Raw genomic sequence first — 57671 nt, 5'->3', positions numbered from 1 at the left:
GATATTCTCGAAAAACTCGGTACACGTTTTGAAGGCGATTGGGAAAAGATGAAGGTCTTTCCGAAGCCCTTCGCTGAGCCAATAGAACCTCTCTTCTGTGGAAACTCCGGAACAACCACGAGGTTGATGAGTGGAGTTCTTGCTTCATACGAGATGTTCACAGTGCTTTACGGGGATTCTTCTCTTTCCAGAAGGCCGATGAGAAGAGTGATCGAACCTCTGGAGATGATGGGAGCGCGTTTCATGGCGAGGCAGAACAACTACCTTCCCATGGCTATCAAGGGAAATCACCTTTCCGGTATCAGCTATAAAACACCGGTGGCGAGCGCTCAAGTGAAGAGCGCGGTTCTTCTGGCGGGGCTCAGAGCCAGCGGACGAACAATCGTTATCGAACCAGCAAAAAGCAGAGATCACACGGAAAGGATGCTCAAAAACCTCGGTGTTCCCGTCGAGGTGGAGGGAACACGTGTGGTTCTGGAGCCTGCTACCTTCAGGGGTTTCACGATGAAAGTCCCTGGTGATATCTCGTCGGCTGCTTTCTTCGTGGTTCTCGGCGCCATTCATCCCAACGCTCGAATCACAGTAACGGACGTTGGCCTGAATCCCACCCGAACGGGACTCCTCGAAGTTATGAAACTCATGGGAGCCAACCTGGAGTGGGAGATCACGGAAGAAAATCTTGAACCGATAGGAACTGTGAGGGTTGAGACATCTCCAAACCTGAAAGGTGTGGTTGTTCCCGAACACCTCGTACCTCTCATGATAGATGAACTGCCTCTTGTGGCACTTCTCGGTGTTTTTGCGGAAGGAGAAACGGTTGTGAGAAACGCGGAGGAGTTGAGAAAGAAGGAATCCGACAGGATAAGGGTTCTGGTGGAAAACTTCAAACGGCTCGGTGTCGAAATAGAAGAGTTCAAAGATGGTTTCAAGATCGTTGGAAAGCAGAGCATAAAAGGTGGATCGGTGGATCCAGAAGGCGACCACAGAATGGCTATGCTCTTTTCCATAGCAGGGCTCGTGAGTGAAGAGGGGGTTGATGTGAAAGATCACGAATGCGTGGCGGTGTCTTTCCCGAACTTTTACGAACTGCTGGAGAGAGTGGTGATATCATGAAATTCTGCATCATAGGGTATCCGGTGAGTCACAGCATATCACCAAGGCTTTACAACGAGTATTTCAAAAGGGCGGGAATGAACCACTCGTACGGTATGGAAGAGATACCACCTGAATCTTTCGACACGGAGATAAGAAGGATTCTCGAAGAATACGATGGTTTCAACGCGACAATTCCTCACAAAGAAAGAGTGATGCGGTACGTCGAACCATCTGAAGATGCGCAGAGAATAAAAGCCGTGAACTGCGTCTTTCGGGGAAAGGGATACAACACCGACTGGGTTGGCGTTGTGAAATCGCTCGAGGGTGTAGAGGTGAAAGAACCCGTTGTCGTTGTGGGAGCGGGCGGAGCCGCACGTGCTGTGATCTACGCTCTCCTCCAGATGGGCGTGAAAGACATCTGGGTGGTGAACAGAACGATCGAAAGGGCGAAGGCTCTCGATTTTCCTGTGAAAATTTTCTCTCTCGATCAGCTCGACGAGGTTGTGAAAAAGGCGAAGAGTCTCTTCAACACCACTTCCGTTGGAATGAAGGGAGAGAAACTGACCGTTTCCGAAGCTTCTTTGAAAGGTCTGTATCTTGTTTACGACGTGGTGTACTTTGAGACTCCTCTCGTTTCTGATGCGAAGAGATTGGGAGTGGAACACGTTGTAAAGGGAAACCTCATGTTTTACTATCAGGCGATGGAGAATCTCAAAATATGGGGAATCTACGATGAAAGATCGTTCAAAGAAGTGTTCGAGGAGGTACTGAGATGAGGCTCACAATAGCGGGAGATTCCCACGGAAAGTACATGATAGCGGTTTTGGAAGGGATTCCTGCGGGTTTGAAGATCGACGAAGAAATCATAAGAAGAGAGCTTTTCAGGAGAAGAAATTGCTACGGTAGAGGAAAGAGGATGAGCATGGAAGAAGATGCCTTCGAGATCGTCTCCGGAGTGTGGGGAGGTATCACAACGGGAGCACCGGTGACGATTCTCGTTCCAAACAAAGCGGGCAACCCGGTGAAAGACGTTCGAAGCGTGCCGAGACCGGGTCACATAGATTACGCTGCCTTTGTGAAGTACAAACTGCCGGATCTGAACGTCTACGTGGAACGATCCAGTGCCAGATGGACGGTGGCTCTCACGGCGGCGGGTGCTCTTCTGAAGAGTCTCCTCAGAGAGTTCAACATAGATGTTCTCGGGTTTGTCACAAGACTTGGAAACGTGGAAGCGAAGAATATCCCAGACAATTTTGAGGAGTTGAGAAGAAAGAGGGACGAATCGGCCGTTTTCTGTCCAGATCCAGAGGCAACGGAAGGAATGATCTCCGAGATCGACAGGGCGAAAGAAGAGGGAAACACCCTCGGCGGCAAGGTGAAGGTCATTGCAAGAGGTGTCCCGGCAGGCATCGGGAGCTACTCCGATCTTTTCAAAAAGCTCGACTCGAAGATAGGTTCCCTCTTTTTTGCCATTCCCGCTGTGAAGGGAGTGGTGATTGGAAGTGAAGAGATGTGGTACGGCTTTGACTATCTGGATGAGTTCGAACTGGAAGACGGCAGGATAAAGAGAAGAACAAACAATCTGGGAGGAATAGAAGGGGGCATCACCAACGGAGAAGACGTGTGGGTGAACGTCTTCGTGAAACCCATTCCTACCACAGGAAAGCCGTTGAACTCCGTTGATTTGAGAACAATGGAACCGGCGAAAACACCGTACGTGAGATCTGACGTGACGGCCGTTCCTCCCGCTTCCGTCGTGTGTGAAGCCGCGCTCGCTGTGGTGATTTCGGACGCCTTGCTCGAACACCTGGGCGATGGAAACATCGACGACCTGAAAAGGAGGTTCGGGAATGAGAATCTTCCTCGTTGGGATGATGGGTTCTGGAAAGAGTACGATCGGTAAAAGGGTTTCCGAGGTGCTCGACCTTCAGTTCATAGATATGGACGAAGAGATAGAAAGAAGAGAGGGAAGAAGAGTTCGAAGGATTTTCGAAGAAGACGGTGAAGAGTACTTCCGATTGAAAGAGAAAGAACTTCTTAGGGAACTTGTGGAAAGAGACAACGTGGTCGTGGCAACGGGTGGAGGTGTTGTGATCGATCCAGAGAACAGGGAGCTTTTGAAGAAAGAGAAGACTCTCTTTCTCTACGCTCCCCCTGAAGTGTTGATGGAAAGAGTAACAACAGAGAACAGGCCTCTTCTGAGAGAAGGAAAAGAGAGAATACGAGAGATCTGGGAAAGGAGAAAACAGTTCTACACGGAGTTTAGAGGGATCGACACCTCCAAGTTGAACGAGTGGGAAACAACCGCACTCGTTGTGCTGGAGGCTCTGGACGAGAAAGAAATCTCAACGATAGAAAAACCACACCTGGTGAAGATCATCCTCGGTGGTTTCAAGAGGGTGAGGAACGAAGAGCTGGTTTTCACCACGGAGAGGGTGGAGAAGATATACGGAAGGTACCTTCCAGAGAATCGGCTTCTTTTTCCGGATGGAGAGGAAGTGAAGACGCTGGAGCATGTCTCCAGAGCGTACTACGAACTTGTGAGGATGGACTTTCCCAGGGGAAAGACCATAGCGGGTGTCGGAGGAGGTGCTCTCACCGACTTCACTGGCTTTGTGGCGAGCACGTTCAAAAGGGGAGTGGGACTTTCTTTCTATCCGACAACACTTCTGGCTCAGGTGGACGCTTCCGTTGGTGGAAAGAATGCCATCGATTTCGCTGGAGTGAAAAACGTCGTTGGGACTTTCAGAATGCCAGACTACGTCATCATAGATCCCACCGTCACGCTTTCGATGGATGAGGGCAGGTTCGAAGAGGGAGTCGTGGAAGCCTTCAAGATGACGATTCTATCGGGTCGCGGGGTAGAACTCTTCGATGAGCCGGAGAAGATTGAGAAGAGAAATCTCAGAGTTCTCAGCGAGATGGTAAAAATCTCCGTCGAAGATAAAGCGAGGATAGTAATGGAAGATCCCTACGACATGGGTTTGAGACACGCCCTGAATCTGGGACACACGCTCGGTCATGTGTACGAGATGCTGGAAGGGGTACCTCACGGTATAGCGGTAGCGTGGGGCATCGAAAAAGAGACGATGTACCTGTACAGAAAGGGAATAGTGCCTAAGGAAACCATGAGATGGATCGTAGAAAAGGTCAAACAGATCGTACCAATTCCTGTTCCATCCGTCGATGTTGAGAAAGCCAGAAATCTCATTCTGAACGACAAGAAGATCCTGAAAGGTTCCAGAGTTAGGCTTCCTTACGTGAAAGAAATCGGAAAGATCGAATTCTTAGAGGTCGATCCGCTCGAACTTTTGGAGGTGGTAGATTGAAAGTACTCGTGGTGAACGGACCCAACTTGAACATGCTCGGAAAAAGAGACAAAAACATCTATGGAAACTTTTCTCATGAGGATCTTGTGAAGATGATAGAAGATTGGGGAAGGAAAAACGATGTGGAAGTGGAGGTCTTTCAGTCGAACCACGAGGGAGAAATTTTGGATAGACTGCACAGGCTCGATTTCGATGGTCTTGTGATAAACCCGGGGGCTTTCACCCACTACAGCTACGCCATAAGGGATGCCCTGGAGATCGTGAAGGTGCCGAAGGTGGAGGTTCACATATCGAACATACACAGGAGGGAAGAGTTCAGAAGAAGGAGCGTTACGGCTGAGGTGTGCGACGGTCAGATAAGCGGACTTGGTGTGTACGGTTACCTTCTGGCTCTGGAGTACATAAAAAAGAAACTGGAAGAACTCACCTGAAAGAATCAAGCACGAAGAAAAGACCAAAACCGATGAGGAACAGACCGGTCACGGCCATCACTATTTTATAGATCCGTGAGGATTTCAATATGGTGTTTCCAAAGACACCTATCAGAGAGTACCAGAGAATGTCTGAGAGAATGTGGCCGAAGTAGAAGGCAGTAACCCCAGCCAGAAACGATGTCTGCGCTTTGACAAGGAAAGCGCTGCCGACGGACATCCACCAAAGAAGAAAGTACGGGTTGGACAGTGAAACGAGAGCTCCTGTGATGGGAAGGGGGATTTTCAGATCGTTTTTTTCTACCTGTGAGATCTCACCTTTGATGGCTGTTAGCTGAGAAATCCCCATGAAAGCAAGGAAAGATCCTCCAAGAAGACCTATCACTTTTGTCACAAGCGGAGATTTCAGGACCCATTGAAAGCCAAGAACCAGCAGGAGAACAAGAAAAGCTTCCAGAACAACGTGGCCGGATATCAGTTTTATAGAGTTTTTCCAACCTTTTGCACTCTGGGATATGGCTATCATCATTAGAGGGCCCGGTGCGACCGCACCGGAAAGCCCCACAAGGAAACTCCCGAAGAATATGGAAATCATCATCTTCCTCCCCAAGAATTTTGAAAAATTTTACCACTCTGTTCTTTGCTTTTGTGTTAGTGTGAAATATATTTGTTTTAACATATTATGTTTTATGCATACAAACCAGGTTAGTTCCAATCATTCACAAAGTAGGTGATGCGTGTATCTGGCACTGGAAGAACGATACAGAGTATGCAATTACCGGTAACGAAAAATTTCATGCAGGTTTGTGGTACCGGAAGCTATGCGTTAAAAAAGGAATAATGGATGATATTAAGAGACAATATGAAGAGAATTTGTGGTAATCGATGACGTGTAAGTGCTTTGAATTCGAGAAATTAGTAGTTAACTTCTAACACACTGAGGAATACCTTCTTTCATCTATTTGTGAAACATGGAACTAATCGATTTTTACCAGAAACACCTAAAAATGCCCTGACGTAGGTTGATATAATTTATCTTCTGTTTTTTGCTTGTGTTCTTTTCTTGTTTGACTATGCAATTATTCCATTTTTCCAAACAGTACTTGAAGGTGCTCTTTTGTGTGTTAGAATGGTTTATGGAAAGGGAGGATATGGAAGGTCAAAAAACATCTTGCTTTCAGAGTGTGTTTGTGGTATAATTTCTCTTGAACTCAACGGGTTTCAATAGTTCCTTAGAGGTATGGAAACAATGATTTCTCAGTAGTGAGTATCTCATATCCTTTAGTTTCAATAGTTCCTTAGAGGTATGGAAACTTTACAAAGCGGAGAATATTTCTGATCTCTCGCAATGTTTCAATAGTTCCTTAGAGGTATGGAAACCTTTTTCGTTATTGACACACAGTGAAATGTGTGATATGTTTCAATAGTTCCTTAGAGGTATGGAAACTGACAGAGACATGCAAGATGAGGAGATAAACACATAGTTTCAATAGTTCCTTAGAGGTATGGAAACTCGTATCTACTACCTGAAAGAACAATTACATCATCATCGTTTCAATAGTTCCTTAGAGGTATGGAAACACTATTCACCCGAAAATCCTGACGAATGGTCTCAACGTTTCAATAATTCCTTAGAGGTATGGAAACGCTGTTTTGTAGAATGCCCGGTATAGACATCTTAAGTTTCAATACTTCCTTAGAGGCATGGAAATCTGATACAAAACAAAAAATGCCCCTTTCGGGGCAAATGTTTGTTTTTGTGTTTCCGCTATCCGGTTAAATTACTCGTACCTCAGGGCTTCTATTGGACTCAGTCTGGAGGCCCTGTATGCGGGATAGAACCCAAAGAACAATCCAACGCTTGCCGAAACTCCAAATGCAACAATCACAGAGAGCGGATCTATCACGGCTTTCAATCCGTACTGACTGCCAAAGGTGTTAACTATCGTGTTCGAACCTAAGATACCCAGAGCAACACCTATGGCACCAGCAACGAATGTGATCACAACGCTTTCCACAAGAAACTCCAAAAGAATTCTGAGTCTTGATGCTCCTATAGCCATCTTTATACCTATTTCCCTGGTTCTTTCAACAACAGAGACGAGCATGATGTTCATGATACCGATACCACCAACGATCAGCGACACAGCGGTGATTGCAACGAGAACAAGGTTGATGATAGACACACTCTCAGAGACCACGTTCAAGATGGCTTGCTGACTGATGATGTTGTAGTAACTTTCTTCCTCGTGAAACTTTGTGTAGAGCAGGTGATCTATCTCCATGACTGCCCTTTGAGCAACGTCTGCAGATTTACTTGTTGCGAGTATCATGGAAACCTTTCCGTGTGTCTGGAAGACCCTGAATTTTCCCGTTTCATAGGGGATCAGAATCATGTTGTCTGGGTTGAACATGAGAATGCTACCGGTTCTTTCGAAGATTCCAATGATTTCAAAGACGAGTTTTCTATTTCCCTGAACGAGGTAAATCTTTTTGCCCAGAGGATTTTCGTTTCCGAACAGGTTGTACGCCACTTCTTGTCCGATGATCGCGACGTTGGCAGTGTTGTCCTCCTGGGAGAAGGTCCTTCCAGAAGAGACTTTCAGATTCAAAATGTGGAAAATATCAGCTGGTGCAGAGTACACGTTCGATCTGGTGTTTGTCTCTCTGTACTGAACAAGGAAACTTCCATTCACAAGACCGATCGCTTTGTCAACACTCGGGCACATCTTCAGGATATCTTCTACATCGTCTTCCTCGAGCGATTCCACCGATTGAGCGATCGTACCTCCTCTTCCTCCAGTGAATCCAGGTGTGATCATGATGATGTTCGATCCAAGCGAAGTGAGCCTCTCTGTCACGCTTTCTTTCATACCTGCCCCAAGAGACATCACCATGATAACGGCGGTCACTCCGATCACAATACCGAGCATCGATAGAAACGTTCTCATCTTGTTGGCAAGAAGTGATCTCAGAACCTCTTTAAGTATCTCCATACACAACACCTCGACGTTCTACACCTTCGATTTTTCCATCTCTGATTCTCACGATGCACGTTCCTTCGTCCACCATCTCGAGGTTGTGAGTCACAACAACCAGCGTTTTTCCCATCTCGTGGAGTTTTCTGAACAGCTCCAGTATCTCTTCGCCAGTTTTTGTGTCCAGATTTCCCGTTGGTTCGTCTGCGAGGATGAAGACAGGATCGTTTGCCAGAGCCCTCGCTATCGCAACTCTTTGTTGCTGACCTCCTGAAAGCTGATTCGGCCGGTGATGGAGTCTGTCTCCCAGACCGACCAATTCCAGAAGCTCTTTTGCCCTCCTTTTTCTCTCCTTCGCCGGTACACCCGCGTAGATCATTGGAAGCTCCACATTTTCCAAAGCGGTGAGACGGGGAAGAAGGTTGTAACTCTGAAAGACAAAGCCTATTTTCCTGTTTCTAACCTGCGCGAGCCTTCGATCACCCATCCTCGAAACCTCTTCTCCTTCTATGAGTACCTTTCCCTTTGTAGGACGATCGAGACATCCAAGAATGTGAAGGAGTGTAGACTTTCCGCTTCCAGATGGTCCTATTATGATCACGTATTCTCCTTCGAACACCTCGAAAGAAACACCACGAAGAGCCTCGACCTTCACCTCACCCAGGTCATATATTTTCCACACATCGACAAGCTCCATCACCTTTTTCATCTTGCTCGTCCCCCTCCGGGGCCGAACATTGGAAGACCTTGTCTTGTTCGAAGTCTCTGGATTTCCTGCTGTGACGGGATGAGAAGCAAAACGTCTCCTTCGGAAACACCCTTTTTGATTTCTATCTTATCGTTCAGCTCTTCACCCACCTCAACATACACCTTTTGAGGTCCTTGGGGTGTTTGTTTCATCACGTAGTAACCGTTTTGATCCTGACTGACCGCTTCTTTTGGTACAAAGAAAGAACTTGTAGCTTCTTTGATGATTATTTCCACGTCGCACGTGAGACCAGGTATCACTAAGCTGGGAGGTATCTGATCGAAAGAAAACTCCACCGGTATCACGGTAACTCCACCGGACGTTTCCGCAACAGGACTGATTCTTTTCACCTTTCCGGTCAGGGTGAGGCCAAGCTGTTCGAAGGTGAAGACAGCCTTCATTCCTTCTTTAACGTTCTTGAGGTCGTATTCACTGATGGAACCTTCCACCCTGAGGGTATCTGTTTCCACTATCGTGACTATGCTGGTACCAACTGATACTCTGTCTCCCACATCCACATTGACCGATTGAACTACTCCATTCACAGGCGAAACCACCGTTGTGTTCTCCAGGTTCTCTTTTGCTTTCTCCAGATTCAAACGGTTGATCTCGGTGGGAGAAGTTTTGTAGCTGTTGAGAGCGGAAAGATAACTGATTTGATAATCTGTGTCGTCTATCTTTGCTATTTTCTGACCTACCTGAACCACATCTCCCTCTTCCACGTAAATTTCCAGAACGTCTCCAGATACTTTGGAAGTGACTTTCTTCGTATCGGCGGTGACCTGACCCACTATTTCTACAGTTTCATTCTCTTTCGTCACAGTGTAGGTGAGATAGACAGGAGCCTGTGTTGAAGTGGCGTCTTTTTCAGAAACGGTCTGGGCACTGGCTCTGTTCAAAAAGATCACAACGATCACCAGGACCACCAGTACTGCTATGATCAGCAGGGTTATCCACTTTTTCAATTCTGATCACCTTCCTTGAGGAATTTCTCAAGATCGTATCCTAAGATGCTTATGTATTTCAGTTTTTCCAGAATCAATGAATTTTCCAGATTTTCTTTCTCGAGAGTTCCTTCCACGTAGTCGAGTTTCGAGAGAGTGTAGTCTTCTTCACTCAGGAAGCCTTTCCTGAAAAGCTGATCGTTTGTTTTGGAGCTTTCCTCCAGATCTTCCAGTTCGATTTCTTTTTGTCTCAGCTGAGACTCGAGATTGGCAATGTTGACAAGCTCTTGGCTCAACGAGTTTTCTATGTTTCGCACCTTTTCCTGATATTCCAGAGAAACCAGCTGGGATTTTCTTTTCTCTGCTTCCAGTTTTCTTTCTCCAAAGTCCCAGAGCGTCATCTGAAATCCTATTCCGATCAACCACTCGCTATCTTCGAAGTCGTAGTTGAACGAGAACGTCAGTTCCGGAAGATACGGAAGAAACCATGTTTTCTTTTCTATCTCTTCGGCTTTCTTTTGAAGCTCCAGAGCTTTCAGGTCTTCTCTGTACTCCAGAGTGGTGGCCGGCAGAGTGACCCCCTCGAGAAACTTTCTTGTTTTCTGATACACTTCTTCGTCGATGTTCTTTGTTTGAATCGTCTGAAGACTGTATTCTGCACTTCTCAGGGTTTGTTCAGTGGAGAGTATCTGCTTTTCCAGAGCTTTCTTTTCGTCGTCATCTTTTGCCTTGCTGAGTTTTTCGTTCAACACCTGAAGTCTCTGCGAGAGTATTTCGATCTTCTTTGTGTAGTAGTACCAGTCGAATATGTCCTGGACGGTCTGGATGAAAATGCTGTTCTTTGTGGATTTCAAAGAATACTTGCTGGAAAGGTAGTTTGCCTCTGTCTTCAACTTGTCCACTGTGTATTCCGTTTTGAGATTTCTGGACACACTGAGCTGTGTTCCTTCGAAGTTAAAAGACCAGTCGTCAGTGTTCACGGAGATCGGAAAGGAAAGTCCGAGCTCGAATCCGTAGATGTTTACAAAGTTGACAATTGGAGATATTGAGAAATCAGAGATACCATCCTCTGTTATGGTGATACCTGTCTTTCCCAATGAAACCTCTGTTATGGTGATACCTGTCTTTCCCAATGAAACGGATATCTCAGGATTCCAGAAGTTTGTGTAACGTTTGTAGTTGAGCTGTGCTTCTTTGAACTTTTCCACACTCGACCAGTAACCGGACGAATTTTTCAGGTTCTCCTCGAACAGATCGAAGACGTTCCCCACGAGGAAAACCGGAACAAGGAGAAAAACCAGAAAAAATCGTTTCATTTCTTACCACCTTCTTCAAAAGGAGACTTCTTTTCCAGCGTCTATCAGGAAGTTCACGATCGAAGTGTAGTAGCTGCGTAGCGAATTGAAGTAGTTCTTTTTGGTGTTGAGAAGATTGATCTTCTGGGTGTTCAGTTCTTTCTTTGAGATCAGTCCCTTTTCGTATCTTTCCTGGTAATCTTTGAGGATGTTCTCGTTGAGGTCAACCTTTTCTTTCAGTACTTTCAAATTCAAGAAGGCGATTTCCAGAGAATCGAGGGTGCTCTTATAGCTGTCTTTTGCTTCTTTCAAAGCTTCGTCGTAGTTCATCTTTGATTTCTTGTAATTCAGCTCTGCCTTTTTCTGTTCGTACTTCGAAGCGGAAGCGGAGAGGTTGTTGAGATCGTATTCAGCGATCTTCATGTTCAGCTCCGCGATCTTGACGGAAGAAAGATTGTCGAGGTATTCGTCTTCACTCACAAGGTTCTGATAATCGATGAGAGGAAGCTCTATTTCACTCACTTCCACGCTGAAGATCTCCTCATAATCTTTTTGGGCTTCTTCAAGGTCTTTTTGGGCGGAAAGGAGGTTGTTGCTGGCTTCTTCGAGGGTGAGCTCTGAATCTTTCAGGTCGTTCTCGGAAATGAGATTCTTCTTGAAAAGCTCCTGACTGGTTTTGTAGTCTTCCTGGGCGTTTTCGAAGTTCAGCTGTGCGATTTCGTAGGAAAGGTCAGCGGTCAGGAGATTGAAAATCCTTCCCAGAACATCTTGATAAGCGGATTTCAGCGAGTTTCTGTAGCTTTGAAGGTTGTTGTAGTAGCTGAGTTCTGCGGAGAGTTCTGATCTCTTGTTCGTTGCTTCGAGTTTTGCTTTTTCGTAGTCCATCGTCGCGGATTCTAAGTTGATCTGCGCGATTTGATAATCTGTACTGCTTGCAAGAGCGGTTTGAAGAACATCATTCAGAGAAACAGAAAAGCTCAGCACAGAAACGAGAGACAACAGCACCACGAAGAGATTTTTCATACGAATACCTCCTTTTTCGATTGTTTGACGGTAAAATTCTATACTCTTCTTTGTGAAAAAAGTGTGAATTTCTCACAAGCAAAATGAGAAACTCCTTCTTTCAAACGAGTTCGGGCCTGGAGTAAGATTAAAACTGTGGTTGCTCAGAAAACCGGGAGGTGTTTCTCGTGATCACACTCGAGGATATAAAAGAAGCCCAAAGAACGCTGAAGAATGTGGTGCACAGGACCGCTCTTGCTTACAGCTCTGTTCTGAGCGAAGTGACAGGTGGAGAGATCTACCTGAAGATGGAAAATCTCCAGAAGACCGGTTCGTTCAAAATAAGGGGAGCGTACAATAAAATAGCCCACCTGAGCGAAGAGGAAAGAAAGAGAGGAGTCGTTGCCGCGTCCGCTGGAAACCACGCGCAGGGAGTGGCACTTGCTGCTCAAATCTTCGGTATTCCCGCTACCATCGTGATGCCGAAGTACGCTCCTCTTTCTAAAATCACCAAAACGAGGAATCTTGGAGCTCAAGTGATTCTTGAGGGGAACATCTTTGATGAGGCCTACGAAGCAGCTCTCAGAATACAGGAGAAAACAGGTGCGGTTTTTGTGCATCCCTTCAACGATCCTCATGTCATCGCTGGGCAGGGAACCATAGGGTTGGAAATAATGGAAGATCTTCCGGATGTGGAAGTGGTGGTAGTGCCCGTTGGTGGAGGTGGTTTGATTTCGGGAGTATCCGTTGCGATCAAATCGATGAATCCTGAGGTTAAAGTAATAGGCGTTCAAACGGAGAACATGCCTTCCATGATCGCTTCACTGAGAAGGGGCAGGGCAGAGCGGGTCGAGGGTAAACCCACGCTTGCCGATGGAATAGCCGTGAAAAAGCCCGGTGACCTGACCTTCGAGCTGGTGAAGAAGTACGTCGATGAGATGGTCGTGGTGAACGAAGAAGAAATAGCGGATGCCATCCTTTTCCTTCTTGAGCAAGCAAAGGTGGTTGCTGAAGGTGCAGGAGCAGTGGGGGTGGCCGCTGTTTTGAACAAACTGGATGTGAAGGGAAAGAAGGTAGCGATCGTGATAAGCGGTGGCAACATAGATGTGAACATGATAGACAGAATCATAAACAAAGGACTCGTGAAGAGCGGAAGGAAAGTGTTCATAGAAACGTTCGTGATGGACAGACCTGGTGCCCTGAAAGAGCTTCTCGGGATAGTGGCGGAACTCGGCGCAAACGTCCTTTCCGTTTTTCACAATCGCTCCGCAAAGGAAGTTCCCATTGGTTTTGCCAAAATAGAGCTCGAGCTTGAGACGGTCGATGAAAAACACGTTGAAGAGATAGAGAGGGTGTTGATCGCAAAGGGATACGAGGTGAGAATAGTCGTGTGAGAAAATTTTCACAAATGTAATTGTTATGAAATTCACAATGAAGAAAGTCCGGGTACAATGAAAATCAGGAGGTGATAGATTATGTGATCCAAAGAGATTAACATCAAAAATGTAATTGAAATAAGAACAAAAACGACTTGTTACTTTGGGGCGGGTGCATTAGCTAAAATCGAGGATATACTGGATTTTCTGAAGGAAAGAGGTATAAAGTCTGTGGTAGTTGTTAGTGACAAAGTTGCGTACAAAGTTACAGGTGCATGGGATAAAGTGAAGCCTGCTTTGGAAAAGAGAGGTATAGAATACGTAGTTTATGATGATGTGACACCAAATCCCACAACCGAACAGATAAACGAGGCTACAAAAAAAGCGCTTGAAATAAACGCTCAAGCCGTGATAGGAATAGGCGGAGGAAGCCCCATCGACACTGCAAAAAGTGTCGCAATATTACTTGAGTATCCTGAAAAAACAGCTGAAGAATTGTATGAACAAAAGTTCATACCCGAAAAAGCAAAACCCATAATTGCCATAAACACAACACATGGTACAGGAACAGAAGTCGATAGATTTGCAGTGGCATCTATTCTGGAAAAAGAATACAAACCACCAATAGCCTATGATTGCATTTATCCAACCTTCTCTATCGATGATCCAGAGCTAACTAAAAGTCTTCCAGAAAAACAAAGTATTTATACCTCTCTTGATGCACTGAATCATATCACAGAAGCAGCTACAACTTCTTTAGGAAATCCATTTTCAATAAATCTTGCAAGAAATACTGTGGAATTGATATCTGAATACTTACCCGAGGTTCTCAAAAAACCTGATAACTTAGAAGCGCGTTACTTCCTGATGTATGCTTCTGCAATAGCAGGTATCTCTTTCGATAATGGTATGCTACATCTCACGCATGCTCTTGAACATCCGCTGAGTGCTATCAAACCCGATCTTCCTCATGGTTTGGGACTTGCTATGCTGCTTCCAGCTGTTTTTAAATACACATATAAAGCGAAACCACAAATACTTGCTTACGTATATCAGCCTATAATTCCTGATTTAAAAGGAAGACCGAATGAAGCGGAAGAAGCTGTTTCAAAACTTGAACAGTGGATTTTTAACTTGGGTGTCAAAGAGAAACTGGCGGATGTTGGATTTTCTGAAAAAGACATCCCCAAACTTGTAAAACTTGCTTTTGAAACTCCTGCATTAGATCTTCTGCTGAATTTGGCACCAATGAAAGTAGATGAGAATCTGGTGGAAGCAATCTATAAAGAATCCTTGAAGCCTTATTGAGTAAAGGAATCAGAAACACTAAAGAAGGGCAGGGATTTCCTGCCCTTTTTTTGGTAGAATATCCCCTGCGGAGGTGAGACTTTGAGATTTGTATCGGATTTTCTGTTCTTTGCCGGTTTTGGACTTTTGTTCATCGCGATAGTGTTTTTCGATCTTGGAACACGTGCTATAAAGAAGAAGCAGAATCAAAAGAAAAAGTTCTACGATAAAAAAGGATGGCAGTTTCTCTCTGTGAGTCTTGGAGCCTTTGCTGTATCTATTCTGCTTGCTCTGATCGGAAGGGGATGAACATGGTATTCCTGATCTACAATCCCGCTGCGGGTGGAGGAAGAGCTGGAAAAATCTGGGACAGGGTCGAAGATCTTCTGAAGAAACACGGGATAGATCACAAGGTTGCCTTCACAAAAAGGCCAGGTCACGCGATGGAAATTTCAAAGAAGGCTTTCAAAGAGGGATACAGAAGAATAGCAGCGTTCGGTGGAGATGGAACGGTAAACGAGGTGGTAAACGGGATCTTCTTGAACGGATACGATTTAAGAGAAGTTGTCTTCGGGTGGATACCGTTCGGAAGCGGCAAAGACTGGGCGAGAACGATCGGCGTTCCTCTTGAGATCGAAGAAGCGATCAAAACATTGAAAGATGGAAAAGAATTCGTTCAGGATCTGGGAGTAGGTGAATACGAAAAAGCGAGCGGAGAGATAGAAAAGCGCGCGTTCGTGAATGTTGCAGGCCTTTTCTTCGACGGATTTGTGACCTACAGGACCAACCTTCTCAAGAGGAAGAACCGCGTTTCTTACTTCTCGAGGATCTTCTCTTCTATCATCGAATACGATCCCCCTACTGCCAGGATCCAGATCGATGAAAAGGTGTGGGAGAAGAGGGTTTTTTCCATGAACGTTGGGACCTGTAAATACAATGGAGGAGGCATGAACCAACTTCCCCACGCTGTGCCAGACGACGGCCTTCTTGCTGTGACAGTGATAAACGACATAGGAAAGTTGAGAATCCTGGCTAACCTGCACAGGGTGTTCAACGGAAAGCTGTTGGAACATCCCGGGGTGGAGGGTTATCAGGCGAAAAAGGTGGTGGTGGAGTTTCAAAGAGATGAACCGGTGGAATTCGATGGTGAATCTTTCTGGGCCAAGAAGATTTTCTTTTCAATAATCCCCGGGGTTATAAGGGTGCTGGTGAAAAAATGAGGAGGCTACCCCCTCATTTGGTGATGGTCTTTGCAAGATCCAGGAATTCCTGAGCGATCTTGTCACCGCCGTACTTTTCCACAAAAACCCTCACTTCTTTCTTGATATCCTCGACCTGCTCTCTGTCCAGCATCAAAAGCTCGAGCTTGTGAACCAGATCGTGAATATTTCTGTACTTCACGATGGGGCCGAATCCGTACGCGTCGGTCTCTATGGTTTCAACGAATCTACTGTCTCTTATGACGATGGGGGTTTCACTCGCTATGATCTGATACAGGGTAGAAGACACAACAACGTTCGGAGTGTTTCCTTTTGGTAGAAGGTGTACGTTCGATCCCTTCAGATAACTGTAGAGTTTTTCGACGGTTGGTCTTTTCTGCCACTGAGTGATCCACTCAGCCTCGTAATCCACCCTTCCATCTGACCTGATGATCCAGTAGTGAACGTTGTCGAATCTCTTTCTGAGTTTTTTCAGGGCGTTGAGGAAGTCACAGTATTCTTCGACGGGTTGTCTTCCAAACGAAAAGAACAGGAACTTGTCTTCACTGACGGGTCTTTCTGGTTCCACATCGTAGGGTTTCATAACCGGGTAGCTGATCACTTCGACCTTTTCCCGGGGGATCTCGTAAAACTCCAGAATCTCATCGTAAAACCTTCTATCGAAAACCACGATTTTATCGCAGGGCAGTTTCACCACTTCTCTTGCTTTGAAGATGTTTGCTTCATGGAAAACGGAAATAACCGGAATCTTCAGCTTTTCTATGAGCCTGGTGAGTGGTTTTACCGGAACTCTCCAGAAGGTTTCTATTATGAGCAGGTCCAGGTTTTCCTTTAAAATCTCTTCTTCTTTCACCCAGCCCTCCTCTGTTACGTTGTCCACTTCCGTGTAGATCTCTCTCTTCACGAACTCCGGATCCTGGGCTTCCGTTCTTTTGTAGTATTTAACTTCCTTGCTGGCACTCTCTTCTGTTGGTGCAAAGACCACAACTTCGTGTCCCATTCTGATGAACTCTCTTGCAAGTATCTCTGCGTGCATCCCCACACCGCACGTGGCACCCCATCTGCTGAGGAATCCGATTTTCATACTCTCACCTCCTTTTTGTGATGCAAATTTTAAGAACTTCCTATAATATATTATAGAATTCATCGAATTTAGGAGCGTGATGAAATTGAAAGAAATTTTGAGCATGGAAACAAAAGAGCTGATTCTAAAAGCAAATAGAATGACCAGCAACCTCAAGTTGGATCTCTGCAGTATCGTGAATGCAAAATCTGGAATCTGTGATCAAGATTGTAAATTTTGCGCTCAGAGTTCCCTTTACAATACTGGAGTGAAGAAATATCCTCTTTTAGATAAAGAGAGTATCCTTGAGAAAGCAAAAGAAGCAGAAAAAATGGGAGCTATTAGGTTCGGCATTGTCACTTCCGGGAAAAGACTTACCAGAAAAGAAATTTTGAAAGTAGCGAAGATCATTGAGTTTCTGAAAGCAAACACCAATTTAAAGATTTGTGCCTCTCTTGGTGTACTGGAGAAAGACGAACTCAGGTATTTGAAGGAGAACGGCCTTGACAGATACCATCACAATCTGGAAACTTCACCGGGCTTTTTCCGAAATATATGCACCACCCACACTTTCTATGACAGAGTGAAAACCGTGGAGAACGCAAAAAATGTCGAACTGGAAGTTTGTAGCGGTGGGATATTCGGAGTAGGAGAAAACTTCGATGATCGATTGGAACTGGCAAAGATTTTAAAGGATCTGGAAGTTGACTCCGTCCCCATCAATTTCCTCATACCGATACGGGGAACTCCTTTTGAAAACTTTCAGAAGCTTGATGTTGTGGAGAGAATAAGAACAATAGCAATGTTCAGAGTTGTTCTTGGTGAAAACGTGACGATAAAGATAGCAGCGGGAAGAGAAGATTTTGGAGATTTTCAAGCTCTTGCTTTCTTCGCTGGTGCGAACGGAATGATAGTGGGTGGATACCTGACATTGAAGGGAAGAAGTTACGACGATGATATAAAACTCATTGAAGGATTGAGGGAGCTGATGAGATGGTAGAAAGACTTCTTGAAATCATCGAAAGGAGTTTAGAAAAGTGTCCCTGGTTAGAGAAACAGAGCATTGAAACTTTGCTTGAAGCCCTCGCTTCTGAGATAGAAGAGGTCACTGAAGCTGTGAAGAAAAACGATCTGGCAAATCTCGAGGAAGAGGTAGGGGATCTCATCTACGACGCGCTTCTCGTGGCAGCAGTGGCACAGAGAGATTATGGAATAGATCTTGAAAGAGCCATTCAGAAGGTGGTAGAAAAGATCTCACACAGGAAACCCTGGCTGTTCTGGGAAGAAAAGATCTCCTTAGAAGAAGCGGAGAAAATATGGAAAGAGCGCAAAAAGAAAGTTTAATCTTTCTTCTCCAAAGGAACCTCCCCAAAAAGCCGCGCGGGTATGAAATAAAGAGGTGATTTGAGCTTTCTGTTGAATTTTTCCACCTCAAAGTTGTAGTCTTCCTTGGCCTTTTCGAGGAGCTTCAGAATCTTCTCGTACTTTTCTTTGACAAAGTCATTTCCTGAGACAACTTCTCTTCTGAAGAGCTTCTCTCTTTCTTCTAATTCTAAAATCTCTCTTTCTATGTACGAGATGATCTTTCTGTGACGAACAAGAAACGCCCAGGTGTAAAATGAATATAGAGTGAATCCTACGACGACGAGCGCGATGATCCACACGATGCCACCCCCATACACCGTTTCATTATATCACCGCGGGAAAGGGGTAAGAAGCATGATAAAAATAGGAGCTCACATGCCCATCTCGAAAGGATTTGACAGGGTACCACAAGACACAGTGAACATAGGGGGGAATGCCTATCAGATCTTTCCTCACAACGCTCGCTCCTGGAGTGCAAAACTTCCTTCTGACGATATCACCACGAAATTCAAACGGGAGATGAAAAAATACGGAATCGACTGGGAAAATGCGTTCTGTCACAGTGGATACCTCATAAACCTCGCCAGTCCAAAAGAGGACATCTGGCAGAAGTCCGTTGAACTTTTGAAAAAAGAAGTGGAAATTTGCAGAAAGCTGGGTATAAGGTATCTGAATATTCACCCCGGCAGTCACCTCGGAGCTGGAGAGAAAGAAGGAACAGAAAGAATAGTAAGAGGATTGAACGAGGTGCTGAATAGCACCGAAGATGTGGTGATTCTCCTTGAGAACGTCTCACAAAAAGGAGGAAACATCGGTTACAAATTGGATCAGCTGAAAAAGATCAGAGATCTCGTCGATCAAAAAGACCGTGTGGCCATCACTTACGATACGTGTCATGGATTCGACTCTGGTTACGACATCACAAAAAAGGAAGGGGTCGAGGCCCTACTGAACGAAATAGAGACCCTGTTTGGCTTAGAAAGACTCAAGATGATTCACTTGAACGATTCCAAATACCCGCTTGGAGCGGCAAAAGACAGACACGAAAGAATAGGAAGCGGATTCATAGGTGAAGAAGGCTTTGCAGTGTTTTTCTCCTTCAAAGAGATCCAGAAAGTTCCATGGATCCTTGAAACCCCTGGTGGAAACGAAGAGCACGCGGAGGATATAAAAAAGGTGTTTGAGATCATAGAAAAGTTCGATATAGAGGTCGATTGATATGCCCTTCGATGGGTTGCTTCTGCACAAAGTAGTCAGAGAGTTGAAGGAACTCGAAGGGGAACACTTGAGACAGATCTATCAACCAACGACGGTTGATTATTATTTTCTTTTCAAAAGTGCGACCGTTCGCGTGTGTTTGAGACCCGACGTTTCCCATGTAGCGATCGCCGAAAAAGAAGAGGCATCGGAGAAGATGCCTTCTTCGTTCACAATGCTTCTGAGAAAAGAGCTGAAAGGTGCGAAACTTCTAAAGATAGAGCAAATTGGAATGGATAGAACACTGCGATTTTCCTTTGAAAAATTCGATGAGATAGAAGGAATCGTTCAAAAAGAGCTCTACATCGAAATAATGGGAATTCACTCGAACATGATATTGATCAGAGACGGAAGAATCGTTGACACACACAGACGCATCGTAACGAAAAAGAGAGAAATCCTTCCCGGCAGGGAGTTCGTGATTTTCCCCTCTGAAAAAGTTTCCATTTTCGAATTGAAAGAATTTCCTCCGGAGAGTGAAAAAACGATCCGAAACGTTCTCCTTTCACTTCTCGAGGGTTTTTCACCCGCTTCTGTGGAGGAGTTGATCCACAGAGCCGGTTACGAGCTGGATACTCCGTGGAAAGCTGTAGATCAAAAAAAGATACTCGAAGTTCTCGAAGGAATAAAAAAGGAACTGGAACTTCCAGGAGTGTTTGTTTATTACGAAGCTTCACATCCTTTGGAAGTTTCCGCTTTCAGATTCACCATGCTGGATCTCAAAGAAAGATACTTTGAAAAACCCTCCGAGGGTATCAACGAATTTGTGAAATGGAAAGAAGAAAAATCCACTTTTGAAAACATCAAACAACGCCTTATCAAAGTGGTTGTGAGCAGAATCGAAGATCTGGATGATCTTGAAGAAAAACTTTCGAGGGAACTTTCTGAAGCGGAGAAAGCCGAAAGATACAAAAAACTCGGCGATCTCATCGTTCAGAACCTCTGGAGTATAAAGGGAAAATCCGGAGAGGTCGAACTCACGGACTGGGAGACAAACGAAAAGATCGTTGTGGATGTGGGAAAAGATCCTGCCCAGACGGCTCAGAAGTTCTACAATACCTACAAAAAACTGCAGAGAAAGAAAGAACAGGTAGAAAAACGGCTCGAAGAAATACAGAGGGAAAAGGAGTATCTCTATCAGCTGTGGCAGACGATCGAAGACGCGGAAGATTTGGAAACACTCGAAGAGATAGAAGAAGAAATGAGAGAATTTGGACTTCTGAAAGAGAAGAAAATGGAAAAACAAAAATCAAAGAAAACCCGTTTCAGAGAGGTTTATTACGATGGATTCAAAATTCTCGTGGGAAGGAACAACAAACAAAACGATGAGCTCGTGAAAACTTCTTCGAAGGAAGACCTGTGGTTTCACGCTCACGAGATGCCGGGAGCTCACGTTGTGGTGAAAACGGAAGGAAGGGAGGTGCCTCAAGAGGTTGTGGAGTACGCGGCGAGTCTCGCGGCCGGTTACTCAAAGGGAAAAAATTCCGGGAAAGTGCCAGTCGATTACACTTTCATAAAGTATGTAAGAAAACCAAAGGGCTTCAAACCCGGTATGGTGATATACACGAACTACAAAACCATTCTTGTTGAGCCAAGGAGGATAGAGGGATGATAGGCTACCAGATTTACGTGAGATCTTTCAGGGATGGGAACCTCGACGGTGTGGGAGATTTCAGGGGATTGAGAAACGCTGTTCCCTATTTGAAAGAACTGGGGATTGACTTTGTTTGGCTCATGCCCGTTTTTTCCTCTATATCTTTTCACGGGTACGACGTGGTGGATTTTTATTCTTTCAAAGCTGAGTACGGTAGCGAGAGAGAGTTCAAAGAGATGCTCGTAGCATTCCACGACAGCGGAATAAAAGTAGTTCTTGACCTCCCCATCCACCACACAAGTTTTCTCCACACGTGGTTCCAAAGGGCGCTGGAGGGAGATCCACACTACAGAGATTACTACGTGTGGGCAAACAAAGAGACGGATCTGGATGAAAGAAGAGAGTGGGATGGAGAAAGGATCTGGCATCCGCTGGAAGATGGTAGGTTCTACAGAGGGCTTTTTGGACCTTTCTCACCCGATCTGAACTATGACAATCCGCAGGTATTCGACGAAATGAAAAGACTGGTCCACCACCTTCTCAATATGGGAGTGGATGGTTTCAGATTCGACGCGGCAAAGCACATGAAGGATACGGTCGAGCAGAACGTTCGTTTCTGGAAGTACTTTCTTTCCGATTTGAAAGGCATCTTCCTCGCGGAGATATGGGCAGAGGCCAGAATGGTAGATGAACACGGCAGAATATTCGGCTACATGCTCAACTTTGACACATCTCACTGTATAAAGGAAGCTGTATGGAAAGAAAACACAAGAGTTTTGATAGAATCAATCGAGAGGGCCCTTGTCGGTAAAGACTACCTCCCGGTGAATTTCACTTCGAATCACGACATGTCAAGACTCGCAAGCTTTGAAGGAGGCTTCAGCGAAGAAAAGATCAAACTTTCGATTTCCATTCTTTTCACTCTCCCGGGAGTTCCTCTCGTGTTCTACGGAGACGAGCTTGGAATGAAAGGAGTTTACCAGAAACCAAACACGGAAGTCGTTCTGGATCCTTTCCCGTGGAACGAGAATATGTGTGTTGAGGGACAGACCTTCTGGAAGTGGCCCGCGTACAACGGGCCTTTCTCCGGCATCTCTGTGGAATACCAGAAGAGAAATCCCGATTCGATTCTTTCACAAACAATGAGATGGATGAGATTCAGAAAAGAAAACCAGTGGATCGATCGGGCAAAGCTCGAATTTTTGTGCAAAGAGGACAAGTTCCTTGTGTACAGACTCTACGGTGATCAGTATTCTCTGAAGGTGTTTCACAACCTTTCAGGTGAAGAGGTTGTCTTTGAGGGAGTCCGGATAAGGCCTTACAAAACGGAGGTGGTTTGATGAAGATGGAAAGGAAGAATGTCTGGCACCACAGGAAGAAGGAGGAAATAGAAGCTTTTTCGAAAGAGTACATAGAATTCATGAGCAAAGCAAAAACCGAAAGGATGACGGTGAAAGAAATCAAGAGAATCCTCGACGAATCGGGATTCGTTCCTCTTGAAGACTTCGCGGGGGATCCCATGAACATGACAGTTTACGCTGTGAACCGGGGAAAAGCCATCGCCGCCTTTCGTGTGGTGGATGACCTGAAAAGAGGTCTGAACCTTGTGGTTGCGCACATAGATTCTCCGAGGCTGGATTTCAAACCCAATCCGTTGATAGAAGACGAACAAATAGCCCTGTTCAAAACACACTACTACGGAGGAATAAAGAAGTATCACTGGCTGAGCATTCCTCTTGAAATACACGGTGTTCTCTTCAAAAACGATGGAACGGAGATAGAGATTCACATAGGGGATAAACCGGAGGATCCCGTCTTCACGATTCCAGATCTTCTTCCGCATCTCGACAAGGAAGACGCGAAGATCTCTGAGAAGTTCAAAGGAGAAAACCTCATGCTCATAGCCGGAACGATCCCCCTCAGTGGAGAAGAAAAAGAAGCGGTGAAGACGAACGTTCTCAAGATTTTGAACGAGATGTACGGTATCACCGAAGAGGACTTCGTGAGCGGTGAGATAGAAGTGGTTCCTGTTTTCTCACCGAGAGAGGTAGGAATAGACAGAAGTCTCATAGGAGCGTATGGACAGGACGACAGGATATGTGCCTACACAGCTCTTCGAGCGCTTCTGTCTGCAAATTCCGAAAAATCGATAGGTGTGATCTTCTTCGACAAGGAAGAAATAGGAAGCGACGGAAACACGGGAGCAAAAGCCAGATTCTACTTGAAAGCCCTCAGACAAATTCTGAAAATGCAGGGTGCGAAAGATTCGGAGTTCGTGCTCGATGAAGTTCTTGAGAATACCTCTGTCATCTCCGGAGATGTGTGCGCTGCCGTGAATCCTCCTTACAAAGATGTCCACGATCTTCACAACGCTCCGAAACTGGGATACGGAGTTGCTCTTGTGAAGTACACGGGTGCAAGGGGAAAATACTCCACGAACGACGCGCACGCTGAATTTGTAGCTCGTGTGAGAAAAGTGCTGAACGAACAGGGAGTCATCTGGCAGGTGGCCACCCTCGGGAAGGTGGACCAGGGCGGAGGAGGAACAATTGCCAAGTTCTTTGCTGAGAGAGGATCCGATGTGATCGATATGGGACCTGCCCTTCTCGGAATGCACTCTCCTTTTGAAATCTCCTCGAAGGCGGACCTCTTCGAAACCTACGTTGCTTACAGGAGTCTCATGGAAAAACTGTGAGGTGGTACTTTGATAGAAGAGCTGGCAAGAGAAATCGTGAAGCGATTTCCAAGGAACCACAAAGAAACGGATCCATTCAGAGTTCTCATCTCCACTGTCCTGAGCCAGAGAACGCGCGACGAGAACACAGAGAAAGCGTCGAAGAAGCTCTTCGAAGTTTACAGAACACCGCAGGAACTCGCAAAGGCAAAACCAGAGGATCTCTACAATTTGATAAAGGAGTCCGGGATGTACAGGCAAAAAGCCGCGAGAATCGTGGAGATATCCAGGATCCTCGTGGAAAGGTACGGCGGAAGAGTTCCCGATTCGCTGGAAGAACTGCTCAAACTTCCCGGTGTGGGAAGAAAAACAGCGAACATAGTGCTGTGGGTGGGTTTCAGAAAACCTGCCCTCGCGGTTGATACGCATGTTCACAGAATCAGCAACAGACTGGGTTGGGTGAAGACAAGAACACCGGAAGAAACAGAAGAAGCCCTCAAGAAATTGCTCCCGGAAGATCTCTGGGGGCCGATCAACGGTTCTATGGTCGAATTCGGAAGAAGAATCTGCAAACCGCAGAATCCTCTGTGTGAAGAGTGCTTTCTGAAGAATCACTGTGAGTTTTACAGAAGGAGGGGAAAGGGTGAAGTACGAAATCGTACTGAAAGGTAGCTACGCTCTTTTGAAGGTGTTTCTTTCGATTGGGGAGAGTGTTGTGGTAGAACCGGGTGCGATGGTTTACATGAAAGGACCCATCGAAGTTAACACTTCAGCAACGGGAGGTGTCTGGAAAGCCCTCAAAAGAGCCATTTTGGGCGGGGAGAACTTTTTCATGAACACGTACATCTCCCGCGGAGAAAGTGAAGTCGGTCTGGCTCCTCAGCTTCCGGGAGATATAGACGTGATACCTTTGAAAGATGTTCTTTACGTTCAATCGACCTCCTTTCTGGCGTGTGATCCTTCTGTGGAAATGGATGTTTCCTTTGGTGGTTTGAAATCCTTCTTCTCCGGTGAAGGAATATTTCTCTTGAAATTCTTTGGTTACGGTGATGTGGCCGTTTCCTCTTTTGGAGGAATAAAATCGATAGAGCTCAAGCCGGGAGAAGAGTTCACCGTTGACACAGGACATGTCGTGGCGTTCGATGGAACGGTGAAGTGGAACGTCAGAACATTTGGTGGCCTGAAATCCACACTCTTCGGTGGAGAAGGTCTGGTGTGTACCTTCACAGGCCCAGGAAGAATTTATGTCCAGACGAGGAATTATCCCGCTTTTGTCGAGTGGATAAAGTCTCTTGTTCCTAGGCAGACGGGTAGTAGGTGAAGATACGATAAATCACAGTTGTAATTTTGCACAAAGGAGGTATTACCATGAAAAAATTACCTGTTTTCTGGAAAATCATGATCATAGTACTGATACTTGGCGCAGGTATAACGTTTGTTGGCACTTTAAGTACGATAACGATTAGAAGCAAGCTATTGGAACAAACTGATATAAACCTCCTGACACAGTCAGAAGGGAGTGCCGATGCACTGTGGAACTTCTTACAGGCACACACACAACTTGTGGATTTGCTTTCCCGCGATGAGGGTGTGATCAATCTGTACAGGGATGAAACCAACGAAGAAGATGTGAAAAGCTTGTTCGAGAAAGTTCTGAAGAGCTACCCAAACGTTATGAATGTCTATGTAGGTTTGAAAGATGGAAGGATGTATTTGGTTCCAGAGCAAGAACTTCCAGAAGGATACGATCCAAGGGTGAGACCATGGTACAAAGACGCAGTTGCTAAGTTAGGTAAAATCGTCATCACCGATCCTTACGCGGATGCTTCAACTGGAAAAACCATCATAACAATCGCAAAAGCGGTCCAGATCGGTCAGGAAATCGTAGGTGTTCTTGGCCTTGATTTTGACTGTTCAAAACTGGTTGATGAGCTCTTCAAAAAAGGTGTAGAAAAGGGATATATGAGCGCTCTTGTCGATGAAAATGGTACTATCACTCTTCACAGCAAAAAGGATTACATAGGCGAAAACATAAAAGACACGGATTTCTTTAAAAAGTGGCATGCAGGATCGGAAAGCGGCGTGTTTGGATACGTGTTCGATGGTATTCCAAGAAGAACTGGGTACAAAAAACTACCGAACGGCTGGATATACGCTATCGTGGTACCAGAAGAAATCGTTTACAGCGAAGTGAAAGAATCCACGGTGGTTCTTATAACCATCACTCTTGTTTCTTTGGTTGCTGCAATAGTCTTTGCGCTCTTCATGTCGAGAAGATATATTTCGGAACCGCTCAAACACCTTGCATCTATCTCAGATAAGATTGCTGGAGGTGATTTGACTGTCGAAATCCAGCTCAATTCAAAGGATGAAATCGGAAAACTTGGAAATGCTCTAACACATATGGTTAAATCCCTCAGAGAAATAGCTTTAAACATAAAGAACAATTCATCTGAAATAAAACGAAACGCAGAAAGTGTGGCTTCCGTAGCTCAGGAAGTCAGTTCAACTATCGAGGAAGTAACATCGCAGGTGGAAAATGTAGAATCGAACGTGAGTAACACATCGGCATCGATTCAGGAATTGACGAGTGGGGTTGAGGAAGTAGCAGCGAGCGCTCAAAACGTTTCCAGAGCAGCTCAGGATCTCTCAGAAAAATCTACACAGGTCAGCGAATCAGCAAAAGAAGGTGAGAAGGCCATCAAAGAAATAGTCGAGATGATAAAACAGGCAAGAAGCAGGGCAGAACAAACAGCAAGTGTTGTAGAGGAGTTGAACGAACACGCAAGGAACATAGGACAGATACTCGATACGATCAACTCGATAGCAGAGCAGACGAACCTTCTTGCCTTGAACGCGGCAATAGAGGCGGCGAGAGCGGGAGAAGCGGGAAGAGGATTCGCAGTTGTGGCGGATGAAATAAGAAAACTTGCAGAAGAGAGCAAGAGTGCGACGGAAAAAATAGGACAGATATTGAATCAGATCAGCCAGGAAGTGGTGAAAGCGAACGAAGAGACGAGAGGAACGGTGCAGGCAGTGGAGAACATAAGCAGTAGAGCAGAAGTTGTAGCGAGCCAGTTTGACAGGATAGCTCAGGGAATATCCAGCATAGTGTCGCAAATCCAGAATCTCGCAGCAATAGCTGAAGAGCAGAGCGCGGCGGCTGAAGAAATGAGCAGCGCCATGGACAACGCAAGCAGATCAATGGTAGAAGTAGCGGAGCAAATGAACGAAATCGCAGAAGCGATGAAACAACAGGCCAAGGCTGTCAATACACTGTCCGAAGCCATGAATAAACTGGATCAGATTGCAGAAAAATTAGAAAAAGGGATGGAAGTATTTAAATTGTAATCTTTAAAATGATCTTCAAATTCATTAGAAACCCGCTTCAGGCGGGTTTCTTCTACACTTCATTTTTCTGATGTTTGATGTTTCTCATTGTTGTGATAAAATAATTCACATGCCGAACTAATTGCTGGAGGGTTGAAGGATGTTCTTTCTCACCAATGTTTTTCGTTCTATGGGCACCATGAGTTTCAATCTTCTGATACAGCTTCGCATGAAAGAAATAGGAGCAACTCTCTTTATGATAGGGCTCCTTTCCAGTTTGCAAGGGGCAATGAACACCTTTTCTAACGTTTTCTGGGGAAGAATTTCGGACAAAATTGGGAAAAGAAAGGTATTCATCATATTGAGCCTCGTTCTAGCATCTGCTTTTTATCCTCTGTACGCGGTCATAAACGTTCCCTCTGCTTTTCTGTTCGTCTCTATGATCATAGCGTTCTTCAACGGAATGTATCCTCCCGCTGCCATGGCGCTCAGCAGCACTGCAAAGAGAATGTCACTTGGATTTTCACTTTACAACTCTTCAAATTCACTTGGGATGCTTCTGAGCAGGATTTCCATAGGTTTTCTGCTGATGTTCATGGATCTGAAACTCGCTTTTGTTTTCTTTTCGATAGTCGTGGCAGTATCCGTGATTCCTGCTCTCGGGTTGAAAGAAGAGAAGATCCAAAAGAAGAAAGAGGAAGACTTTCATTTTGGAAGAAAGGTAATGGAGCATGGAATCTGGGCACTGTACCTGGGGAGTCTCTTGAGGCAGATGGGAACTTCCGGCTCCATGTCATTGATAGCTGTCTATCTAAACGAAAGATTTCATTATAGTGCTTCAACGATAGGTTTCGTCACGGCTGTGAATCCACTCATCCAGATACCATCACATTTTTTCTTTGGAAAACTCGTTGAGAAGACAGATCCGAAGTTCATAAGTGTTCTAGGCATTTTCATGTCTTCACTGGTTCCCTTTCTCATGATGATACCTGAGAACTGGGCACCAGTGCTGGCTTATGCCTTTTTGGGAGCGAGTTTTGGAGCTTTCATCAACGGATCGAACAATTTTCTTGGAAGAAGATTCCACTACCTTCAGAGGGGAAGAGCACTTGGTCTTTTGAGCTCTGCCAGATTTCTTGGAGCAACCATCGGACCTTTCCTGGCGGGATTGCTCGCAGAAAAGTCTTACTCTCTTATGTTTTCGACACTGGGTCTTGCTGTGCTTTCAGGAGGAATAGTGGTTCTTCTGTTCACAAAAGACGGGGATTGATTCCCCGCCTCACAGTTTCTGAATCACACTTTCAAGTTTCTGTTTGATTTCTTCGAGCTCTTTCTTGACTTCCTGGAGCTTTTCGTCACTACCAGTAGTAGTAGTAGTGACTACCTTGATACCCTCACCTATCAATCCTTCCACACTCAACTTTCCTTCCTTCAGAAGTTCATAAGTTTCGTTCACCAGCTTTCCGGCTTTGGTTTCTCCCTTGACGTGTTCTCTGATTGTTGCTTCTGTCCTTCCGAGTTCCTCTGCTATTTCGGAAGCTGTCATTCCTGCCTTTGCCCTTGCGAGGGCACCGGCGGCCACCGCCAGGCTGTCAACCCAGGTGAGCCTCTCAGCAGAATTTCTGATCTCCTCGAGCACTTCCTTTCTGAAAAGTGTACCAACGAGCAAAGCGATCTCGAGCTGGTGAATCTCCTCTTTGGTCACGGGATTGAAGTTGAGTTTCATTTTTCTTCACCCCCCTCCGAAGGATGTATGACGATTCCTTTATCGGTTATTTCGAACGGATGCCTCCGCATTGAGTGGGACGTTCCTCTCATCTTCCAGACGATCAAACTTCTTTTGAGCTCTCCATCGATTTCATCAAGATCCAGTCTGATGATACCGTCCACTCCGTGTTCAACACCAGGACCTCCGAATCCCTTCTCAGTGACTGACACCTGACTCACAAAGAGCGATGTACATCCAAGACCGGAGAGTATTCTCTTGAGCTGGAAGATAATACTTCTTGCCATTGCGGGTTTCGTGATATAGAGAGTGGTTACAGAATCGATCACAACTCTTTTTGCCTGTGTTTCCTTCACCGCTCTCTTCAGCACTTCGGCGAGCTCTCTGACATCGTCTATGTCTTTTACGACGTATTTTTCTTTCTCGGCATATTCACCGATTCCACCAGTGAACGCGTCCACTATGGCGAACTTTCCTTCCTTCTCAAAAGGATCAACGTTCCAGCCGAAAACTTCCATGTTTTTCTTCACCTGAACGGGGTGTTCCTCGAGTGCAACATAGATGCCGGGTTCCCCCATCTGAAGTCCGTTCCATATGAACTGCTGAGAGAAGATCGTCTTTCCGGTACCGGGTCCTCCAGAGATGAGCACGATGTTTCTCTCAGGAATTCCGCCGTGAAGGATTTCGTCCATCCCCGGAATTCCCGTCTTGACCTTCTTGATCATATTCCCACCCCCCACAATTATCTTAGCAATCATTTTTTTCGTTTGATAAACCAATACGTTACTTTTTTGATAACAACATCATAAAAATTGAATTTTCTGTTCATATTTTTCATATTTATGCTATATATATAGTTGTATGCTTTCAAAAATGTTCTTCGGAGGTGTTTTCAATTGAAAATTTCAAAGAAGAGAAGACAGGAACTGATAAGGAAGATTATACATGAGAAAAAAATAAGTAATCAATTCCAGATCGTAGAAGAACTGAAAAAATATGGAATAAAAGCTGTTCAACCGACCGTCGCTCGAGATCTGAAAGAGATAGGTGCCGTGAAGATCATGGACGAGAGCGGAAACTACGTGTACAAACTTCTCGATGAAACCCCTGTGATCGATCCATGGAAAGAGCTGAAAAGAAACTTCAAATCCTTCGTTGAGAGTATAGACAGGGCAGGGAATCTCATCGTCATAAAGACGATACCAGGTACCGCAAGCGGTATCGCTCGGGTTATAGACAGACTCGACATAGACGAGATAGTGGGCACTCTCGCAGGAGACGATACCATATTCGTTGCTGTGCGCGATCCAGAAAGCTGTGAGAAGATAGTTGAGAAGCTCTCATCTATACTCTGACTTTTCTTCTGATCGCAGTGTAGATCACAGGGATCACAAACAAAGTGAACAGCATGGATATAAGCATTCCAAAGATCACCACCCACGATATTGGAGACTCTATTTCCGATCCTTCTGCGTGGCTAAGTGCAGTTGGTAGAAGCGCAACGATCGTGGTGAAGGTGGTCATCAGGATGGGTCTCAACCTGCTCTGAGCACCTTCAAGTGTGGCCTCTAAGAGACCTTTTTCCTGTCTTATCTGTTCTATTCTTGTCAGCATCACGATGGCGTTGTTCACAACCGTTCCCGAAAGGGTGAGAAGACCAACAAGAACGGGTACATTCAGTGAGTATCCGTTCACGAAAACCGCGAAGGCAACCCCAACGACAGCGAAGGGTATGGTGAAGAATATAATGAAAGGCAGTGTGAAAGACTCGAACTGCGCAGCGAGAATCATGTATACGAGTGCGATCGCTATGTAAACAACATACTGAAGCTCCGAAAACGCTTCGTCCATGAAACTTTTCTGTCCGGTGATTTCCACTTTTACACCAGAAAGATCAATTTCATTTAGAAGATTTTCTACTTTCTTTGCAACTTCGCCGATCGAACCTTCTATACTCACCAGATCTACGTAAACAACACGTTCTCCATCGGAGTGTTCCACTATAGAAGGAAGTGTTTCCCTCGATATGTTTGAAACTGCACCAAGAGAGACATCCCCTTTGAGACCAGTAAGCGAAATCTTCGATAAGTCTTCGGGAGATAGAGATTTTGCCTTTTTCAAAACGATGGGAAGTGTTCCTTCTTCCGTTCTCAGTGTTCCGATTTTCTTCCCGAGAAGGTAGGTCTGGAGATCCAAAAAGACCTGGCCTGTCACCACACCGTTCATGAGGGCTTTGTTCCGGTCTATTTTCACATGAAGGACTTCCTTTTCAAAGGAATTTCTTATCTGAATCTTTTTGACTTCCTGCAGTTCCCTTAAACGCTCGAAGATTTCTTTTGCTTTTTCCTGTATCAGAGAAAGATCATCTCCTCTCACTTCGATCGTCACAGGATAGCCCAGAATTTCGTATATCTGCTGTGATTGCTCAAGAACTTCTATTTTCGCTTCTGGAATGTTCAGCTGGGAGATGGCATTCTTCAGTTTCTCTCTGTTTTTCGCGAATTCCCTCCTGCTTCCTCCGAGGTTCACCATTATTCTTGCTTCGTTCTGTCCCCTTCCCATTATTTGAGAGTAGATATTCGTTATTCCAACTTCCGAGTAGAAAGAAGAGATTTTGTACTCGTTTCTGTGTTTGTTCAGGTAATCTTCTATTTGCTCTACAGCTTCGGTGGTTTTTTCATAAGACGACTGAGAGGGAAGTTTCACATCTATCACCATGAGATTCGTCTGGAAAGACGGGAGAAAACCCAGAGGTTTCGAAAGAAGGTAAATCACGGAGATTGCAACCAGAGCAAAAGAAATCACCAGGACCAGTTTCTTTCTCTTCAAACACCATTCCAATGCCTTCCGATAATGCTTTTGCAGTGCTTCGGTGAGTTTTCCTCTTCTTGGCTTTATCCACCTTGTACCCGCTGGAACGACGACTGTAGATACGAACAGCGAAGAAGAAAGTGCGAAGACGAACGCAATGGCGAAATACTTGAACAGTCTCACTACAAAACCTGTGAAGAACACTATGGGAAGAAAAACAGAAACGGTTGTGAGTGTGGAAGCAAGAATCGCCAGCCACACCTCTCCCGCACCTTTTCTCGCAGCGTCCGGTATTGGATCACCGAGGGAGCGATGGCGGTATATGTTCTCAAACACGACTATGGAATTGTCCACCAGCATTCCCAGTGCCATGATGAGACCGCCCAGCGTGAGCGTGTCGAGGTTCAAGCCGAAGGCGTAAAGAAGAACAAAGGTGATCGTGAGGGACAGCGGAATGGAAAACGAAGTGACGATGGTTGACGTGAAATCCTTCAAAAAGATCAAAACCACCACGAAAGCCGCGATGAAGCCGTAGAGAAGATTCTTGAGAAGATTGTCGATCGCTCTTTCAGTGTAATAAGCCTGGTTCATGGCCTCTATGTAATTTATTTTGGAATCTCTCAGTATCCTCTTTATTTCACGGACAGTTTTGACGGTGTTCGCACCGCTTCTTTTGTAGATAGCGATGAGAGAAGCCTTCTTTCCGTTGACCCTGACTTCTCCCTGAACGCTTTCGTTCGTTATATTAACCTCGGCTATGTTTCTCAATCTCACGGGAACGAGTATGTTCGGTACCTTACCCTGCAGAAGGGACTGGTATTTCACTCCCCTGAAACCAACTATTGTGTTTTTGAGATCTTCTATGTTCTCAAACCGGCCATCGACGGAAACGGGGTAAATGTTTCCTTCAGAATCGCTCACATAGCCGAACGGGTAAACGAGATTCCCTGAAAGGATGGTCTCTATCAACGAAGGATCAACATCGAACCGTTTTATTTTCTCCTGATCAAGTATAACCTCGACGATTTTTTCTGGTTTTCCCATCACTTCTACACTGGCGACTTCCGGCAGTCTTTTGATTTTCGACACGACATCTTCGTAGTCATCTTCCGTTGAGAAAGCATACACGGGAAGTAAGGAAGGATCGAACTCTACGACCACAGGATTCGCACCCTCTGGCAGGTCGCGAGTGGCAAGATCTACGTACCTTGAGAGTCTTCCAACGGCTTCGGAGGTTTTCACATTCCAGTCGAACTCGACGAGGATGAAAGAAACGGAATCCATCGACATGGAGGTGAACCTTCTAACACCCGGAGTTGAGGAAATGTACCCTTCAAGAGGTTTGGTTACGAGTTCTTCGACTTCTTCCGTGCCCGCTCCCATGTACGTGGTTATAACAACAGCGTAAGGGTACTCTATCTGAGGAAGAAAATCCAGCTTGAGATGCTGAAACGAAATGAAACCAAGGAAGACAACAGCTGTCAACAGCATAAAGATGGCTATGGGTCTTCTCGAAGAGATTTCCGCGATCTTCACTTCGATCCCTCCCCGACAGAACAAATTATAGCTCACTTTCGATCTGAATTGTTATTATCATTCAAAAGTTTCATTTGCTATACGATATTGTTTCTAAAAAATTATATATTCGATTTCCATCATTATGAGACGAATATATGTTTGTACAAATTCTCATACGACCCCTTGACATCCCATTCTGTGCCTCACTATAATTTCTCATGGATGAGAAAAGGTTCTGAGGAGGTGGCACAATGGCAGAAAAGAAAGAATTCGTTGTGGGAATAGACCTTGGAACGACAAATTCTGTTATAGCTTGGATGAAACCGGACGGTACAGTTGAAGTGATACCGAACGCTGAAGGAAGCAGGGTCACACCATCCGTGGTTGCGTTCACAAAGAGTGGAGAGATACTCGTAGGAGAACCCGCCAAGAGACAGATGATACTCAATCCTGAACGAACGATAAAATCCATAAAGAGAAAAATGGGAACTGATTACAAAGTGAGAATAGACGATAAAGAATACACTCCTCAGGAGATCAGCGCGTTCATCCTCAAGAAGCTGAAGAACGACGCGGAAGCGTACCTCGGTGGTGAAATAAAGAAAGCCGTCATCACCTGTCCCGCTTACTTCAACGATGCCCAAAGACAGGCAACGAAAGAGGCTGGAATCATAGCAGGTCTTGAGGTCTTGAGGATCATCAACGAACCAACCGCAGCGGCCCTCGCTTACGGACTCGATAAAGCTGGAAAAGAAGAGAAAGTGCTGGTTTACGACCTCGGTGGTGGAACGTTCGATGTCTCCATACTCGAGATAGGAGAAGGTGTGATCGAAGTCATCGCTACAGCTGGTAACAACCACCTCGGTGGAGACGACTTCGATCAGAGACTCATCGACTGGATGGCAGAGGAATTCAAAAAACAGCACGGAATAGATCTCAGAGAAGACAGACAGGCGCTTCAGAGATTGAGAGACGCTGCCGAAAAAGCCAAGATAGAGCTTTCAACGAAGATGGAAACCGATGTGAGTTTGCCGTTCATCGCTGTCTCTCCGAGCGGACAGCCTCTGCACCTTGAAATGAGAATCACCAGAAGTCTCTTCGAATCGCTCACAAGAGATCTCGTCGAAATGACAAGAGGCCCAATCGAACAGGCACTGAACGATGCAAAGCTCTCACCACAGGATATCGACGAAATCATACTCGTCGGCGGTATGACCAGAGTTCCAATGGTGCAGAGGTTCATAAAGGAGTTCTTCGGAAAAGAACCCAACAAGAGCGTCAACCCGGACGAAGCAGTTGCTATCGGAGCAGCGATTCAGGCGGCGATACTCGCAGGCACCGAAGGAGCAAAGGGAAGAGATATCGTTCTCGTCGATGTAACACCACTAACACTCGGAATAGAAGTCAAAGGCGGACTCTTCGAACCGATAATCCCGAGGAACACCAAGATACCCGTGAGGAAGAGCAAGATCTTCACAACGGTTGAAGACGGTCAGACCGAAGTAGAAATCAGAGTCTATCAGGGTGAAAGGCCGATTGCGAGGGAAAACATCTTCCTTGGAAGCTTCAAACTCGTTGGAATTCCACCGGCACCGAGGGGTGTTCCTCAGATAGAGGTCACGTTCGACATAGACAGCGACGGAATAGTCCACGTTTCCGCAAAAGATCTCGGTTCTGGAAAAGAACAGTCCATGGTAGTCACAGGAAGACACAAGCTCTCCGAAGACGAAATAAAGAGAATGATAGAAGATGCGAAAAGATACGAAGAACAGGACAAACGTCTCAAAGAAGAAATCGAACTCAAGAACAGAGCAGACGATCTCGCATACAGCGTAGAAAAGACTCTGAAAGAACACGGAGATAAGATACCAGCGGATCTCAAGTCCAGACTCGAAGACATGATCAGAGAACTCAGAGACGCGATAAACAGAAACGACATACCAAAAGTGAAGATGCTCTTCGATGATCTCCAGAAGGAAAGTATGAAGATAGGAGAATACCTCTACAAATCTGCAACTGGTGGAGAAACATCGAACCAGTGAAAAGGGGGTGACACGATGCTCCTTGGAAGAAGAGAAGACATCTTCAGGCCGTTCAGGGAACTCCAGAGGGAGATCGACAGGCTCTTCGATGACTTCTTCAGGACGGAGGTCAGACCCGCTAAGGAGTTCTTTGCACCAGACATGGATGTGTACGAAACAGACGATGAAGTAGTGATAGAAGTAGAAATCCCAGGCATAGACAGAAAAGACGTCAAAATAACGGTTGAAGAGAATATCCTGAAGATCTCCGGTGAGAAGAAGGTCGAAAGAGAACAGAAAGGTAAAAACTATTACTACGTTGAAAGAAGCGCTGGAAAATTCGAAAGGGCAATCAGACTCCCAGACTACGTCGACGCAGAAAAGATCAAAGCAGAGTACAAGAACGGAGTTCTCACGATAAGGGTGCCAAAGAAAGAGGAGAGGAAGAGGAAAGTAATCGAGGTGGAAGTTCAGGAGTAAGGGGAGCGAACGCTCCCCTTTTTATTTTTTTAGAACTCCACGATATAAACGAAGTCCCCAGTGTTGAGCATCGCTGCGTTCGCTTCATCTGTGTCCACGTGGAATTCCAGTGCGAAGTCTTCCCTCACTCTTATGAGAACATCATCGAAGATCAGTTTTCTGTCTCCGCTTTCAACGATCACCTTCACAAGATCTTTGTCTTTAACTCCATAGTGTTCGGCATCCTTTGGGTGCATGTGTATGTGTCTTTTTGCTATGATGACTCCCTTCTCTTTAACCAGAATGCCGTTTGGACCTATGATGACTATTCCCGGTGTTCCCTCGAGATCTCCCGAGTCTCTAACAGGGGGTCTGAGTCCGAGTTTGAAGGCATCCGTTCTGGAGATCTCGACCTGTGTTTCTCTTCTGACAGGTCCCAGTACGCGAACGTTCTCTATCGCGCCTTTCGGTCCTACTATGGTCACTGTCTCTTTCGCTGCGTACTGACCGGGCTGTCTGAGATCTTTTATGGGGGTGAGTTCGTAGCCTTTGCCGAAGAGAATCTCCAGGTCCTCTTTTGAGAGATGGACATGCCTGTTGCTTACACCAACGATTATTCCAGGTTCTTTCTTTGTCACTGGTACACCTCCCTCACTTTATGCATTATTCCATCTTCTATCATGGCACACTTCTATTTCTTTTTGATTGAAAGTTAATTAAAAAACGTATCTTATTCCAACCACGATTATTGCCGCAAAGACGATCCATCTCACCCAATTTGCCCCCTTCTTAACGGAGAAAGTAGCTGCAAGCCACGCTCCTGTCATATTTCCAAGCGCGAGAATCAAGCCGTAGAGGAAATTAACCTTTCCGTTCAGAATGAAAATTATCAGCGAGATTATGTTGTACGAGGCTACGATAAAAACTTTTATCGCGTTTGTTTTGACCAGTTCGTATCCAAGAAGAAGAGTGATTGCCGGCATGAGAAGAAAGCCCACTCCCGCTTGAATGAACCCACCGTAAATACCGATCAGAAAGAAGGCGATGTATATGAGAACCCAGTTTCTCTTGACGGATCTATCCTCAAGCCAAATTCTTGGTTTCCAGACAAGAGAAACGGCCATGACGAGGAAGATAACACCAACGATTTTCTGAAGCAATTCTTTTTCTATCTGAACCGCTATGGAACTCCCTAAGATCGCTCCCACTATGGCCGGCAAAGCAACAAGAATCGCTTCTTTTATTTTTAGAACTTTCTTGGCTTTGAACCTTTCAATTGCCACAAGATTTTGAAGTATTATGGCGATCCTGTTTGTTCCGTTTGCAACATCTATTCCGAGTCCCAGCGCTGTTAGAATGGGAAGTGTGATCATTGAGCCACCACCTGCAAGAACATTTAAAAAGCCCGCGAGGATACCCCCAAGGAACACAAGAACGATCACCTCAGAACACCTCCAAAAAAGTTTTGAAAAATTTTACCACTCTGTTCTTTGCTTTTGTGTTAGTGTGAAATATATTTGTTTTAACATATTATGTTTTATGCATACAAACCAGGTTAGTTCCAATCATTCACAAAGTAGGTGATGCGTGTACCTGGCATTGGAAGGTCGATACAGAGTATGCAATTACCGGTAACGAAAAATTTCATGCAGGTTTGTGGTACCGGAAGCTATGCGTTAAAAAAGGAATAATGGATGATATGAAGAGACAATACGAAGAGAATTTGTGGTAATCGATGACGTGTAAGTGCTTTGAATTCGAGAAATTAGTAGTTAACTTCTAACACACTGAGGAATACCTTCTTTCATCTATTTGTGAAACATGGAACTAATCGATTTTTACCAGAAACACCTCAAAATGCCCTGACGTAGGTTGATATAATTTATCTTCTGTTTTTTGCTTGTGTTCTTTCGTTGTTGGACTATGCAATTATTCCATTTTTCCAAACAGTACTTGAAGGTGCTCTCTTGTGTGTTAGAATGGTTTATGGAAAGGGAGGATATGGAAGGTCAAAAAACATCTTGCTTTCAGATTGTGTTTGTGGTATAATTTCTCTTGAACTCAACGGGTTTCAATAGTTCCTTAGAGGTATGGAAACGGGCACAATGCGGGAGCATACGATATGATTTCTCTATTGTTTCAATAGTTCCTTAGAGGTATGGAAACCGGTTGCCTCTGCAATCATTTTTACACGGCCATTAATGTTTCAATAGTTCCTTAGAGGTATGGAAACAGGTTGAACCTCGTTGCAACATCGTTCTCAGCGTTCAGTTTCAATAGTTCCTTAGAGGTATGGAAACATTGACAATCCGGAAAAATGAGGTATGATAAAAGGTTTCAATAGTTCCTTAGAGGTATGGAAACAAAGATACGTTCGCAATAATCGCTGTTGAAGCAGACGGGTTTCAATAGTTCCTTAGAGGTATGGAAACTAAATCTCCACGTGGACAGGATACTTTTCGAGGAGCGTTTCAATAGTTCCTTAGAGGTATGGAAACCGCTCTCAAGCGGAGAAGTGATAGTGCACAAACCGAGTTTCAATAGTTCCTTAGAGGTATGGAAACAGAATACTGCCACAGCCCAGCCTACGCCGCCGAGCGGTTTCAATAGTTCCTTAGAGGTATGGAAACACTTCTTTTGATGCAGTAGTCGGTGAGTATGAAGTTGTTTCAATAGTTCCTTAGAGGTATGGAAACATTTTTAAAGCACACCAAAAGCCCGCCGGATAATCCCGCGTTTCAATAGTTCCTTAGAGGTATGGAAACACACCGAAGAAGTCAAAAGCCCCATCAACCTCACCAGGTTTCAATAGTTCCTTAGAGGTATGGAAACGGCTAACGGAAGGTATTTTGCTGGATCCCTGAGTAGTTTCAATACTTCCTTAGAGGTACGGAAACTTGTCTTGTATCGATGATCTCCGCTAAGCTCAACAAATTTCAATGCATCCTTTAAACAAAAGTGCCCGTGAGGGGCGCTTTTTTGTTTCAATGTATGGTAGTATTACATTCAAAGGGGGGATTTTTTCTGGAGATTTTGAAAGTCGTTGATCTGAAGAAACACTACGGTGACGTGAAGGCCGTGGACGGGATAAGTTTCACCGTGGAGCGTGGAACTGTTTTCTCCTTCCTTGGACCCAACGGTGCGGGAAAAACCACGACCGTTGAGATACTCGAAAGTCTCAGAAAGAAAGACTCCGGGGAGATCTACTATTTCGGTGAGAGAAAGGATGTCTTAGATAGAGAAACGAAGAGAAAAATTGGTGTGTGTCTCCAGAAAAGTGCCTTTTTTGAAAACCTCACCGTTTGGGAAACCCTCAAATTGTTCCGCGGGCTGTACGGAACGGGATTGGATCTCAAAGAAGTGATGGGATTGTTTTCTCTTGAAAACATAGAGAAAAAAATGGTGAAAACACTCTCTGGGGGCCAGCTTCAGAGACTCGCAGTGGCTGTGGCGTTCATCAACGATCCGGAGATTGTTTTCCTCGACGAACCAACGACAGGTCTTGACCCACAGGCGAGAAGGCAGATATGGGACACCATAGAACACTTCAAAAATCTTGGAAAGACCATCTTTCTCACCACCCATTACATGGAAGAGGCAGAGAGACTATCTGACCACGTCTGCATCATAGACCACGGGAAGATCATAGCAGAAGGAACTCCTTCCTCTCTCATAAGCTCTTCCGGGCTGAAAACCGTCGTCGAGTTTGACTGTGATCAGGACGTGAACGTGAGATACTTGGAGAAAAAAGAGAACCACTACGTTGTGGAAACTGATGCCCCAGAAGAACTCATAAAAGATCTCCTGAAAAATTGGAACGTTTCAAACATCGTGATAAGAAAACCGAATCTTGAAGATGTTTTCCTGAAGCTCACAGGCAGGGATCTCAGAGAATGAGGCATCTTGTTGTTTCCATTCTGAAAAACGATTACTTCAGAACTAAGAGCGTTCTTTTTTGGAATTTCCTTTTTCCAATACTCCTCTATCTCATTCTCGTATCCATCTTCGGAGATATGTCTTCTAACATGAACCTGAGGATAGGACTTGTGGGAGAGAGTAGTTTGGTAGAGAGTGTGTTCAGCCATCTCCCATCCGGTATCGAGATCATCAGAACACAGAACCCTGAAAGAGACCTCAAATACGGAAAGATCGATGTTTGTGTGATTCTACCGGAGAACTTCGACAATCTCTTCACAAAAGCTATCATCTTTTCCAAAACGAAGATCTCTGTTCCTGTAGAGATCACCATTCTCTACGCTCCGGAGAGGCAGGAATCCATTGTCCTTGCGAACGTTGTTTCTAACATACTCGAGTCGCTCGACCTTCAACTAAGAAAGGTAAAGGAGGTAGAAGTGGAGTACAGAAAAAAAGAAAGGCAGGCTATCAATTACTCTCACTACATTCTTCCTGCCGTTCTTCTTGTGGGTGTGATGTCCGTCGGCCTCTTCACTGTTCCGTATCAGCTCGCTCTCTACAGAGAGCAGGGAATTTTGAAAAGAATCCTCGCTTCTCCACTGAGAGGTCATCACTACTTTTTCTCCATAGTCGTCTGCGGACTTTTTGCCATGTCCATCACTTCCGCTTCTGTGACGCTCTTTGCACGTTTTGTGTACGGAGTAGAGTTCCCCATCAATGTATCCTTCTTAGGCGGTGTGCTTCTTTCCTTTCTTACGTTTCTGAGTGTGTCTCTGCTCATGGTGTCTCTGTTCAAAACCTTCTCCGCTTTGAGAGCAGCTTCGCAGGTGTTCAACCAGGTGTTCATGTTCCTCGGAGGTTTTTACTTCGATGTCTCCGGAATTCCTTGGCCGATCAAAGCGGTTGTTCTTGGAAATCCTGCAACCTACTTGGTGGATTATCTGAGGGGATCTTTCGGATACAGAACGATTTACTCGAATCACTTTTTAGTGCCGATCGTGTGGATAGTACTCTCTTTAGTTCTCTTTTTTTTGAACTGGAGGAGGGTGATGATGGTTGAGTGAGTTTTTGGCTCTGTTCTCTGCTATGTGGAAAGAATCGTGGAGGGATAAAATTTCCACTTTTTTCAGCATTGCTTTTCCCGTCATGTTTCTTCTGATTTTTGGTTTTCTTTTTGGCGGTTCCGGCAATTCTGTGAAAACAGCAGTTGTGACCGTCGATTACGATCTTTCGGATTTTGGAGATGTTTACACCTCGCTCGAGGAGTTGAAGGGCTACTACCACGAAGTGGCGGTGGTGGAGAAAGAAAGAATCATCTTTATAAGAAACACAACGGACGAATACTATCAATCGCTTCTCGACTCCTGGGAGATCTCCCTCAAAAACAAGGTCACAAGGCTCCTCAACGGTCTGAATCCCGTCATCATGGTGAAAAAAGAAGTTCTGAAAGCCGCAAGAGAGCTCACACCTTTCGATTACACCCTCACGGGTGTGATCGCCGTATCTCTACTCTCGATCGGGCTCTTTGGAACCGTGGACGTGTTCTCCCGCTATCGTGAAAGAGGCTTTTTGAAGAGGCTCAAAGCAACTCCCGTTGGAAACTTTTCCTTTGTCTTTGGTCTCATCTCAGCGAGGATGTTCTACGGAATTTTGAGCACCGCTCTCATAATGCTGCTGGGAACTTTGATCTTTAAAGCAAGCTACGAACTGAACGTGTGATATCCGTCGTCAGTTCTGTTCTATCCTTCATCGTACTTGGAGCTTTGATATCAATTCTGTTCAAGAAATCCGATGTGGCAACGAATGTTGCTGTGATTCTCTTCACCATTATGATGTTTCTAACAGGTGTTTATTTTCCGGTCTCGTTCCTCCCTGATTATCTGAGAGTTGTCTCTTATTTCCTACCTGTGAAATATGGTGTGGAACTCATCAGGTACTCATTGGGCTTTGAGATATTTCCGTTCAGCAGGTACATTATCACCGCAGTGATCATGTTCTTAGCTGGTCTTATGTTTGTCTTTTACACCGCATCACTCGTTCTGAGAAAAGAGGACTAAAGGTTCCACCTGACGATCTCGGAGAGCTCTTTTCTCACCCTTTCTGAGCGTTCCAGCTCCCTGTGTTTCTCGGAAAGCTCACTTTCGTCTCCCAGGTATCCTACAGCGATCAAGGTTATCAGCACGTGATCTTCAGGGATTTTCAGGATCTCTTTGACCTTCACAGGATCGTAGCCTGCAACGGGATGAGCCACAAGGCCCATTTGTGTTGCTTGAACAAGAATGTTTCCCACGGCAAGCCCAGTGTCGAACAGGAAGTAATCTCTGTTATCTGGAAGTGCACAATCGAAGTCTTTTTTCGAATGAACCGCTATCAAAGCGGGTGCGTTCTTCATCCAGTAGTTTCCACCGGGAAGTGCTTCGTGTATCTTTTTGAGGAGTTCCTCTTCATCCACTACCACGAACCTCCACGGCTGGTTGTTCATGCACGAAGGAGCAAGATGAGCTGCTTTTATGAGAAGTTCTAACTCCTCTCTCGGTACTCTGTCTTTTTTCAACGCTCTCCTTGCCCTTCTCCACTCTATGTGTTTGTTCAGTGAAAGGTCTTCTTCTATCAGTCGATCTAAAGCTTCTTTCACTTCCTGAACATGTCCTTCGACCTTCACTCTTCTCCATTCTTTCCTCACAAAGCCCCATCTGTCTATCAAGAAGGTGGATCGAACTGTTTTTCCGTTTTCCAAAACGTTGAAAAACTCATGGAGAATTCCTTCTGGATCTGAAAGGAGAGTCACTTTGAGATCGTTCTTTTCTTTGAATCTCTTCAATGCTTCAACACTGTCTCTGGAGATCCCCACTACCTGGGCCTTCTCGAAGTTTTCCTTGGAGAATTCGACGGCTTCTCTCGTGCAGCCGCTCGTTCCTGCCTTAGGGAAAAAGAAGAGGATGGTGTACTTTCCGTAAAGATCAACGTGAGTAAAAGTTTTCCCTTCGTCTGTGAGGAGTTCAAAGTGCCTCACCCTCATGAAACTCACCTCCAACAAGTTGAAACTAATTCTCAATAATAATTGTACCACAAAAAACCCCCGCGTTGTGCGGGGGCTTGATCACCTTCTGATTGTCAGCGAATCGTAGAACTGTCTTCTGGGATACTCTATTTCTCTTCTTTCTTTGTTGAAAGCGGAAACCGGAACGAGATACCCTACGATTCTCATGTATTCATCTACTTTGGCTTTTCCGCAGGCCGGGCATCTCTCCCCGTAGAACGCGTGTCCATCCTCACACACGCTGATCTTCGTGTTGAACGCAAAGTACATTACACCCATGTCCGCGATCATTTTCACCATGTTGAAGGATTCTTCCTCCGTCTTGAAAGATTCTCCGAGGTTGATATGCAGAATCGCTCCTCCACTCACCTTTTTGTCCCATTTTCCGGAGTAGCGGATTCTGTTGAGAACATCCGTGTTCGCCATGAGAGGCACCCACTGGTTGGAGTAGATCTCGAACGGCTGTTTCTCACCGAAGAGAAATCTGTCTTTCTGAGCAAGAGTCACAGCCGCTTTCTCTGCGGGTACCTGTTCTATGTTGAAGGTGAAGCCGTACTCATGGTATCCCTTTTCCGCTTCTTCTCGGATGGTGTCCAAAACGTTGTCTACGAACACTTCTCCTTCTTCTGTGTACTTCAGACCGTCGATGTCTTCCGTGGTCAATCCCATGATCGAGGCGCTCTCCCAGACACCAGTGACACCGATGGTTCCGTACTGTCTGTTCAAAAGCATTAGACCGTTTTCGTAGAGAGGAAGAAGTCCTTCGGATATTCTCTCTTTTATGATCTCCCTGACTGCGGCGAGGGCTTTTTTGATGAGCTGAACGCGGTGCCTGAGAATCTGAAGATACTTTTCTCTGTCTCCGCCGCTTTCAAGAGCGATTCTTGGAAGGTTCATCGTGATCACTTTGAAGGATCCGATGTTCAGGTCCGATCCACCGATAGAGTTCATCCTTCCTTTCAGTTTTTCTTCTTCTTCGCTCGAGAGTGAGAACTTCTTCAGAGTTTGAGTAGACGATGTGAGCCTGCAGCAGGACGCCACAGCGTCTATTGAGTCGGAGATGTACCAGTTCGTGTCCTGCCACTTCATGTTGATTTTGTTTATGAAGCGAGCGCTGTCCTCGTCGAGGAACTTGCCGTCTCTATAGAGAAGGCTTGCTGTGAGTACAGGGAAAGTGAACATCTGGCGCTCTCTTTCCTTTGACACCCACTCCCAGTAGTGTTTCTGCAGAGCGATGATGTCTTCCACGTGGTCTGTGATCAAAGAACCATCTGGGTATCTTTCCCCTTCGAAAATCGCTTTTATGTAGTTTCTGTCGAGGTACGTGAAGTTCGTGTACGGAGACTGCGTTGTTCTGATGGGCTGGTTCAGCGAGTAGGTGAGTATCTGGAAATGCTGTTCTATGTACCAGTCGAGTTTGTCGCGAGGAATAATTCCTTCCTCGAGGTCTTTCTTGACGAAGTACCACATCCAGACGAAAAAGTCAGGAAGTCCAACCGCACCAGAGCTTTGGTTGGACGCGAACATCACGAACTGAATGACATGCTGAATGAATGTGGACAGGTGCTTTGCGGGCTCGGATTTTATGGTTTTTATGAACGGAAGCCCCTTCTCCACTATGGGCTGCAGGGTGTAGGCGAAACAGTAAGGCATGAGAGCTGCGTGGTGTCTGTCGTGAAGATAGACGGCACCGTTTATCTGCGCTTCAACAAACTCGTCTGCGACCTCTTTTCCGAACATCTCCTTCATCTTTTGCCAGATCCTGTACAGCGAGTAGAGGTACGTGTGCGGCTTAGATATCTCGATGAAGTAAGTACTGATGTTTGTGACCCTGACGTTCGCGTTTGCGTCGATCGTGGACTCGATGATTCCCCGTCTCACGAAGTCTTCTGTGAACTTTACCACATCGAGCTGGTCGCCGAGGCCGTCCATCTGGAACATCTCATAACCGTACTTGGAAAGAAGATCACTCATCAGTTCTTCAAATTCTCTTTCGAACGAATACTGAACCTTCATGGTGTTCCCTCCTCAACACCGCTTCGATCATTCTCTCAAAAGTTCTCCTGTCAATATGAATCTGGTTTTTAGAAGCTGGAAATCCATCTTGACGATAAGCGTGGAGGTACCTTCCCATGACAAACTCATCCACGTATTGAACGTACTTGAGAAGGTTCTCTTTTACGATGTCCTTCGGAAGCCTCCAGGTGAACAGCACTACCGTCAAGCGTTCTCCGTACTTTTCCTTGAACATCTTCGAAAGAGAAAGCGTCTCTTCTCTGTTGTACGGTGCGAGGGGTTCTCCCCCGAGAAAGACGAGGGCGGCTTTTGGGAAGTACCTCAAAAGACTCGAGAGTTTTTCATCGATGATCTTTGTCACAACCTCTGCGGGTCTTTTGTATTCTTCTGAAAGATGCCATGTTTCTGGATTGTGGCACATGTAGCATTTTGGTTTCGCATCGCACCCCTGGAAGTAAACCGACACCCCATAGAGATCTGGATGATCCCGGAAAGTTCCTATTCGGTTCACATACAAGGGAAGGACCCCCTTCCGGTGAGATCTGCTAAGATTTTACCACAATATATTGTGGTTTGTTTAGTTACATCTCAAAAAATTGTTGGTGGAGATTCTAAAAAGATGGATCTGTTTGTTAATGTTTTTCACCATTTTTCGTAATGGATCCTTTCGGGCTTGAACCTGTCCACCTGGGCAGGTTGCTCTGCGGGGTATCCCACAGGAACAATGGCGAAAGGAACGACATGTTCGGGTATTCCAAGAAGCTCTCTGAAGGCTTTCACTCTTTCCTCTCTTGGATGAACTCCACACCACACGGCTCCAAGACCGAGTTCTGTCGCTCTCAGAAGAAGGTTCTCCACGGCGGCAGAGCAGTCTTGGACCCAGTAGCCTTTGCATTTTTCAAGTGTGGGATCTCCACAGACAAGGATTACAACGGGCGCCTCTGCAGACATTTGTGCATGAGGGTGGATCTCCGCGATTTTCTTTTTTGTTTCTTCGTTTCTGATAACAACGAAATGCCACGGTTGTTGATTGCACGCAGAAGGAGCGTGCATGGCGGCACGGATGATCTCTTTCACCAGCTCGTCCGGAACATCCTTTTTCTGATACTTTCTGATACTCCTTCTCCTGTAGATGATGCTCATCTGGTTCACCCCCCGTATAATTTTAAGTATGAGACTGACAGAACTCTACAGAAAGTTACTGGAAATACACGGATCGGTTGGGAAATGGTGGCCCGGAACACCTGAGGAAATCGCAATAACTGCCATCCTCACCCAGAACACGAACTGGAAGAACGTTGAACGTGTCATGGAAAACATCAAAAACGCAGTCAAAGGAAACAACCTGCTGAAAGAACTGGATTCTCTTCCCGAGGAGAAAGTAGCAGAGCTCATAAGACCAGCGGGGTTCTTCAACATCAAAACAAAGCGCCTCAAGGCACTGTTGAAATTTCTCAAAGAATACAACTACAATCTATCTCGTCTGAGAGATCTTCCAACACATATTTTACGAGAAAGACTCCTCAAAATAAAAGGCATCGGCAAAGAAACCGCCGATGCCATTCTGCTCTACGCCTTGGAAAAACCGATTTTCGTCGTTGACAGCTACACAAGAAGACTTTTGAAGAGAATCTTCAACATCGAACTGAACGACTACGACGAAGTGCAAAGGCTTTTCATGACTCACTATCCAGAGGATGTTCGTCTTTACCAGGAGTTTCACGGGCTTATCGTGGAACACGCGAAAAAATTTTGCAGCAAAACTCCGAAGTGCGGTGTCTGCCCTTTAAAGAAAGAGTGCTGCCATGTATCACAGATGAATGGGTTTTCCTGAGACCCCTTCAAGAGCCCCGAGGATGGTTTCTGTCAGCGTTGGATGCGGGTGAATGGCTTTCTCCAGATCTTCCGCTTTCATTCTGAACTTCACGGCTATGACACCTTCCATGATCATATCGGTAGCCGATGGTGAAACGATGCTCATGCCGAGAACTGTTCTATCCTTCTTGTCCGCTATGACCTTGGCAAACCCTATGTTTTCAAGCATCGTTCTTGCCCTTCCGTTTGCAGAAACCGGGAACTTGGAGATCACAACTTCTTCGGGGTTCACGTCTTTTTCTCTCACACCGACAGATGCCACTTCCGGAGAGGAGAAGATGATACTCGGAACGGCCGAGTAATCCATTTCTTCCTCTTCTCCCGCGATGTTCTTTGCAGCGACTATTCCCTCGTACATGGCCACATGAGCGAGCATGATTCCACTTCTGATATCTCCTATCGCGTAAACGTTTTCCACGTTCGTTCTCATCCTGCTATCAGTGACGACTCCTTTTTCTATCTTCACTCCGAGAGCCTTCACGTCCTCCGGTATGTTGGGCTTTCTTCCTGCGGCGAGCAGGACCTTTTCTGCCTTCAGGGTTTCTCCATTTTCGAGTGCGACTTCAAAGCCGTCATCGACTTTGCTCAGGGAGGAAACTTTTGTTTTTTCCAGGATCTTAACACCTTTCCTTTTGAGGGCCTTTTTCACTTCTTCTGCCACATCCGAATCTTCGTAAGGGAGGATGTGTTCTGCGATCTCCACGATCGTCACATCCACACCGAAAGAACCGAAGAACGTTGCGAATTCAACACCTATGACACCACCGCCTATTATCACAAGCGACTTTGGAAATTCTTTCAAATTGAACACGTCATCACTCGTCCAGACTCCGTCGATATCGAAGGGAGAAAAAACGGAGGGAACGGATCCGTGTGCGAGGACAAGATTCTTTGCTTCCAGTTTCTCTCCCGTTTCTTGGACGACAACCGTGTTCTTGTTTTCCACGACGGCCGTTCCTTTGAAGACTTCAACTCCGTTCTTGTTCAACAGATACTCTATTCCCTTTCTTGACATCATCACACTCTTTTGAACGTGTTTCATTATGGTATCAACGTCGTATTCGACTCCTGAGACTTTCAAGCCGTACTTTGAAGCTTTCTCTTTCATTTCATCCATGAGATGAGAGACTGTGAGCATCGCCTTCGTTGGAATGCATCCCCTGTTGGTACAGGTTCCCCCGAGGGCATCTTTTTCGACAAGTGCGACCTTCTTTCCAAGCTGTACAAGTTTTATGGCGCAGACGTAACCTCCGGGTCCTCCTCCTATGATTACCGCATCGTACATCCTCTTTCCCTCCTGAGAAACCCCCTCCCAAAGGGAGGGGTTATTTCATTTTCCGAGGAATTCGAGGGCGATTTCGTATGCCTTCAAACCATACATGAGTGCAGGACCACCGCCCATACAGACTGCCACTTTGATTGTGTCGAGGATCTCTTCTTCTGTCGCTCCCGCTTTCACTGCGGCTCCCGTATGCCAGACGATACACGGTTCACATCTCACTGCCACAGCTATTCCAAGAGATATGAGTTCCTTCGTTTTTGTGTCGAGTGCTTTTGTGCTTTCAGCTGCGTGAACGTATTCTGCGAACTTTCCGATCTCAGGTGCCTTTCCGATGATCTCCTGAAGCTGCTTCTGAATCTGTTCCAGCTTTTCTTTCGCTGCCATGAGCAACACCTCCATATGAGAAATTTATAATACCATTTCAGCCGCTTTCGCCAATGGATACACCGTTGGAGCAGATGTGAGAAGTGGATGTGTTCCGATCTGCATGGTGAAGAGATCGTTCGCTGTGATGCCTTTCTGTATGCCGAGGCTTATTAGGTTCACTATCTCACCGACGCTCTTTCCACCGCACACCTGTGCACCGAGCAGGATCTTGCTGTCTTCTGAGAAGATAAGTTTCACCAGGAGTTTTGAGGTGTCTTCGAACTTTCCTGGGTGTCTGTCCGGTGCTTCCGCCTTTCCAACGACAACTTCGAATCCTTCTTCCTTCGCTATTCTCTCCGTTATTCCCACAGAGCCGAACGCTTTGCTTCCTATGACGGTTGAGTACGCGTTCAGAGAACCTTTGTTTGTCCTGATCACCTTCAAACCGTACAGATTGGACGCTGCAATTCTGGCATCAAAAACAGCAGCGGAGGCAAGCATAAGTCTGGAAGGCTTTCCAGTGAGGAAGTCTTTGTGTTGCACACAGTCACCCGCAGCGAAGATGTCTGGTTTTGAAGTTCTCATGTACTCATCTGTTTCTATGAAACCAAGTTCTGTCACTTTGAGTCCGAGTTTCTTTGCGAGTTCGGAATTTGGTCTGTAACCCGTTGCGAGCACGACCACATCGGCCGGGATCGTTTCTCCGCTGTCCAGCTTTACTCCCTCCACTTTTTCCGTTCCGAGGATCTCTGTTACTTTTCTTCCTGTAAGGACTTTGACGTTGTCCGATTCGAGTTCCTTTCTCGCGAGTTCTCCAAAATCCGGATCGAACGACACAGGAAGAAGACTGTCCATTATCTCCACAAGGGTGACGTTTTTCCCAGATTTTTTGATCTCATCGGCCACCTCAACTCCTATGAAACCACCTCCGATGATGACCACATCTTTAGCACCCTTTACCTTCTCGTGCAACAGTTTAAGATAATCGGCTTCTTTTGGAACGGTGAAGACATCTTTTAGATCCACACCTGGTATCTTCGGTGTGTTCGGTGAAGAGCCGGTTGCGATGATGAGTTTGTCGTAAGAAATCTCTTTTCCACTCTTAGCGAGAAGCTTTTTTTCATCGGGGTTTCCATCGACAACTTCATCTATCAGAAGATCTATGCCCGCACTTTTGAAGCGATCTTCAATTCCCATGTAGTCGTTTTCCACGCTGCCGAGAGTATGAAAGATGTACGGTATTCCACAGGGTACCATTTCTTTCTCGGTCTTCTTGATAACGAGAATTTTTTTGTCTCCAAAGAATCTCTTTGTGGTGAACGCCGCCACAAGACCGGCTGGCCCGCCTCCGACAACAACAACATCGTATTTCATGTTTTTCCCTCCAAAAGAGAATTTTTTCACGATCTTCCATTCACAATTTTACTACTTTTCACATTAAATTTCAACTATAAAGGTAGAAAAATCTCGAGGTGCCAAATCAACTCGCCCAGAATTCGGCTTTCAGGCTTCTTCTCATGAGATCTCTCATTGATTGGAGGGGTGATTTTCTTTCGTAAATAACCCGGTAAACTTCTTCGGAGATGGGCATATCTATTTTCTTTTCTTCTGATATTTTCATCACGGCTTTCACGGTAAAGGCACCTTCTACAACCTGTTGTGAGCTTTCAAGGAGTTTCAGCGGATCGAATCCTCGCGCTATCAATTCCCCGAAACGTCTATTCCTGCTGTAACGGCTGTTGCAAGTGACCATGAGATCTCCTATTCCAGCAAGCCCCATGAAGGTTTTCTGATCCGCTCCAAAGAACATTCCAAATCTTGCTACTTCGTAGATACCACGAGTTTCGAGTGCTGCCTTCGCGTTGTCCCATCCACCGAGTCCGTCGAGGATTCCCGCAGCGATAGCGATGACGTTCTTTAGTGCCCCGGCAATCTCTACTCCCACCACATCTTCGCAGGTGTACACCCTGAAGTACTCAGAGGAGATTCTCCTTTGAAGTTCTTTTGAATTTTCTCCAGCGAGTGTGACGGCAGTTGGAAGTTTTTTTGCGACCTCTTCGGCATGTGAAGGGCCGGAGAGGACAGCGTAAGGACAACCCAGTATCTCTTCAACGATCTCAGATACTCTTTTACCTGTTTTGATCTCTATTCCCTTTGAAAGATTCAACACCATGAAAGGTTTCACAGGTAGTCTCAGAAGATACTCTCTTATGTACTGAACGGGAATCGCTATAACGAGAATGTCTTCTTTTTTGAGCTCATCAAGATCGTTTGTGGCTCTTACGGTGATCTTCGATTCCTCCACATAAGGGCTCGTGTGTGAAACATTTATGAGATCGACGATCTCTTTCCTTCTTGCCCAGAGAACTACTTCTTCTCCGTTTTCATGCAGCATCTGTGCAAAAACTGTCCCCCAGCTCCCTGCACCGAGAACAAAAAATCTCATCTCCATTCCTCCTCGAAGATAGAATTCCCCAAGAATTTTAACAAAAAACAAAAAGCAGGGTTTTCCCCTGCTTCGTGAAATAGTGCTCTCATATCTCACGGAATCGGGTGGTTCCATACCTCTAAGGAAGTATTGAAACCTCTACCACGTTGCTTGGAAGAAGCGGAAGGTACTCCGTTTCCATACCTCTAAGGAACTATTGAAACCGGTTGGTACCTTGTCTGTTTCTACGATTTTGACTACGGGTTTCCATACCTCTAAGGAACTATTGAAACATTAATGGCCGTGTAAAAATGATTGCAGAGGCAACCGGTTTCCATACCTCTAAGGAACTATTGAAACAGACTTGGATTCACGTATTGTTTAATCTGCTGAAGCGTTTCCATACCTCTAAGGAACTATTGAAACCCGTTGAGTTCAAGAGAAATTATACCACAAACACAATCTGAAAGCAAGATGTTTTTTGACCTTCCATATCCTCCCTTTCCATAAACCATTCTAACACACAAGAGAGCACCTTCAAGTACTGTTTGGAAAAATGGAATAATTGCATAGTCAAACAATGAAAGAACACAAGCAAAAAACAGAAGATAAATTATATCAACCTAGGTCAGGGCATTTTGGGGTGTTTCTGGTAAAAATCGATTAGTTCCATGTTTCACAAATAGATGAAAGAAGGTATTCCTCAATGTGTTAGAAGTTAACTGTTAACTTCTCGAATTCAAAGCACTTACACGTCATCGATTACCACAAATTCTCTTCATATTGTCTCTTCATATCATCCATTATTCCCTTTTTAACGCATAGCTTCCGGTACCACAAACCCGCATGAAATTTTTCGTTACCGGTAATTGCATACTCTGTATCGTTCTTCCAATGCCAAGTACACACATCACCTACTTTGTGAATGATTGGAACTAACCTGGTTTGTATGCATAAAACAATATTGTTCAAAACTACCTTTATTTTCGCTAACTCGAAAAAACCTCTTGAAACATTTCCATCCTGTGGTATGATTAATTGTGTATTAATTCAAGTTACGAATAAATTCGGGAGGGATCACCGTGGATGTTGTGTTGAGAGAGCGAAACATAGAGGAGTACCGCACCATAATCGGAAACGAGGTGGACGAGATAAAAAAACTTGCAGAACCTCTTAAAGGAAAAAAGGTTCTTCACGTCAATGCGACTGCCTACGGTGGAGGAGTTGCCGAAATCCTCCACAATCTCGTTCCGCTTATGAGATCGGTTGGTCTGGACGCCAGGTGGAGGGTCATAGAGGCACCCGATGAGTTTTTCAACGTCACAAAAAAGTTTCACAACACGCTTCAAGGTGCTGATATAGAGATTTCAGAGGAAGAGTGGAACCTTTACGAAGAGGTCTGCAGAAAAAACGCAGAACTGATCCAGGACGAAGAGTTATTCGTGATCCACGATCCCCAACCAGCAGCTCTGAGAAAATTCGTGGATTTGAACGACAGAAAGTGGATCTGGAGATGTCATATAGATCTATCCACTCCAAACATGAAGGTCTGGCAGAGATTTTCCCAGTATTTGGAGGGATACGACAGACTTGTTTTCCATCTCGAGGAGTATTTCCCGCAGGGATGGAAAGAAAGGAGCATAGCTTTCCCACCGAGTATAGATCCCCTGAGTGAAAAGAATCGAGATCTTGATGAAGACACAATAAGAAAAACTCTCGAAAGACTCGAAATAGACCCGGAAAGGCCTCTGATAACTGTTGTGTCTCGATTTGATCCATGGAAAGATCTTTTCAGTGCCATCGACGTCTATAGACTGGTGAAGAAAGAGATCCCGGAGGTTCAGCTTGCCGTAGTTTCCGCCATGGCAACGGACGATCCGGAGGGATGGTTCTTCTTTGAAAAGGTCCTCAGATACGCCGGAACGGACGAAGATATAAAATTCTGCACGAACCTGAAAGGTGTTGGAAACAAGGAAGTGAACGCTATTCAGAGGGCCACGACTGTCGCTCTGCACACGGCAACAAGAGAAGGCTTCGGTCTCGTCATAAGTGAAGCACTTTACAAGAGAGTTCCGGTCGTAGCAAGGCCAGTTGGTGGTGTTAAGATACAGGTGAAACATGGAGAAAATGGTTATTTGGCATGGGAAAGAGAGGACCTTGCAGGATACGTGGTAAAACTCATAAGAGATGAAGAACTCAGAAGAAAAATGGGAGAAAAAGGAAGGCAAACTGTGGTGGAGAATTTCATTATCACGGTGCATCTGAAGAACTATCTGAAACTCTTCTCAGATCTGTTGAGGTGAGAGGGTGCCTTCTCCGCTTCTTCGAAAAGAGAACAAGATAAAGATCTTGAGGTACATACTGAGAAATGGAAAAACTACCAGAAACCAGCTTGCCAGCAATTTGAACCTCGCACACAGCACTCTGAGCTACATAATCGACGAGTTGCTCGATGAAGGTTTCCTCGTCTTTGAGGAGATCAAAAAGGAGAGGGGAAGACCATATCAGATTTTGAGTGTCAATCCAGAGAAATTCACCGCGATCGGGGTGAAGGTGGGTCGCGAAGAGGTACGGGGTGTACTCTTTGACGCAAGCATGAATCCTTTGAAAGAACACAGAGTGCAGATTCTGTCCGGTATGAGAAACAACGACGGTTATACTCGTGCTCTCAGAGAAACCATCGAACAACTTCACAGTGAAAATCTTCTCGGAGTGGGTATTTGCTCTTCTGGAATCGTGAAAGAAGGAAAAGTGATCGTTTCCCATGTGATGAACGTGAAAGACTGGGATCCAAGGAAAGTCCTGAAAGATCTTGAAAGGATCCTCGTCATGAACGATTCGGATGCTCTCTGCCGGGAAATTTCCCAGAGAGTGAACGCAGACTTTCTTCTGGTGAGCTACGGCATCGGCATAGGTGCGAGTCTCTGGAAAGATAAGAGGATTCATCACTTAGAAATGGGACACATGCTGGCTTCTTCAGAAGGAAAGTGCTACTGTGGACAGACAGGTTGTCTGGAGTATCATTCTTCAGAGTACGCTGTTTTGAAGTCTTGCCTTGGAAAAGAGATTGATTTCGAAGATTTCATCACAAGCGAAGAAGAAAAGTACAGGCAGACAATCGAAGAATTGAGAGAAAAAGCCAGAAAGGATTTTGATTCTGTGAAAGTGCACTACGAAAAGGCATTCAAAACCTTTTCTGTGGTCTTGGGGAACGTTATCATGGGTTCGGGTGTTTCTCGGGTGTTCTTCGCGGGAGAGGGTGTGGTCAACGAAGAAATGATCAAGATCTTGGAAGAGATGGTTAGAGCTCGATTCAATCGCGATTTTGTGGGAGAAGTGCAATTTCAGGTGGCCAATGCGAACTGGATGCTCGGCGCGGCTCGGGCGGTTGTTGACAAATACCTTCCTTATATTGTGAAATAAGCTCCCGGAATCCCGGGAGCTCTTTTTTAATACGCATACAATCTTCCGTACGGTCTGTGTGTGTAGGGTTTGAGGATGATGAATTCTCCGTTCAGAATCTCCTCTGAGTCGTAGTCAAAGAGTCTGCAGAACTCTTCAACATAAGGCTTGATCCTGTTGATATCCTCTTCGGTGGGCTGGAAGATTTTCACTTCTTTTCCGAGTTTGTGCTCTTCTACGGTTCCTCTGAGAAAGATCTCCCCACCGTGCATTCCTGTTCCAACGTAGTTTCCTGCGATGTTTCCATCTTCATCTTTTTCCAGTCCCAGCACTATGAGAAGTCCTCCTGCCATGTATTCTCCGAGGAAGTCTCTCGCAAAGCCTCCTATGACGACAACGGGGTAATTTTCTTTGTAGGCCTTCATGTGTATTCCCACTCGATATCCAGCATTTCTTTTTATGTAGATGTGTCCACCCCTCATGGCGTATCCTATGATGTCGCCCGCGTGCCCGTGAACCACGATTTTTCCTGCGTTCATGGTGTTTCCTACACCGTCTTGTGCGTTTCCGTTCACGATGATTTCAGGACCGTCCATGAAAACACCAAGATCGTTCCCCGGAACGCCGTTTATTTCTATTTTTACTTTCTTTCTGATTCCGGCTCCGATGTATCTCTGACCGCAAACGTTGTCCAGAACTATTTCTTCTTCTCCGTTTTCTATCGCTTCCCAGATCAAGTCGTTCAGTTTTTTGTAGTGGAGGCCTTTCGCGTCTATTCTAACCATATCTTGATTTCCCCCTCCAGCATCTTCTTTCTGAACTCTTTTGGAAGGTAAACGAGGCCGAAGTTCTCGTCGAGTAGTCTGTCTTTGAAAGAAGACACGTCGAGTTTTTGAAGGATGAGGCCTGTGTAGATTCCGGCCCTGTCTATGTCGTTCACAAGGATGGCACCTATGAGTCTGTTGTCCTTCAACACCATTTTTTTGTAGGTGTTTCCTTCTTCGAAGGTGAGGATTTCATACCCATCGTCTTCCACGTTCGAGTGCCCGACCGATATGGTTGGAATACCGGCGAGTTCAACGGAGTTCATCGGGATACCGCCGGGATACCTCACGTTTCTCCCAGCCATGTTGTAGCCAGCCACTCTTCCCTGCGCAACAGCCACAGGCCAGATGGCGATCGTTTTTCTCTGACCATCTATCAGATCGTAGAATTCAGTGCAGTCTCCCGCAGCGTAAACACCTTCCACGTTTGTTTCCATCTTTTCGTTCACCACAATACCACGGTTTATCTCTATCCCGGAGTCTTTGAGAAATTCCACATTCGGCTTTACTCCAATAGCGATGACGAGAAGCTTTGTTGGGATCTCCTTTCCGCTTTTTAGAACAACGGAGGAAACCGTGTCATCACCGTTCACTTTCACCACTGTGTCGTTCGTTATAACACTGCATCCTTCTTTTTTCAAAGCTTCGGTGATGATCTCAGATGCCTTTCTGTCGAAGGTAACGGAGAGTATCCTATCTGCCAGTTCAACAATGGTGACCTTTACTCCAAGTTCCATCAGCGCTTCCGTTGTTTTAAGACCGATCAGACCTCCACCGAGCACCACGGCTTCTTTCACATCGTTTTCTTCTATGTACTTTTCTACCTTCTCTTCGTCTTCCCACGTGGTGAATGTGAACACACCTTTCTTTCCAGTGAGTCCTTCTATGTTTGGAACAAACGGCTTTCCACCGGTGGCAATCAGGAGTTTGTCGTAGCGAATTTCTTCTCCGCTGTCTGTTACTACTGTTTTCTCCTCTGGTATCACCTTTTCGACTCTTGTAGCGGGTTTTATATCGACCCTCATTTCTCTCAGATAGTCTTCCGTTCTGTAATACATCTTCTCCTCTGTGACCTTTCTTCCAAGCAAGTAGGTGATCAAAGGTCTTGAGTATCCCACGTATTTCTCTGCCGTGATCAGAAGGATTTCTCCTTCTTTGTCAACTTCTCTGATCGCTTCTATCGCGTTCAAACCGGCTGGTCCGGATCCAACTATCACGTACCTCATTCTCTCACCTCAACCAGAACGAGCGCTTCGTTTGGACAGCCTTCGACACAGCCAGGAGTTCCTCTATCGGCACAGAGATCACACTTTGAGGCAACTTTCTTTTCTTTCGTGTTCCTTCTTATCACACCGAAGGGACAGGCCATCACACACATCCAGCATCCTACACACTTTTCTTGATTCACTCTGATGGCTCCTGTTTTTGGATCTCTGTGCATCGCGCCCGTCATACAGGCCTTCAGACAGGATGGATCATCACAGTTTCTGCACTGAAGTGCGAAAGTGACGTAATCGTGCTCTTCCACTATCACGTTTGGTTCGGGAAGTTCCGGGACGTATCTGTACACCTTTATGAGGTTTCCCGTTCCCACCTGTGCAGCGACGCAGTTTATCTCACACAGCTTACATCCCATGCAGTACTCTTCCCTGATAAGTATTCTTCTCACCGCTATCACCACGCCTCTCCTGCGGGTTTAATACCAAGGAGTTTCAACTCGTATTCGTGGAGTCCCACACCCCTGAGGACTTCCCTGTTGCCTCTCAGTGACTCTATGGCGTTGATACCCATTCCACCGAGGATTTCTTTTATCTCATGAGCCCAGGCTCTCAGAAGGTTCGCGGCTCTTCTTGCGCCTATCTCTGGATTCAGTCTCTTTGTGAGTTTTGGATCCTGGGTGGCGATTCCCCAGTTGCACTTTCCAAGGTAACACGTCTGACAGAGATGACAGCCGAGTGAAATGAGAGCGGCCGTTCCTATGTAAACCGCGTCCGCTCCGAGTGCGATCGCTTTGATCACATCGGCACTGTTTCTGATTCCACCCGCAACCACGATAGAGGCCATGTGCCTTATGCCTTCCTCTCTGAGCCTCTGATCAACAACGGCTACAGCGAATTCTATGGGAATTCCGACGTGATCTCTTGTTATCTTGGGAGCGGCTCCTGTACCACCCCTTATACCGTCTATCACTATGTAGTCCGCACCGGCTCTGACTGCACCGGCAGCGATTGGAGCCACGTTGTGGACTGCAGCGATCTTGACACCAACTGGTTTTTCGTATCTTGTGGCTTCCTTTATGGCGTAGATGAGCTGTCTCAGGTCTTCTATGGAGTAGATGTCGTGGTGCGGTGCGGGAGAGAGAGCATCGGTTCCAACGGGAATCATTCTGGTTTCCGATATGGGCTCGGTGACCTTTTCTCCCGGAAGGTGTCCACCGATACCCGGCTTTGCACCCTGCCCTATCTTTATCTCAACCGCAGATCCAGCGTTCAGATAATCTGCACTCACACCGAAGCGTCCGGATGCAACCTGAACGATCATGTTGTCCTTGAACTCTCTCAGTTCTTTCGGGAGTCCTCCTTCACCTGTGTTGAAGAAGGTTCCCACGGTCCTTGCAGCTCTTGCGAGTGAAAGGATTGCGTTCAAACTGATCGAACCGTAGGACATGGCGGTGAACATGACTGGAACTTCCAGTTTGAGCTGAGGAGCGATCTCTGTTTTGAGTTTCACTGTTCCATCCTCGTCTTCTTCAATTTCCAGTTTTTCTTCTTTTCTTCCGATGTACGTTCTGATTTCCATGGGTTCTCTGAGGGGGTCTATCGAAGGATTCGTCACCTGACTCGCGTTGAGCACTATGCGGTCGAAATAGCTGAAATAAGGTCGGTCGTTGCCCATGCTGGTGAGAAGAACTCCTCCGGTTTCTGCCTGCTTCATGATGCCTATGAGATGCTCTGGAGTCCAGTGGGCAAGAGGTCTGATGTCGAAATCGTTCTTTCGAAC

At 45.6% G+C, this 57671-nt stretch carries 54 protein-coding genes and 3 CRISPR repeat arrays (2 of these 57 running past the window's edge); of the genes, 29 read left to right on the top strand and 25 right to left on the bottom strand.

Annotated elements, in window-relative coordinates; all coding sequences use genetic code 11:
• The 5 genes in view from aroA to aroQ are tightly spaced (each overlapping or abutting the next) and all read left to right on the top strand, a layout consistent with a single transcriptional unit that may run on beyond the window.
• Positions 1-1113, top strand: partial view of a 3-phosphoshikimate 1-carboxyvinyltransferase gene (gene aroA / locus TPET_RS02915; RefSeq protein ID WP_011943196.1) — the 3' portion only. It extends 153 nt beyond the left edge of the window; the window shows 1113 of its 1266 coding nt (coding positions 154-1266); its start codon lies beyond the left edge, outside the window; it ends in the stop codon at positions 1111-1113.
• Positions 1110-1871 carry a shikimate 5-dehydrogenase gene (gene aroE, locus TPET_RS02910; protein ID WP_011943195.1) on the top strand — a complete coding sequence of 254 codons (762 nt, stop codon included), beginning with the start codon at positions 1110-1112 and terminating at the stop codon, positions 1869-1871. The genes aroA and aroE overlap by 4 nt, the downstream gene beginning before the upstream one ends.
• Positions 1868-2998, top strand: a complete 1131-nt coding sequence (gene aroC / locus TPET_RS02905) for a chorismate synthase (protein ID WP_011943194.1) — start codon at positions 1868-1870, stop codon at positions 2996-2998. The genes aroE and aroC overlap by 4 nt, the downstream gene beginning before the upstream one ends.
• Positions 2946-4424 carry a bifunctional shikimate kinase AroK/3-dehydroquinate synthase AroB gene (aroB, locus tag TPET_RS02900; RefSeq protein ID WP_011943193.1) on the top strand — a complete coding sequence of 493 codons (1479 nt, stop codon included), beginning with the start codon at positions 2946-2948 and terminating at the stop codon, positions 4422-4424. Before aroC ends, aroB begins: the two co-directional genes overlap by 53 nt.
• Positions 4421-4855: a type II 3-dehydroquinate dehydratase gene (gene aroQ / locus TPET_RS02895; RefSeq protein ID WP_011943192.1), complete on the top strand. Its 435-nt coding sequence runs from the start codon at positions 4421-4423 to the stop codon at positions 4853-4855. Before aroB ends, aroQ begins: the two co-directional genes overlap by 4 nt.
• Here the strand turns inward: aroQ and TPET_RS02890 are convergent.
• The 6 genes from TPET_RS02890 to TPET_RS02865 form a co-directional block, all read right to left on the bottom strand.
• Positions 4848-5453, bottom strand: a complete 606-nt coding sequence (locus tag TPET_RS02890) for a LysE family translocator (protein WP_235231276.1) — start codon at positions 5451-5453, stop codon at positions 4848-4850. The two genes, aroQ and TPET_RS02890, sit on opposite strands and share 8 nt — an antisense overlap.
• 620 nt (positions 5454-6073) lie before the next feature.
• Positions 6074-6567: a CRISPR direct-repeat array (repeat unit 30 nt; unit sequence GTTTCAATAGTTCCTTAGAGGTATGGAAAC).
• A 69-nt stretch (positions 6568-6636) separates the two neighbouring features.
• Entirely contained in the window at positions 6637-7851 is a 1215-nt protein-coding gene (locus TPET_RS02885; RefSeq protein WP_011943190.1) for an ABC transporter permease, read from the bottom strand.
• Positions 7838-8542 (bottom strand): ABC transporter ATP-binding protein, encoded by a 705-nt coding sequence (locus TPET_RS02880; protein WP_008193575.1) that lies wholly within the window; start codon positions 8540-8542, stop codon positions 7838-7840. Before TPET_RS02880 ends, TPET_RS02885 begins: the two co-directional genes overlap by 14 nt.
• A complete protein-coding gene (locus TPET_RS02875) occupies positions 8539-9546 on the bottom strand; it encodes an efflux RND transporter periplasmic adaptor subunit (protein WP_011943189.1) in 1008 nt (335 codons plus the stop codon). The genes TPET_RS02880 and TPET_RS02875 overlap by 4 nt, the downstream gene beginning before the upstream one ends.
• Positions 9543-10841, bottom strand: coding sequence for a TolC family protein (locus TPET_RS02870; RefSeq protein ID WP_011943188.1), 1299 nt, complete (start codon positions 10839-10841; stop codon positions 9543-9545). Before TPET_RS02870 ends, TPET_RS02875 begins: the two co-directional genes overlap by 4 nt.
• 15 nt (positions 10842-10856) lie before the next feature.
• A complete protein-coding gene (locus TPET_RS02865) occupies positions 10857-11843 on the bottom strand; it encodes a TolC family protein (protein ID WP_011943187.1) in 987 nt (328 codons plus the stop codon).
• 167 nt (positions 11844-12010) lie between these two features.
• Between TPET_RS02865 and ilvA the strand changes: the two genes are divergently transcribed.
• The 4 genes from ilvA to TPET_RS02845 all read left to right on the top strand — a co-directional run bounded on the left by ilvA (position 12011) and on the right by TPET_RS02845 (position 15705).
• Positions 12011-13216: a threonine ammonia-lyase gene (gene ilvA, locus TPET_RS02860; protein WP_011943186.1), complete on the top strand. Its 1206-nt coding sequence runs from the start codon at positions 12011-12013 to the stop codon at positions 13214-13216.
• Between the two features lie 96 nt (positions 13217-13312).
• Positions 13313-14506, top strand: a complete 1194-nt coding sequence (locus TPET_RS02855; RefSeq protein WP_083756012.1) for an iron-containing alcohol dehydrogenase — start codon at positions 13313-13315, stop codon at positions 14504-14506.
• Between the two features lie 81 nt (positions 14507-14587).
• Positions 14588-14794: a hypothetical protein gene (locus tag TPET_RS02850; RefSeq protein ID WP_004083158.1), complete on the top strand. Its 207-nt coding sequence runs from the start codon at positions 14588-14590 to the stop codon at positions 14792-14794.
• A gap of 2 nt (positions 14795-14796) precedes the next feature.
• Positions 14797-15705 carry a diacylglycerol/lipid kinase family protein gene (locus TPET_RS02845; protein ID WP_011943184.1) on the top strand — a complete coding sequence of 303 codons (909 nt, stop codon included), beginning with the start codon at positions 14797-14799 and terminating at the stop codon, positions 15703-15705.
• A gap of 13 nt (positions 15706-15718) precedes the next feature.
• Here TPET_RS02845 and mds read toward each other — a convergent pair whose 3' ends face one another.
• Positions 15719-16789, bottom strand: coding sequence for a GDP-mannose:di-myo-inositol-1,3'-phosphate beta-1,2-mannosyltransferase (mds, locus tag TPET_RS02840; RefSeq protein WP_011943183.1), 1071 nt, complete (start codon positions 16787-16789; stop codon positions 15719-15721).
• 79 nt (positions 16790-16868) lie between these two features.
• On the opposite strand from mds, the gene bioB reads away from it, so the two are divergent.
• On the top strand, positions 16869-17768 hold the full coding sequence (bioB, locus tag TPET_RS02835; RefSeq protein ID WP_011943182.1) for a biotin synthase BioB: 900 nt from the start codon (positions 16869-16871) through the stop codon (positions 17766-17768).
• Positions 17762-18112 carry a MazG nucleotide pyrophosphohydrolase domain-containing protein gene (locus TPET_RS02830; RefSeq protein WP_011943181.1) on the top strand — a complete coding sequence of 117 codons (351 nt, stop codon included), beginning with the start codon at positions 17762-17764 and terminating at the stop codon, positions 18110-18112. The genes bioB and TPET_RS02830 overlap by 7 nt, the downstream gene beginning before the upstream one ends.
• Here the strand turns inward: TPET_RS02830 and TPET_RS02825 are convergent.
• Entirely contained in the window at positions 18109-18432 is a 324-nt protein-coding gene (locus TPET_RS02825) for a hypothetical protein (protein ID WP_011943180.1), read from the bottom strand. The genes TPET_RS02830 and TPET_RS02825 overlap by 4 nt on opposite strands.
• Before the next feature lie 55 nt (positions 18433-18487).
• On the opposite strand from TPET_RS02825, the gene TPET_RS02820 reads away from it, so the two are divergent.
• The 8 genes from TPET_RS02820 (at position 18488) to TPET_RS02785 (ending at position 28258) form a co-directional block, all read left to right on the top strand.
• Positions 18488-19351, top strand: coding sequence for a deoxyribonuclease IV (locus TPET_RS02820; protein ID WP_011943179.1), 864 nt, complete (start codon positions 18488-18490; stop codon positions 19349-19351).
• Position 19352: 1 nt separating this feature from the next.
• A complete protein-coding gene (locus TPET_RS02815) occupies positions 19353-21002 on the top strand; it encodes an Rqc2 family fibronectin-binding protein (protein WP_011943178.1) in 1650 nt (549 codons plus the stop codon).
• Complete coding sequence (gene mgt, locus TPET_RS02810; protein WP_011943177.1) at positions 20999-22324, top strand: 4-alpha-glucanotransferase; 1326 nt, start codon at positions 20999-21001, stop codon at positions 22322-22324. Before TPET_RS02815 ends, mgt begins: the two co-directional genes overlap by 4 nt.
• Positions 22324-23679, top strand: a complete 1356-nt coding sequence (locus tag TPET_RS02805) for an aminopeptidase (RefSeq protein WP_011943176.1) — start codon at positions 22324-22326, stop codon at positions 23677-23679. The genes mgt and TPET_RS02805 overlap by 1 nt, the downstream gene beginning before the upstream one ends.
• 9 nt (positions 23680-23688) lie before the next feature.
• Complete coding sequence (gene nth / locus TPET_RS02800; protein ID WP_011943175.1) at positions 23689-24330, top strand: endonuclease III; 642 nt, start codon at positions 23689-23691, stop codon at positions 24328-24330.
• Positions 24302-24979, top strand: coding sequence for a TIGR00266 family protein (locus TPET_RS02795; RefSeq protein WP_011943174.1), 678 nt, complete (start codon positions 24302-24304; stop codon positions 24977-24979). Before nth ends, TPET_RS02795 begins: the two co-directional genes overlap by 29 nt.
• A gap of 47 nt (positions 24980-25026) precedes the next feature.
• On the top strand, positions 25027-27009 hold the full coding sequence (locus tag TPET_RS02790; RefSeq protein WP_011943173.1) for a methyl-accepting chemotaxis protein: 1983 nt from the start codon (positions 25027-25029) through the stop codon (positions 27007-27009).
• A 139-nt stretch (positions 27010-27148) separates the two neighbouring features.
• Positions 27149-28258 carry an MFS transporter gene (locus TPET_RS02785; RefSeq protein ID WP_011943172.1) on the top strand — a complete coding sequence of 370 codons (1110 nt, stop codon included), beginning with the start codon at positions 27149-27151 and terminating at the stop codon, positions 28256-28258.
• A 9-nt stretch (positions 28259-28267) separates the two neighbouring features.
• Here TPET_RS02785 and TPET_RS02780 read toward each other — a convergent pair whose 3' ends face one another.
• Positions 28268-28714 (bottom strand): transcriptional regulator, encoded by a 447-nt coding sequence (locus TPET_RS02780; RefSeq protein WP_011943171.1) that lies wholly within the window; start codon positions 28712-28714, stop codon positions 28268-28270.
• Positions 28711-29439, bottom strand: a complete 729-nt coding sequence (locus TPET_RS02775) for a KaiC domain-containing protein (protein WP_011943170.1) — start codon at positions 29437-29439, stop codon at positions 28711-28713. Before TPET_RS02775 ends, TPET_RS02780 begins: the two co-directional genes overlap by 4 nt.
• Before the next feature lie 171 nt (positions 29440-29610).
• On the opposite strand from TPET_RS02775, the gene argR reads away from it, so the two are divergent.
• On the top strand, positions 29611-30069 hold the full coding sequence (argR, locus tag TPET_RS02770; RefSeq protein WP_004083185.1) for an arginine repressor: 459 nt from the start codon (positions 29611-29613) through the stop codon (positions 30067-30069).
• Here the strand turns inward: argR and TPET_RS02765 are convergent.
• A complete protein-coding gene (locus TPET_RS02765; protein ID WP_048810855.1) occupies positions 30059-33061 on the bottom strand; it encodes an efflux RND transporter permease subunit in 3003 nt (1000 codons plus the stop codon). The genes argR and TPET_RS02765 overlap by 11 nt on opposite strands.
• Before the next feature lie 233 nt (positions 33062-33294).
• Here TPET_RS02765 and dnaK point away from each other — a divergent pair, with 233 nt between their 5' ends.
• Both dnaK and TPET_RS02755 read left to right on the top strand, forming a co-directional pair.
• The gene (dnaK, locus tag TPET_RS02760; RefSeq protein WP_004083187.1) at positions 33295-35085 is read left to right on the top strand and encodes a molecular chaperone DnaK; all 1791 of its coding nucleotides are present in this window, start codon (positions 33295-33297) and stop codon (positions 35083-35085) included.
• A 15-nt stretch (positions 35086-35100) separates the two neighbouring features.
• Complete coding sequence (locus tag TPET_RS02755; protein ID WP_011943168.1) at positions 35101-35544, top strand: Hsp20/alpha crystallin family protein; 444 nt, start codon at positions 35101-35103, stop codon at positions 35542-35544.
• A gap of 29 nt (positions 35545-35573) precedes the next feature.
• Here TPET_RS02755 and TPET_RS02750 read toward each other — a convergent pair whose 3' ends face one another.
• The gene (locus TPET_RS02750; protein ID WP_008193527.1) at positions 35574-36161 is read right to left on the bottom strand and encodes a phosphate propanoyltransferase; all 588 of its coding nucleotides are present in this window, start codon (positions 36159-36161) and stop codon (positions 35574-35576) included.
• A gap of 78 nt (positions 36162-36239) precedes the next feature.
• The gene (locus TPET_RS02745) at positions 36240-36965 is read right to left on the bottom strand and encodes a sulfite exporter TauE/SafE family protein (protein ID WP_011943167.1); all 726 of its coding nucleotides are present in this window, start codon (positions 36963-36965) and stop codon (positions 36240-36242) included.
• Between the two features lie 626 nt (positions 36966-37591).
• Positions 37592-38420: direct repeats of the CRISPR family, unit length 30 nt; unit sequence GTTTCAATAGTTCCTTAGAGGTATGGAAAC.
• A gap of 94 nt (positions 38421-38514) precedes the next feature.
• Here TPET_RS02745 and TPET_RS02740 point away from each other — a divergent pair.
• Genes TPET_RS02740 through TPET_RS09640 form a run of 4 tightly spaced genes read left to right on the top strand, consistent with a single transcriptional unit; the run spans position 38515 to position 41495 of the window.
• Positions 38515-39420, top strand: a complete 906-nt coding sequence (locus TPET_RS02740; protein WP_011943166.1) for an ABC transporter ATP-binding protein — start codon at positions 38515-38517, stop codon at positions 39418-39420.
• Positions 39417-40502, top strand: a complete 1086-nt coding sequence (locus TPET_RS02735; RefSeq protein ID WP_011943165.1) for an ABC transporter permease — start codon at positions 39417-39419, stop codon at positions 40500-40502. The genes TPET_RS02740 and TPET_RS02735 overlap by 4 nt, the downstream gene beginning before the upstream one ends.
• On the top strand, positions 40495-41157 hold the full coding sequence (locus TPET_RS09645; RefSeq protein ID WP_274378305.1) for an ABC transporter permease: 663 nt from the start codon (positions 40495-40497) through the stop codon (positions 41155-41157). The genes TPET_RS02735 and TPET_RS09645 overlap by 8 nt, the downstream gene beginning before the upstream one ends.
• Positions 41154-41495, top strand: coding sequence for an ABC transporter permease (locus TPET_RS09640; protein ID WP_274378304.1), 342 nt, complete (start codon positions 41154-41156; stop codon positions 41493-41495). The genes TPET_RS09645 and TPET_RS09640 overlap by 4 nt, the downstream gene beginning before the upstream one ends.
• Here TPET_RS09640 and TPET_RS02725 read toward each other — a convergent pair.
• From TPET_RS02725 to TPET_RS02710, 4 genes are all read right to left on the bottom strand, one after another.
• Positions 41492-42457 (bottom strand): nitroreductase family protein, encoded by a 966-nt coding sequence (locus TPET_RS02725; RefSeq protein ID WP_011943164.1) that lies wholly within the window; start codon positions 42455-42457, stop codon positions 41492-41494. The two genes, TPET_RS09640 and TPET_RS02725, sit on opposite strands and share 4 nt — an antisense overlap.
• 81 nt (positions 42458-42538) lie before the next feature.
• Positions 42539-44494, bottom strand: a complete 1956-nt coding sequence (locus TPET_RS02720) for an anaerobic ribonucleoside-triphosphate reductase (protein ID WP_011943163.1) — start codon at positions 44492-44494, stop codon at positions 42539-42541.
• Positions 44460-45005, bottom strand: a complete 546-nt coding sequence (gene nrdG, locus TPET_RS02715; protein ID WP_011943162.1) for an anaerobic ribonucleoside-triphosphate reductase activating protein — start codon at positions 45003-45005, stop codon at positions 44460-44462. Before nrdG ends, TPET_RS02720 begins: the two co-directional genes overlap by 35 nt.
• Before the next feature lie 131 nt (positions 45006-45136).
• A complete protein-coding gene (locus TPET_RS02710) occupies positions 45137-45637 on the bottom strand; it encodes a nitroreductase family protein (protein WP_011943161.1) in 501 nt (166 codons plus the stop codon).
• 28 nt (positions 45638-45665) lie between these two features.
• On the opposite strand from TPET_RS02710, the gene TPET_RS02705 reads away from it, so the two are divergent.
• On the top strand, positions 45666-46328 hold the full coding sequence (locus tag TPET_RS02705; RefSeq protein WP_011943160.1) for an endonuclease III domain-containing protein: 663 nt from the start codon (positions 45666-45668) through the stop codon (positions 46326-46328).
• Here the strand turns inward: TPET_RS02705 and lpdA are convergent.
• The 4 genes from lpdA to TPET_RS02685 form a co-directional block, all read right to left on the bottom strand.
• On the bottom strand, positions 46305-47654 hold the full coding sequence (gene lpdA / locus TPET_RS02700) for a dihydrolipoyl dehydrogenase (RefSeq protein WP_011943159.1): 1350 nt from the start codon (positions 47652-47654) through the stop codon (positions 46305-46307). The genes TPET_RS02705 and lpdA overlap by 24 nt on opposite strands.
• Positions 47655-47699: 45 nt before the next feature.
• Complete coding sequence (locus TPET_RS02695; RefSeq protein ID WP_011943158.1) at positions 47700-48035, bottom strand: carboxymuconolactone decarboxylase family protein; 336 nt, start codon at positions 48033-48035, stop codon at positions 47700-47702.
• Between the two features lie 24 nt (positions 48036-48059).
• Positions 48060-49391, bottom strand: a complete 1332-nt coding sequence (locus TPET_RS02690; RefSeq protein ID WP_011943157.1) for an FAD-dependent oxidoreductase — start codon at positions 49389-49391, stop codon at positions 48060-48062.
• Positions 49392-49497: 106 nt separating this feature from the next.
• On the bottom strand, positions 49498-50463 hold the full coding sequence (locus tag TPET_RS02685) for an NAD(P)H-dependent glycerol-3-phosphate dehydrogenase (RefSeq protein WP_012895852.1): 966 nt from the start codon (positions 50461-50463) through the stop codon (positions 49498-49500).
• Positions 50464-50572: 109 nt separating this feature from the next.
• Positions 50573-50871: a CRISPR direct-repeat array (repeat unit 30 nt; unit sequence GTTTCCATACCTCTAAGGAACTATTGAAAC).
• A gap of 656 nt (positions 50872-51527) precedes the next feature.
• Here TPET_RS02685 and TPET_RS02675 point away from each other — a divergent pair.
• Positions 51528-52748: a glycosyltransferase gene (locus tag TPET_RS02675; protein ID WP_011943155.1), complete on the top strand. Its 1221-nt coding sequence runs from the start codon at positions 51528-51530 to the stop codon at positions 52746-52748.
• Positions 52749-52752: 4 nt separating this feature from the next.
• On the top strand, positions 52753-53868 hold the full coding sequence (locus TPET_RS02670; RefSeq protein ID WP_011943154.1) for an ROK family transcriptional regulator: 1116 nt from the start codon (positions 52753-52755) through the stop codon (positions 53866-53868).
• A gap of 26 nt (positions 53869-53894) precedes the next feature.
• Here the strand turns inward: TPET_RS02670 and TPET_RS02665 are convergent, their stop codons facing one another.
• The 4 genes in view from TPET_RS02665 to TPET_RS02650 are tightly spaced (at most 5 nt apart) and all read right to left on the bottom strand, a layout consistent with a single transcriptional unit that may run on beyond the window.
• Entirely contained in the window at positions 53895-54632 is a 738-nt protein-coding gene (locus TPET_RS02665; RefSeq protein ID WP_008191950.1) for a GltB/FmdC/FwdC-like GXGXG domain-containing protein, read from the bottom strand.
• Complete coding sequence (locus tag TPET_RS02660) at positions 54620-55897, bottom strand: NAD(P)/FAD-dependent oxidoreductase (RefSeq protein WP_011943153.1); 1278 nt, start codon at positions 55895-55897, stop codon at positions 54620-54622. The genes TPET_RS02665 and TPET_RS02660 overlap by 13 nt, the downstream gene beginning before the upstream one ends.
• On the bottom strand, positions 55894-56340 hold the full coding sequence (locus TPET_RS02655) for a 4Fe-4S dicluster domain-containing protein (RefSeq protein WP_024103735.1): 447 nt from the start codon (positions 56338-56340) through the stop codon (positions 55894-55896). The genes TPET_RS02660 and TPET_RS02655 overlap by 4 nt, the downstream gene beginning before the upstream one ends.
• Positions 56341-56345: 5 nt before the next feature.
• Positions 56346-57671, bottom strand: partial view of a glutamate synthase-related protein gene (locus TPET_RS02650; protein ID WP_004083229.1) — the 3' portion only. It continues 198 nt past the right edge of the window; the window shows 1326 of its 1524 coding nt (coding positions 199-1524); its start codon lies off the right edge, out of view; its stop codon occupies positions 56346-56348.

Source organism: Thermotoga petrophila RKU-1 (assembly GCF_000016785.1).
Lineage (GTDB): Bacteria > Thermotogota > Thermotogae > Thermotogales > Thermotogaceae > Thermotoga > Thermotoga petrophila.
Note: the sequence above shows the minus strand (reverse complement) of the source record. Positions and strands in the feature narration are given on the sequence as shown.

What these genes read in the sequence shown, in the direction of transcription:
- TPET_RS02710 (WP_011943161.1), bottom strand. Translation starts at nt 45,637, where the DNA reads ATGAGCATCATCTACAGGAGAAGGAGTATCAGAAAGTATCAGAAAAAG.
- TPET_RS02890 (WP_235231276.1), bottom strand. Translation starts at nt 5,453, where the DNA reads ATGATGATTTCCATATTCTTCGGGAGTTTCCTTGTGGGGCTTTCCGGT.
- TPET_RS02805 (WP_011943176.1), top strand. Translation starts at nt 22,324, where the DNA reads ATGAAGATGGAAAGGAAGAATGTCTGGCACCACAGGAAGAAGGAGGAA.
- TPET_RS02705 (WP_011943160.1), top strand. Translation starts at nt 45,666, where the DNA reads ATGAGACTGACAGAACTCTACAGAAAGTTACTGGAAATACACGGATCG.
- TPET_RS02820 (WP_011943179.1), top strand. Translation starts at nt 18,488, where the DNA reads ATGATAAAAATAGGAGCTCACATGCCCATCTCGAAAGGATTTGACAGG.
- bioB (WP_011943182.1), top strand. Translation starts at nt 16,869, where the DNA reads ATGAAATTGAAAGAAATTTTGAGCATGGAAACAAAAGAGCTGATTCTA.
- lpdA (WP_011943159.1), bottom strand. Translation starts at nt 47,654, where the DNA reads ATGTACGATGCGGTAATCATAGGAGGAGGACCCGGAGGTTACGTCTGC.
- TPET_RS02830 (WP_011943181.1), top strand. Translation starts at nt 17,762, where the DNA reads ATGGTAGAAAGACTTCTTGAAATCATCGAAAGGAGTTTAGAAAAGTGT.
- dnaK (WP_004083187.1), top strand. Translation starts at nt 33,295, where the DNA reads ATGGCAGAAAAGAAAGAATTCGTTGTGGGAATAGACCTTGGAACGACA.
- TPET_RS02780 (WP_011943171.1), bottom strand. Translation starts at nt 28,714, where the DNA reads ATGAAACTCAACTTCAATCCCGTGACCAAAGAGGAGATTCACCAGCTC.
- TPET_RS02790 (WP_011943173.1), top strand. Translation starts at nt 25,027, where the DNA reads ATGAAAAAATTACCTGTTTTCTGGAAAATCATGATCATAGTACTGATA.
- TPET_RS02785 (WP_011943172.1), top strand. Translation starts at nt 27,149, where the DNA reads ATGTTCTTTCTCACCAATGTTTTTCGTTCTATGGGCACCATGAGTTTC.
- TPET_RS02695 (WP_011943158.1), bottom strand. Translation starts at nt 48,035, where the DNA reads ATGGCAGCGAAAGAAAAGCTGGAACAGATTCAGAAGCAGCTTCAGGAG.
- TPET_RS02725 (WP_011943164.1), bottom strand. Translation starts at nt 42,457, where the DNA reads ATGAGGGTGAGGCACTTTGAACTCCTCACAGACGAAGGGAAAACTTTT.
- TPET_RS02660 (WP_011943153.1), bottom strand. Translation starts at nt 55,897, where the DNA reads ATGAGGTACGTGATAGTTGGATCCGGACCAGCCGGTTTGAACGCGATA.
- aroC (WP_011943194.1), top strand. Translation starts at nt 1,868, where the DNA reads ATGAGGCTCACAATAGCGGGAGATTCCCACGGAAAGTACATGATAGCG.
- TPET_RS02775 (WP_011943170.1), bottom strand. Translation starts at nt 29,439, where the DNA reads ATGATCAAGAAGGTCAAGACGGGAATTCCGGGGATGGACGAAATCCTT.
- aroB (WP_011943193.1), top strand. Translation starts at nt 2,946, where the DNA reads ATGAGAATCTTCCTCGTTGGGATGATGGGTTCTGGAAAGAGTACGATC.
- TPET_RS02690 (WP_011943157.1), bottom strand. Translation starts at nt 49,391, where the DNA reads ATGAAATACGATGTTGTTGTTGTCGGAGGCGGGCCAGCCGGTCTTGTG.
- TPET_RS02665 (WP_008191950.1), bottom strand. Translation starts at nt 54,632, where the DNA reads ATGGTTAGAATAGACGCGAAAGGCCTCCACTACAAAAAACTGAACGAC.
- TPET_RS02735 (WP_011943165.1), top strand. Translation starts at nt 39,417, where the DNA reads ATGAGGCATCTTGTTGTTTCCATTCTGAAAAACGATTACTTCAGAACT.
- TPET_RS02865 (WP_011943187.1), bottom strand. Translation starts at nt 11,843, where the DNA reads ATGAAAAATCTCTTCGTGGTGCTGTTGTCTCTCGTTTCTGTGCTGAGC.
- TPET_RS02815 (WP_011943178.1), top strand. Translation starts at nt 19,353, where the DNA reads ATGCCCTTCGATGGGTTGCTTCTGCACAAAGTAGTCAGAGAGTTGAAG.
- TPET_RS02720 (WP_011943163.1), bottom strand. Translation starts at nt 44,494, where the DNA reads ATGAAGGTTCAGTATTCGTTCGAAAGAGAATTTGAAGAACTGATGAGT.
- aroE (WP_011943195.1), top strand. Translation starts at nt 1,110, where the DNA reads ATGAAATTCTGCATCATAGGGTATCCGGTGAGTCACAGCATATCACCA.
- TPET_RS02740 (WP_011943166.1), top strand. Translation starts at nt 38,515, where the DNA reads ATGGTAGTATTACATTCAAAGGGGGGATTTTTTCTGGAGATTTTGAAA.
- TPET_RS02755 (WP_011943168.1), top strand. Translation starts at nt 35,101, where the DNA reads ATGCTCCTTGGAAGAAGAGAAGACATCTTCAGGCCGTTCAGGGAACTC.
- mgt (WP_011943177.1), top strand. Translation starts at nt 20,999, where the DNA reads ATGATAGGCTACCAGATTTACGTGAGATCTTTCAGGGATGGGAACCTC.
- TPET_RS02845 (WP_011943184.1), top strand. Translation starts at nt 14,797, where the DNA reads ATGGTATTCCTGATCTACAATCCCGCTGCGGGTGGAGGAAGAGCTGGA.
- TPET_RS02685 (WP_012895852.1), bottom strand. Translation starts at nt 50,463, where the DNA reads ATGAGATTTTTTGTTCTCGGTGCAGGGAGCTGGGGGACAGTTTTTGCA.
- TPET_RS02870 (WP_011943188.1), bottom strand. Translation starts at nt 10,841, where the DNA reads ATGAAACGATTTTTTCTGGTTTTTCTCCTTGTTCCGGTTTTCCTCGTG.
- TPET_RS02880 (WP_008193575.1), bottom strand. Translation starts at nt 8,542, where the DNA reads ATGAAAAAGGTGATGGAGCTTGTCGATGTGTGGAAAATATATGACCTG.
- TPET_RS02885 (WP_011943190.1), bottom strand. Translation starts at nt 7,851, where the DNA reads ATGGAGATACTTAAAGAGGTTCTGAGATCACTTCTTGCCAACAAGATG.
- mds (WP_011943183.1), bottom strand. Translation starts at nt 16,789, where the DNA reads ATGAAAATCGGATTCCTCAGCAGATGGGGTGCCACGTGCGGTGTGGGG.